Consider the following 56,869-nt stretch of genomic DNA (forward strand, 5'->3'; position numbering starts at 1 on the left):
GGACAGCCGGAAGACGCGCTCGGCGCCGCGGTCGCGGTCCCAGCCGGCCAGGTACCAGTGGCCCCGCCAGCACTCCAGCGCCCAGGGCTCGACGTGCCGGGTCTCCGGGTGGGCGGCGGTGCCCTTGCGGTAGTCGAAGACGACCGGGCGGCGGTCGCGGCAGGCGAGCATCAGCGGCTCGAAGGCGGCCTCGTGCACCGGGATGCGCGGCTCCAGGGCGCCGTGGGCCTCGTACGGGTCGACGTCCTCGGGCAGTCCGGCCGCGCGCAGCTTCTGCAGGGCGCCACTGGCCGCGCCGGCGAGGCGGGCCTGCTGCCACACCTTGGCGGCGAGGCCCAGGGCGGCGGCCTCTTCGGCGTCGAGGGTGATGGGCGGGAGGCGGTTGCTGTCGCGACGGGCCAGGTAGCCGACCTCGCCGTCGAGGTTCTCGACGGTCTCGATGACCAGCCCGAGCTCGCGCAGATCATCCTTGTCCCGCTCGAACATGCGGTTGAAGGAGTCGTCACTCCCGGCTTCGAGGTAGGCCTCGATGGACTCCCGCAGCTCGCGCTTGCTGAGCGGCCGCCGAGTCCCGAGCAGACACAGCGCCAGGTTCATCAGCCGCTCGGCCTTGGCAATGGCCATCGACGCCCTTCGCCTTCCTTATGGTGCTTACGACCGATGACCGTACCTCTCCGGAGCGGGGCGGCAAAAGCCGAGGGCCCATGCCCGAACAGGCATGGGCCCCAGGTGATCGGATCCGGTCGGACGCCGTACGGAGTCCGTAGGGCGATCGGGCCGCGACCCGATCCTCTGAATCCGCTGGACGACGAGGATCAGACCGCGACCAGGTCGCAGACGAAGATCAGCGTCTCACCGGGCTTGATGCGGCCGCCGGCGCCGCGGTCGCCGTAGGCGAGGTGCGGGGGGATGATCAGCTGGCGACGGCCCCCGACCTTCATGCCCTGCACGCCCCGGTCCCAGCCGGCGATGACCTGGCCGACGCCCAGCTGGAAGCGGAGCGGCGTGCCGCGGTTCCAGGACGCGTCGAACTCCTCGCCGGTGGAGAAAGCCACGCCGACGTAGTGGACGGAGACGGTGTCGCCCGCCTTGGCCTCCGGACCGTCGCCCTCCCAGATGTCCTTGATCTCGAGGTCCGCCGGGGGCTCACCGCCCGGGAAGTCGATCTCGGGCTTCTCGATGCTCACGACTTAAGCTCCTGCTCGTCTACGACAAGACAACGCGGACAGTCTTGCATCCCCGGCGGGGTCGCGCCTGCGGCGGGAGGACGCGCCGCCGCGCTACAGCGCCGCCAGGATGTCCACGGAGAACACCAGGGTGGAGCCCTTCTTGATCACGCCGCCGCTCGGCGGGTTGTCGCCGTAGCCCAGCTCCGGGGGTACGACGATCAGGATCCGGCTGCCCACCTTCTTGCCGGTCAGGCCCTGCGCCAGCCCCTTGAGGATGCGCTGCATCTGCTGCACGGAGAACTGGCTCAGCCGTCCCTGGTCGTACGTCGACTCGAACGTCTTTCCGCTGTCCCAGACCACGCCCTTGAACTGGCACAAAATGGTCTGGTCCGCCTTGACCTCGTCGCCGTCGCCCTCGAGGACGTAGGTCGAGACGAGCTTCTTCGGCGCGGTCTTCTTCGGGATCTCGATGGAGGGGGCCTTGCCGTCGGTGTTGGTGCCGACCTTCGGCAGGTCGGCGTCGCTCTGCGCGACGGCCTTGCCCTGGGCGGAGCTCTTGGCGTTGAAGGTGTTCTGCAGGTCGATGACGAAGACCAGGGTGTCGGTTCCCTTGATGCCCGCCTGCGCATTGCCCTGCGTGCCGTAGCCCCAGGTCGGCGGCACGGCCAGCTCGACCCGGCTGCCGACCTTCCTGCCCGCCAGGCCGTACCGCCAGCCGTCGATGATGCTGCCCTGGGAGAGCTGGATGAGCAGGGGCGTCTTGCGGTCGTAGGAGTTGTCGAAGACCTTGCCGGTGTCCCAGATCTGGCCCAGGTAGTGCGCCTGAACGAAGTCGTTCTCCGCCACCGTACGGCCGCTGCCCGCGATCACCGTCTTGACGGCGAGGTCCTTCGACGGCCCCCCGCTGCCCTTGGCGACTGTCGGCTTCTCACCGAACTTCGTGCCCGCGGTGATGGCCGGCAGCGGGCCGGAGACGATCTTCGGCGGCGGCGCGGCGGACGGGGCCGAGGCCGAGGCCGAGGGCGACGCGCTGTCGCTGGCCTTGCTCGAGTCGGTCTTGTCGTTGCCGCATGCGGCCAGCGTGACCAGTCCCGCGGGTACGGAAAGAAGAAGAGAGCGTCGGCGCACGGTGGGGGCCTCGTAATCGGTCGATCTTGTTGATGGCGTGCGCGCAACTCTACGGCGTGAGAAGGGCGCCGTACGGAGAACGTACGGCGCCCGTGTTGCGTTCCGATAGGCTCCCCCCGCTCGAGCGAATGCGGCAGTGGGGGATCCGTGCGGAACCTGTGTCTCACATTCCGGCGATGAGCTTCTCCACCCGGTCGTCCACGGAACGGAACGGGTCCTTGCACAACACCGTGCGCTGGGCCTGGTCGTTGAGCTTGAGGTGGACCCAGTCGACGGTGAAGTCCCGCCGCTGTTCCTGGGCCCGCCGGATGAAGTCACCGCGCAGCCGCGCCCGAGTGGTCTGCGGCGGCACCGACTTGCCCTCGAAGATCTTCAAGTCGTTGCAGATCCGAGTGGCTTGGCCCTTCTTCTCCAGCAGGTAGTACAGACCACGACGACGGTGGATGTCGTGGTAGGCGAGGTCTATCTGGGCGACCCGCGGGTGGGACATGGTCATGTTGTGCTTGGCCCGGTACCGCTCGATGAGCTTGTACTTCATAACCCAGTCGATCTCGGTGCCGATGCGGTCGAGGTCCTCGGTCTCAATCGCGTCCAGTGTGCGGCCCCACAGCTCCAGGACCTGCTCAACGGTGCCGCTGCGGATGCCGCGGCGCTCGCAGAAGTCCACGGCCTTCTCGTAGTACTCGCGCTGCACCTCCAGCGCCGAGGCCTCCCGGCCGCTGGCCAGGCGCACCTTGCGGCGGCCGGTGATGTCGTGGCTGACCTCGCGGATCGCCCGGATCGGGTTCTCCAGGGTGAGGTCGCGCATCACCGTGCCGGCCTCGATCATGCGCAGGACCAGGTCGGTGGCGCCGACCTTGAGCATCATGGTCGTCTCGGACATGTTCGAGTCGCCGACGATGACGTGCAGCCGGCGGTAGCGCTCGGCGTCCGCGTGAGGTTCGTCCCGCGTGTTGATGATGGGCCGCGAGCGGGTCGTCGCCGAGGAGACGCCCTCCCAGATGTGCTCGGCCCGCTGGCTGACGCAGTACACGGCCCCGCGCGGCGTCTGCAGGACCTTGCCCGCGCCACACAGCAGCTGGCGCGTGACCAGGAACGGAATGAGGATGTCCGCGAGCCGGGAGAACTCCCCGTGCCGCGCCACCAGATAGTTCTCGTGGCAGCCGTAGGAGTTGCCCGCCGAGTCGGTGTTGTTCTTGAAGAGGTAGACGTCGCCCGCGATTCCCTCCTCGTGCAGGCGTCGTTCCGCGTCTACCAGGAGTCCTTCCAGAATGCGCTCGCCGGCCTTGTCGTGGGTGACCAGTTCGATCACGTTGTCACATTCGGGTGTCGCGTATTCCGGATGTGACCCCACGTCGAGATAGAGCCGGGCGCCGTTTCGCAGAAAGACATTGCTGCTGCGGCCCCATGACACGACACGGCGGAAGAGGTACCGCGCCACCTCGTCAGGCGACAGGCGGCGCTGTCCCCTGAACGTGCACGTGACGCCGTACTCGTTCTCCAGCCCGAAAATGCGGCGGTCCATGAGTGAACATTACGCCCGATCCCCCGAACTGAAACGAGGTGCGACGGCACGATTTGGATCATTTTCCGATGAAGCCGCAACCACCGCCCGCCCGGCGGGAGCTGCGAGGACCCGTCCGGTGGCCAGCAGCACCAGCAGCGACATGGCCCCCGCGGCGCCCGGCACGGCGAAGCCCCACAAGGCACCGCCCGCCTGGACGACCGGGCCTGCGACTCCCGTTCCGACGGACGCGCCCACGGTGAACATCGTCACAAGCCAGGAGAACGCCTCGGTGACCGTCCCGCTCGGCGCGTGCCGGTCGACGATGATGAACGCGCAGGCGATGCAGGGCGCGAGGAAGACCCCGGAGAGCACGGTCAGCAGCACCATGGCGACCGCGCCCGGCATCAGCGTCAGCGGCAGATAACACACCGCCAGAAGGGCGACGAGCACACGCAGTCGCCGCTCGGGCACGCCGGTCCACCGCCGCGCCCCGTAGACGGTGCCGCCGACGAGAGCCCCCAGGCCCAGGGCGGCCATCAGCCAACCGTACACCGCGTCGCCGCCGTGGCCGTCGGCGTACGGGACGGCGGCGACCGTGATGGAGCCGAGCGCGATGCCGACGAAGAGGAACGCGCCGAGCAGGGCGAGCAGTCCGGGCGAGCGCAGCGCGCCCAGCCAGTGGGCCTCCCGGGGCGCCGAGCGCCACGCGCGCGAGGGCGCCGAGACGACCACGGACAGGGCGCCCAGAATCCCGATGACGTTCAGCACGACCAGCGCGGCCTGCGCCGACCACAGCGATACGCACAGGGTCACGAGCAACGGTCCGACGGTGAACATGACTTCCTGCGCGACGGCGTCCATGGCGTACGCCGTGTGCACCTGGTCCTCCCTGCGCAGGACAGTGGGCCACAGGGCCCGCAGACCGCCCTCCAGGGGCGGGGTGAAGAGCCCGGCCGCCGCGACGGCCGCGTAGGCGAGCACGGGCGGCTCGGTGCCGGTCAGGGCGAAGAGGGTCATCGCCAGGGCCGACGCGAGCGCGGCCGGCAGCTGGACGCGGGGCTGTCCGTGCAGGTCCACCAGGCGCCCCAGGACGGGCTGCCCCACCGCGTTGGCGACGCCGTACACGGCCGCCAGCGCCCCGGCGAGGCTGTACGTGCCGCCCTCCGCGCGGACGAAGAGGACGATCGCGATCGCGGCGGTCGCGTTGGGCAGGCGCCCCACGAGCGTGCCGACCAGCAGCCGGGCGGCGTGCCTCGCCCTGAGGATCTCCAGGTATCCCGTGGCCATCGCCCTGCCTTCCGTCGGCGCCCGAGACGCTTTGCGAGCCTCAGTTTTACGTATAACGTCCCTTCTCATACGTACCATGTGCGCTGTTCGCGAGTCCAGACGAAGGAGCAGGCCCACGGTGGCACGAGGTAGCACGCGCCCGACGAGCCGTGACGTCGCCCAGGCCGCCGGGGTCTCCCAGGCCGCGGTCTCGCTCGTCCTCGGCGACAAGTGGCGCGGCCGGGTCTCGGAGGCGACCGCCGCGCGGGTGCGCCGGGCCGCGCAGGACCTCGGCTACCGGCCCAACCTCGCCGCCCGCAACCTGCGCCTCGGCCGCACGCGCACCGTGCTGCTCGTCGTCCCCGCCCTGACGACGGAGTTCTTCGCCGGCGTCTACACGGGCGCCGCCCGGGTCGCCGCCGAGCACGGCTTCGGCGTGGTCCTCTACCCCTCCCCCGAGGGCATCGGCCCGGCCAGGAACCCCTTCGCGTCGGCCCAGGCCGCCCTGGACGGCGTGATCGCCTCCTCGATGGCCGCCGACGCCCTGACCGCGATCCGCGGCGACCAGCTGCCCCTGGTCATGCTGGACAGCGACCCGGAAGGCAACCTGGGCGCCGCGACGGTCAACCTCGACATCGCCGACGGCGTACGCCAGGTCGCCGACCATCTGCTGGGCCTCGGCCACCGGCGCTTCCTGCACCTCGCCGCGGACGTGGCGTCCTGGACCTTCGAGGTGCGCGCGCGGGAGCTGGCGGCCCGCGTGGGCGAGGTGCCGGGCACGTCGGTCCGCACCGCCCGCGCCCCGATCTCCATCGAGGGCGCCCGCGCCGCCGCGGAGGCCGCCCTGAGCGCCCCCGGTCCGCGCCCCACCGCCCTGGTCTGCGACGACGACAAGCTCGCGGCCGGCGCCTACAAGGCACTGCGCCGCCTGGGCCTGAAGGTGCCGGACGACATCTCCGTCACCGGCCTCGACGACCTCGCCCTCGCCACGGCCATCGACCCCGAGCTGACGACCGTACGCCTGGACGCCGAGCTCTTCGGGGAACGGGGCATGCACGCCCTGCTGGCGGTGCTGGAGGGCCGTGCGCCCGAAGGCGGCGACATTCCGGTGGAACTGGTGGTACGGGCGTCCACGGCGCCGCCGAGGGCCTTCTGAAAGCCCGGTGCCCCGGTCGTGACATCGGCCGGGGCACACAAGAGGCGGGTGACGTGGGGTTACTCCTCGTCGGAGGCTGGGGTTACTCCTCGTCGGAGTCCGTGGGCTCCTTGGAGACCTCCGCGCCGCCGCCCTCCAGCAGCCGGGAGAGCTGAGGGCCGACGATGCGCCTGAACTTGCGCTTCTGGGGGCGCGTGCGGTCCAGCACCGCGACCTCCAGGCGCTCGGCGGGGATCTCGCGCTCGCTGCCGTTGGTGTCGCGGGACAGGGCCTGGACGGCCAGCTTGAGCGCCTCGGCCAGCGTCATGCCGTCGCGGTGGCGCTGGTCGAGGTAGCTGCTGATCTGCTCGGCGTTGCCGCCGACCGCGACCGAGCCGTGCTCGTCCACGATCGACCCGTCGTGCGGCAGCCGGTAGATCTGGTCACCCTCGGGCGTCTCACCGACCTCGGCCACGACGAGCTCCACCTCGTACGGCTTCTCGGCCGCGCTGGAGAAGATCGTGCCCAGCGTCTGGGCGTAGACGTTGGCCAGGCCCCGGGCGGTGACGTCGTCACGGTCGTAGGTGTAGCCGCGCAGGTCGGCGTAGCGCACGCCGCCGATCCGCAGGTTCTCGTACTCGTTGTACTTGCCGGCGGCCGCGAACCCGATCCGGTCATAGATCTCGCTGAACTTGTGCAGCGCGCGGGACGGATTCTCGCCGACGAACACGATGCCGTCGGCGTACTGCAGCACGACCAGGCTGCGACCACGGGCGATGCCCTTGCGGGCGTACTCCGCCCGGTCGGCCATGGCCTGCTGGGGTGAGACATAGAACGGCGTCGACACCGGTTATCCGTCCCTTTCTGTAGAAGTCACTGGATCACCTTCGTAAGAACGGTCGCCGACTACAGCAACGCAGCCCGCGGGCCGTCGGGCTGCACCAGGCGCCGCTCCAGCACCGCGCGGGCGACCTCGGAGGACTCCTCCTCGGTGAGCCGGCGGAAGCCGTCCTCGGTGATCACGGTGACGATCGGATAGATCCGGCGAGCGACATCGGGACCGCCGGTCGCCGAGTCGTCGTCTGCCGCGTCGTACAGGGCCTGGACCACCAGCGTCGTGGCCTCGGCCTCGGTCAGGTCGTCACGGAAAAGCTTCTTCATGGCGCCGCGCGCGAAAATCGAGCCGGAGCCGGTGGCGGCGTAGCCTTGCTCCTCGGAACGGCCGCCCGTCACGTCGTAGGAGAAGATGCGGCCCTTGCCGCGGTCCAGGTCGTAGCCCGCGAAGAGGGGCACCACGGCCAGGCCCTGCATGGCCATGCCGAGGTTGGAACGGATCATGGTGGACAGGCGGTTCGCCTTGCCCTCCAGGGAGAGCTGAGCGCCCTCCACCTTCTCGAAGTGCTCCAGCTCCAGCTGGAACAGCTTGACCATCTCGACAGCCAGACCGGCGGTACCGGCGATCCCGACCGCGGAGTACTCGTCCGCCGGGAAGACCTTCTCGATGTCGCGCTGCGCGATGATGTTGCCCATGGTGGCCCGGCGGTCACCGGCCAGCACGACGCCCCCCGGGAACGTCGCGGCCACGATGGTCGTGCCGTGCGGTGCCTCGACCACACCCTGCACCGGCGGCAACTGCCGGTTGCCCGGGAGCAGCTCCGGCTGGTGCTCGGCAAGGAAGTCCATGAAGGAGGAGGACCCAGGCGTCAGGAAGGCAGCTGGTAGACGCCCGGTGCTACGAGTGTTGGCTTCCACGCGATTCCTTCCACGTAAGCAGCAGCCCGCCTTATGACATCGGGCCGATCCTTGAACTGCCCCAGTGCGGCATTGCAGCTGAAGCACAATACGCCACGGACCCTACCCGTCTCATGGCAGTGATCCACATGCTCGGGAGGAGCCGACAGACATATACAGCAGACGCCTCCCTGGGAGGCGATCAGGTCGTTGCGCTCGGCCTCGGTGAGGCCGTACGGGCGCTCCAGATGATCTTGCCGCCCCTGGATCATCCGGCACGCCCTGCAGCGCGTCGAGAGGCCATCGGATGCGGTCGCGTTGCGATGCCAGTTGCAATGCCAGTTGCGATGCCAGTTGCGATGCCATTCGTCTCCCGGCGGCGCCGGTAGTGCGCGGCACTGTACTCCGCCACGCACTCCCGACACCGCCCCCGAAGACCATCGCGCCGGTTCCTGTCCCGGGCGAGAGCAGCGAGGGGCAAGTCCCTCTTGCACCTTGTGCACCGCTTCCCGGGCACCTCTTCCACCATCCCCCGTAACCTTCGCTCCGAAGGCGAATCAGCCCGAACGCCTTTACTCTCCACCCTTTTGCACGAAGGAGCGCACAAAATCCTCAGCGTTCTCCTCGAGCACGTCGTCGATCTCGTCCAGCACGGAGTCCACGTCGTCGCTCAGCTTCTCGTGGCGCTCCTTGAGGTCGTCCGCAGCCTGCGCGTCCTGCGCCTGCTCCTCGACCTCCTCCGTGGAGCGCGTCGCCTTCTGCTGCCCGCCTCCGGTGTCCTTCGTTGCCATAACCCTCACCCCGCTCAGTTCGCCCGATATGGTCGGCATTACGGCCGATCGGTGATGATCAGACCCTACAAGCCGGGTCCGACATCGGCCCTGCAGTTTCTCCAACGTACGAGGGCCACCTCGATGATTCCCGGACGCCGGGATTTCCACCCTGTCCGGCCTGCTCGCCCCGGGTACCCACTCAGCCGCCGGACAGGACCCTGACCAGGTCCTCCGCAGTACGACAGCGGTCCAGGAGCTCCTTGACGTGATTACGCGTTCCGCGAAGCGGTTCCAGGGTTGGAACGCGCTGCAGGGAGTCCCGGCCCGGCAGGTCGAAGATCACCGAGTCCCAGGAGGCCGCCGCGACGTCGTCGGCGTACTGCTCGAGGCAGCGTCCGCGGAAGTAGGCGCGGGTGTCCTCCGGTGGCTTCGTACGGGCCCGCTCGACCTCGGACTCGTCCAGCAGGCGCTTCATGCGTCCGCGGGCCACCAGACGGTTGTACAGGCCCTTCTCGGGGCGTACGTCGGCGTACTGGAGGTCGACCAGGTGCAGCCGGGCGGCGTCCCAGTCCAGGCCGTCGCGGCGCCGGTAGCCCTCCATGAGCTCCCGCTTGGCGACCCAGTCCAGCTCGCCGGCCAGGCTCATGGGATCGCGCTCCAGGCGGTTGAGGGTGTCCTCCCAGCGGGACAGGACGTCCTTGGTCTGCTCGTCGGCGTCGGCCCCGAAGCGCTCCTCGACGTACTTGCGGGACAGCTCGTAGTACTCCATCTGCAGCTGGACCGCGGTGAGTGTGCGGCCGCTGCGGAGGGTGACCAGGCGCTTCAGGCTCGGGTCGTGGGAGACCTGGTGGAGGGTGCGTACGGGCTGGTCGACGGCCAGGTCGACGGCGATGAAGCCGTCCTCGATCATGGACAGGACCAGGGCGGTCGTGCCCAGCTTGAGGTACGTCGAGATCTCCGAGAGGTTCGCGTCGCCGATGATCACGTGCAGGCGGCGGTACTTCTCGGCGTCGGCGTGCGGCTCGTCGCGGGTGTTGATGATCGGGCGTTTCAGTGTCGTCTCGAGGCCCACCTCGACCTCGAAGTAGTCGGCGCGCTGGCTGAGCTGGAAGCCGTGTTCGTGGCCGTCCTGGCCGATGCCGACGCGGCCGGCGCCGGCGAAGACCTGGCGGGAGACGAAGAAGGGCGTGAGGTGCCGCACGATGTCCGAGAAGGGGGTTTCCCGCTTCATCAGGTAGTTCTCGTGCGTGCCGTAGGAGGCGCCCTTGTTGTCGGTGTTGTTCTTGTAGAGGTGGATGGGCTGGGCGCCGGGCAGCTGGGCGGCCCGTTCCGCGGCCTCGGCCATGATCCGCTCGCCGGCCTTGTCCCAGAGGACCGCGTCCCGGGGGTTGGTCACCTCGGGCGCGCTGTACTCAGGATGGGCGTGGTCGACGTACAGTCGCGCACCGTTGGTCAGGATCACGTTGGCCAGACCGATGTCCTCGTCCGTGAGCTGGCTGGCGTCGGCAGCCTCGCGGGCGAGGTCGAAGCCTCGCGCGTCCCGTAGCGGGTTCTCCTCCTCGAAGTCCCAGCGGGCCCGGCGGGCCCGGTGCATCGCCGCCGCGTAGGCGTTGACGATCTGGGACGAGGTGAGCATGGCATTGGCGTTGGGGTGGCCGGGGACGGAGATCCCGTACTCCGTCTCGATGCCCATTACTCGCCGTACGGTCATGCGGCCCTCCTTGCCCGGCGGCACCCTCGGTCGTGGGCGCCGCTCAAGTACCGCAGGTGCTCCGGTGCCTGTGCGGTGCCCGTCCCCGCACTGCGCGACCCGGCGGTACGAAAGAGCCTAGAACGCCTTTGCGCTGGTGGGGAGATCATTTGCGTCATTGCCTGCTCCAGCCGTGCCCGAAAAGCAGTCGGCTGCGGGTACCCGCTGAGGGCACCCGCAGCCGCCCTGCTTTTACAGGTACTGTCCGGTGTTCGCCACCGTGTCGATGGAGCGTCCGGCGTCCGCGCCCTGCTTTCCGGTGATGAGGGTGCGGATGTAGACGATCCGCTCGCCCTTCTTTCCGGAGATCCGGGCCCAGTCGTCCGGGTTGGTGGTGTTGGGCAGGTCCTCGTTCTCCTTGAACTCGTCCACGCATGCCTGGATGAGGTGGGAGACCCTGAGGCCCTTCTGGTTCTTCTCGAGGAAGTCCTTGATCGCCATCTTCTTGGCGCGGCCCACGATGTTCTCGATCATGGCGCCGGAGTTGAAGTCCTTGAAGTAGAGGACTTCCTTGTCGCCGTTGGCGTAGGTGACCTCCAGGAAGCGGTTCTCCTCGGTCTCGGCGTACATGTGCTCCACCGCGGTCTGGATCATGCCCTGGACCGTGGCCGCCTTGTCGCCGCCGTGTTCCGCGAGGTCGTCCGCGTGGAGCGGGAGACGCTCGGTGAGGTACTTTCCGAAGATGTCCTTGGCCGCCTCGGCGTCCGGACGCTCGATCTTGATCTTCACATCGAGGCGGCCGGGCCGCAGGATGGCGGGGTCGATCATGTCCTCGCGGTTCGAGGCGCCGATCACGACCACGTTCTGCAGGCCCTCCACACCGTCGATCTCGGCGAGGAGCTGCGGGACGATGGTGTTCTCCACGTCCGAGCTGACGCCGGAGCCACGGGTGCGGAAGAGGGACTCCATCTCGTCGAAGAAGACGATCACGGGGGTGCCCTCGCTGGCCTTCTCGCGTGCGCGCTGGAAGATGAGGCGGATCTGCCGCTCGGTCTCACCGACGTACTTGTTCAGGAGCTCGGGGCCCTTGATGTTGAGGAAGAAGCTCTTGCCGGCGGCCTGGCCGGTCACCTCGGCGACCTTCTTGGCGAGCGAGTTGGCGACGGCCTTGGCAATCAGCGTCTTGCCGCATCCGGGAGGGCCGTAGAGCAGGACGCCCTTCGGCGGGCGCAGCTCGTGCTCCTTGAACAGGTCCGGGTAGAGGTACGGGAGCTCGACCGCGTCGCGGATGGCCTCGATCTGGCTGCCGAGGCCGCCGATCTGCTCGTAGCCGATGTCGGGGACCTCTTCGAGGACGAGTTCCTCGACCTCGCTCTTGGGCACGACCTCGTAGACGTAGCCGGACCTCGGCTCGAGCAGAAGCGCGTCACCAGGGCGGATGGTCACGTCCAGCAGCGGCTCGGCGAGCCGTACCACCCGTTCCTCGTCGGTGTGCCCGAGCACCAGGGCGCGCTCGCCGTCGTCGAGGATCTCCTTGAGGGTGACGATGTCGCCGACGCGCTCGAACTCCATGGCCTCGACCACGTTGAGCGCTTCGTTGAGCATCACTTCCTGGCCGCGCCGCAGCTCGTCGAGCTCGACGCTGGGGCTGACGTTCACCCGGAGCTTGCGGCCGCCGGTGAAGATGTCGGCCGTGCCGTCCTCGTTCGCCTGCAGGAAGACTCCGAAGCCGGCCGGCGGCTGGGCGAGCCGGTCCACCTCTTCCTTGAGGGCCACGATCTGGTCGCGGGCCTCGCGGAGCGTGTTCGCGAGCCGTTCGTTCTGCGCGGACACGCCGGCCAGGTTGGTCTGCAACTCGACGATCCGCTCTTCGAGAATCCTCGTGTGTCGCGGAGAGTCGGCGAGCTTGCGTCGCAGGACGGCGATCTCCTGCTCAAGGTAGGCGATCTGCCCGGCCGGGTCGTCGGACCCGCGTCCCGGGCGGATGCCGCGGTTAATGTCGTCGTCGTGGGCTGCCACGGTCCTCACCTCCTCCAAGGGGAGCTGGACGCTTCCAGACCCTACCTGGGTGGGTGTCGATTGAAACCCCTAGATCACAAAGACTGTCGAGGTGTGTCCGATCTTCACCCTTGCGCTCTCCCTACGCCAGGGGAATACCCACCCAACATGATTGGGAAGCGGGCGGAGGTAGGGTCGAGATGTTCAACACCCGTCAGAGCTGGCGGGATTCCCGTGCGGCTCGACGTCCAACGGCAGGAGAGATGACCGTGCACCAGCAGGCCTCAGACGGTGGCGAGGCACTGGAGGTCTGGATCGACCAGGACCTGTGTACCGGCGACGGCATCTGCGCCCAGTACGCGCCTGAGGTGTTCGAGCTGGACATCGACGGCCTGGCCTACGTGAAGGGCCCGGACGACGAGCTTCTGCAGGCCAAGGGCGCCGCAACGCCCGTGCCGCTGCCCCTTCTCACGGACGTGGTCGACTCCGCGAAGGAGTGCCCGGGCGAGTGCATCCACGTGCGCCGGGTTTTGGACAAGGTCGAGGTGTACGGGCCGGACGCCGAGTGACCGTGCGGGCGCGCTGAGTTACTACTGTCTGTTTTCTCACACCCGCGCGGGGCGCACGGTCAGGCGCTGCGGGCCTGGGAGGGGTTGGAGCGGACGAACGCACCGTTCTTCCACTGCCACTTCGCGCTGTCCTTCAGGTCGGGGCAGCAACTCGGTACGTCGGACGAGGAATAGCCGAGCAGGGTGGCGGTGACCGCGCCGGCACGCACCGCGAAGTCGGTCACCGTGAGCCGGTCCTTGGGGTCGACGAGGGTGGCCACCACGCGGGGCTTCTGCGCGTCCGCGGCCTGGGTGAGGACGTAGACGGCGTCGGGCGGGGTGCCCACGGACGCGTCGCAGTGCACCACGGCGACGGTCTCCGGCCTGCCGTCACGGTCGAGGTCCCCGGTGGCCTTCTTCGCCACCACGGCCTTCACCGGACCGCACTCGATCGGGAACCTCACGCCCGTGGTGGTGGGGGGCGCGACGGCAGCGGGGGCGGACTTCGCCTGGGTGCCCGCCGGCTGGGCGGCCGTCGCGGAGCCGGGCTGGAGGACCGAGGAGAGGGCCATCACACCGGCGACAGCGGTGGCGGTGGCGAGCCAGTGGATGGGGCGGGCGTGCGTGTGGGCCAGTTCCGGAACGGCGGAGTGCTGCACTAGGAGTGTCTCCTGTGAGGGCTGTGCCGGTGGGGGTGGCCAGCATCGTGCCACACGTCACAGTGCGGGGGAACGGCGGGGTGGGTACTCGTTCCGGCTTTGTGCTGCGGCGTTGGTGCGGTGTCAACACAAGGGCGTCGTGGCGGAGTTCCCGGTCGTCCTCGGGAACTCCGCCACGACGCCCGTACGTTGGCGGCGGCAGGGGGCCGCCTCAGCGGCCGGCGCCTCCGTCGGCGTTGGGGCCCTCGTAGTCCTCGCCGTAGGCGCCCTTGGCGGGCCGGCGGCGGCGCATGGGCGGCTCGACGCCGTCCGCGAGACGGCGGGCGGTGAGCAGGAAGCCGGTGTGGCCGATCATGCGGTGGTCGGGGCGGACGGCCAAGCCCTCGATGTGCCAGTTGCGGATCATCGTCTCCCAGGCGGTCGGCTCGTTGAAGCAGCCGATCTCGCGGATGGACTCCACGGTCCGGGCGAGCTGGGTGGTGGTCGCGACGTAGCAGCACAGGATGCCGCCGGGCACGAGCGCCTTGGAGACGGCCTCCAGGCACTCCCAGGGGGCGAGCATGTCGAGGATGACGCGGTCGACGTCGGTGTCGGACAGGTTGTCCTGGAGGTCGCCGACGGTGAGCTGCCAGGCGGGGTGCGGGCCACCGAAGTAGCGCTCGACGTTCGCCTGCGCGATCTCGGCGAAGTCCGCGCGGCGCTCGTAGCTGTGCAGCATGCCCTGGTCGCCGATGGCGCGCAGCAGGAAACTGCTGAGCGAGCCGGAGCCGACACCGGCCTCCACGACGCGGGCGCCGGGGAAGATGTCGGCGAAGGCGAGGATCTGCCCCGCGTCCTTGGGGTACACGACGGCTGCCCCGCGGGGCATGGACAGGACGTAGTCGGGGAGCAGGGGGCGCAGCGCGAGGTAGGCGACGTTCCCGGTGGTGCGGACAACGCTGCCCTCGGGAGCGCCGATCAGTTCGTCGTGCGGGAAGGAACCCTTGTGGGTGTGGAAGTTCTTCCCGGCCTCGAGCGTGAACGTGTAGTGGCGGCCCTTGGGGTCGGTCAGCTGTACCTGGTCCCCGACCTTGAAGGGCCCGCGACGGCGGGCGGCACCGGTCGGTTCGGACATGTGACCAGCCTACCGGTCCTCCGGAGGGCCGCCGACCACGTGTGAACCGGACCGCCGGCCGCCCGTGAGCCGGTCCGCCGGCCACCCGTGAGCCGGGCCGCCGACCACCCCGTGAGCCGGGCCCTACTAGGACGACGCCGACGGCCGGGCCATGGCCTTCACGAAGGCGCGCTCCACGTCCGCGGCGGACAGCACGCCGTAGATCTCGCCGGTCTCCTCCACCACCAGATACTCGGTCGCCGGGGTCGCGCGCAGGACGTCCAGGAGGTCCTCGCCCGCGAGCTCGGCGGAGACGCGCATGCCGTCGGTGAGCTCCTGGGCGAGTTCACTGGCGTAGACCCAGGGGCGGCGGTGCTCGGGTACGCCGACGATGGCGGACTCACGGACGAGTGCAAGGGGCTCGCCGTGGCCGTCGACGACGACCAGTGCGCGGGCGCCGGCGGCGTTGGCGCGGCGCAGGGCCTCGGAGAGGGGGGTGTTGGTCTCGACCGGGACCGCGCGTCGGGTCAGGGTGCGGGCGCGCAGCCCCGGGAGGTGTTCACGCAGTCGGGCCATGCGCAGGCTGTTGCCCGCGCCGGTCCAGATGATCGCGGCGAGGATGGCGGCGAGCAGGGCGTCGGTGACGGTGTCCATGCCGACGCTGTCCTCGGCGGTGGAGCCGAGCGTGCCGGACTGGGTGAGCAGGGGCAGCCCGATCAGGACGGAGATCGCGAGGGCCCGGCCGACCCAGGCGGCGGCGACGGTGCCGCTCATCGGCCGGCCGGTGATCTTCCAGACGATGGCGCGGAGCATGCGGCCGCCGTCGAGGGGCAGGCCGGGCAGCAGGTTGAAGGCCGCCACGATGAGGTTGGAGATCATCAGGCCGGCCAGCAGGACGCCGGGGACGGTGCCGCGTTCGACGGGCTGCAGGGCGAGGTAGAAGACGCCCGCCAGGACCAGCGACAGCAGGGGCCCGACGAAGGCCAGCACGAACTCCCTGCCGGGGGTCTCGGCCTCCTTCTCGATCTCGGAGACGCCGCCGAAGAACTGCAGCTGGATGCGGCGCACCGGGAGCTTGAAGCGGAGGGCGGCGACCGTGTGGGCGAGCTCGTGCACGAGCACGGAGGCGTAGAAGGCGACCGCGAAGAACAGGGACACGAGGTAGCGGGCGGCACCCAGCTCGGGCAGCACGCGGTCGAGCTGGCCGCCGAACACCCAGGTGATCAGCGCCGCCACGAGGAACCAGCTGGGCGCCACGTACACCGGCACCCCGAAGGGCCGCCCCATCAGCAGCCCGCCCCCGGCCTCCCGGGGGCGCCGGGGCGGACGTCCCCGGCGTGAGCCGGAGTGGGCGTGGGCGCGGTCGGGGTGGCTGTCGTGATCGCCGAGGGCGCGGTCGCGGTCGGCGTGGGGCTGGTCGCGGTCAGCGTGGGACCGGTCACGGTCGGCGTCGGGCCGGTCACGGTCAAAGTGGGACCGGTCACGGTCGGCGTCGGACCGGTCACGGTCAAAGTGGGACCGGTCACGGTCGGCGTCGGACCGGTCACGGTCAGCGTGGGACCGGTCACGGTCGAGGTGGGACCGGTCGCGGTCGGCGTCGGACCGGTCGCGGTCGTTGTGGGCGCTGTCGGCGGAAACGTGGGCTTCGTCGGCGGGGGCTCCGTCCCGGTCGGCCGGGACCACGTCCTCGCCGGCACGGGCGTCGCGGTCGGCCGGAACCACGGCCTCGCCGGCACGGGCTCCGTCCCGGTCGGCCGGGACCACGTCCTCGCCGGCGCGGGCGTCGCGGTCGGCCGGGACCACGTCCTCGCCGGCGCGGGCGTCGCGGTCGGCCGGAACCACGGCCTCGTCGGCACGGGCGTCGCGGTCGGCCGGAACCACGCCCTCGCCGTTGCCGCTGCCTTGCGGGGGTTCGTCGGTCGGGCGGTCGCCTCGACCGTCGGACGCGGCGGCCGGGGCCGGGCGGGCGCCGTGGCCGCTGTCGGACCCGCGGGGCGTGGCCGGATGCTCGGCGTCGCGGCCGGCCGGATCAGGGTCCGCCGCCGGGGCGTCACCACCGTTGCCGCGGGCTGCGGCCCCACCGGAGCGTGCCTCCTTCTCCGTTCCGGCAGCAGGGTCCCCGTGCCGACCCGGGCTCGCGGCGTCGTCGGCGTCGGCATCCGGGCCCTCCGCGCGTGCGCCCGGGGCCGCGCCGTCGGCGGGGTCGGGGCGGCGCGCGGCCGGGTCGGCGTCGGGACGTGGGGAGTCGGTGGCCGGGGCCGCAGGGCCCGTGCGGCGCTCGGCCGACTCGTCGTTTCCGGACCGCGGCTGCCCGCTCCCGCCGCTCACGTCCACGGTGTCCCCTCGTTCGAAGCGCGTCTCCCGCGCCTGACGGCCCGGAAGGTCTCAGGTCGATGGTATGCGGCCGTAGTGAACGGTTTCGCCCCGGCACCCCCTGTGTTTTCCCCGCCGTAGCACGCATCCTCACCGCGGATGGGTCACTGTCAGTGGCGGGCCGTAAGGTCTGTGGCATGGAGACCAGGACCGAGGGCGAAGCAGAGGCCTGCAGCAGCGGTGTCGTACCGGCCGGGCCGCCGGCCGGGACATCTGAGGCGGTGACCACGGGCGCGGACGCGCCGACGGCCGTCGTCATACCGCCCGCATCCCTCTCCCCCTCCCGTGCGGGTGACTTCATGCAGTGCCCGCTGCTGTACCGGTTCCGGGTGATCGACCGGCTGCCCGAGAAGCCGAGCGAGGCGGCGACGAGGGGCACGTTGGTGCACGCCGTGCTCGAGCGGCTCTTCGACGCCCCGGCCGCCGAGCGGACCGCGCCCCGGGCCAAGGCGCTGATCCCCGGCCAGTGGGACCGGCTGCGGGAGGCCAGGCCGGAGCTCGTGGAGTTGTTCGCCGACGATCCGGACGGCGAGCGCCTGGCGCGCTGGTTGGCGGAGGCGGAGCAGCTGGTCGAGCGCTGGTTCACCCTCGAGGACCCGACTTGCCTGGAGCCGGCCGAGCGCGAGCTGTTCGTCGAGGCGGAGCTGGACTCCGGGCTGAGGCTGCGCGGGATCATCGACCGGGTGGACGTGGCGCCCACCGGCGAGGTGCGGATCGTGGACTACAAGACGGGCAAGGCGCCGCGGCCCGAGTACGCCGAGGGCGCGCTGTTCCAGATGAAGTTCTACGCCCTGGTCGTCTGGCGGCTGAAGAAGATCGTTCCGCGGCGGCTCCAGCTGGTCTATCTCGGCAGTGGTGACGTGCTGACGTACGACCCGGTCCTCGCCGACCTGGAGCGGGTCGAGCGCAAGCTGCTGGCACTGTGGGACGCGATCCGGCTGGCCACGGAGACCGGCGACTGGCGGCCGCGCCCCACGAAGCTGTGCGGCTGGTGCGACCACCAGGCCCACTGCCCGGAGTTCGGCGGCACTCCCCCGCCCTACCCGCTGCCCGTGAGGGCGGCCGCCTCCGGCAGCGGCGAGCACGGCAGAATGGGGCCGGACTAGCGAAGGAGACTTACGTGGCCATCCGCGTCCTACTGGTCGACGACCAGCCGCTGCTGCGTACCGGCTTCCGGATGATCCTGGAGGCTGAGCAGGACATCGCGGTCGTGGGCGAGGCCGGAGACGGCCTGCAGGCCCTGGACCAGGTGCGTGCCCTGCAGCCCGATGTGGTGCTGATGGACATCCGCATGCCGCGGATGGACGGCGTGGAGGCGACCCGGCAGATCACCGGGCCGGGGCGGGACGGCCCGGCGAAGGTGCTGGTGCTGACCACCTTCGACCTCGACGAGTACGTGGTGGAGGCGCTGCGCGCCGGTGCGAGCGGCTTCCTGCTGAAGGACGCGCCCGCCAACGAACTGGTGCAGGCGATCCGGGTCGTCGCGGCCGGCGAGGCGATGCTGGCGCCGAGCATCACGCGCCGGCTGCTGGACAAATACGCCACGCACCTGCCCTCCGGTGACGAGCCGGTGCCGGACACGCTGCACACCCTCACCGAGCGCGAGGTGGAGGTGCTGAAGCTGGTGGCGCGCGGGCTGTCGAACGCCGAGATCGCCGCCGACCTGTTCGTCAGCGAGACCACCGTCAAGACCCACGTCGGGCACGTGCTGACCAAGCTGGGCCTGCGCGACCGGGTGCAGGCCGCGGTGTACGCGTACGAGAGCGGCCTGGTGCGCCCGGGCGCGCAGTAGGAGCAGTCCGTACGACAAGGGCGCCCCCTCCCGCAAAGCCCGGGAAGAGGGCGCCCTTGCTGTGTGACCGCGGGTCAGCCCTTGCTGAGCTGCCAGAAACGGAAAACGGTGGAGGCGTCGAGGCAGTACTCCAGGCCGTAGACGCCGTCGCGCACGACCGCGTACTGCTTGGCCTGCCAGACCGGCAGGACGGGCAGCTGCTCGGCCACGATGTCCTGGAGCTGTCCGAACTCCTTGTCGGTGGCGGCGCGGTTGCTCTGGGCGGCGGTGCGCGGGATGAGGGAGCCGGTGATGATGCTGTTCGTGTAGTTGTTGCTCAGCACGTTGCCCTTGCCGAAGAAGGGGGCCGTGAAGTTGTCGGCGTCCGGGTAGTCCGGCACCCAGCCCTTCACGTAGACGCCGTACTTGCCCTCGGCGATGTCCTTCTCGTACTGGTCGAAGGGCACGGACTGCACGTCGGCCTCGAACAGCCCGCTGGCGTTGAGCTGCGCGGCGATGGCCCTCAGCTCCTGGTCGGTGGCCGGGCCGTAGCGGGACGGGGTCGACCAGAGGGTCAGCTTCACCTTGCCGGTGATGCCGTCGGCGCGCAGCGCGGCAACGGCCTTGGCCTTGGAGGGTCGGGCGCCGTAGGTGTCGAAGAAGGCCGTGTTGTGGCCGGCGATGCCGGCCGGAATGATCGAGTACAGCGGGGTGGCCGTGTCCTGGTAGACCTCCTTGATGAGGGCGTCGCGGTCGAGCAGGTAGGCGATGGCCTTGCGCACGCCGAGCTTTCCGGCTACCGGGTCGTCCATGTTGAAGACCAGGTGCTGGACCTCGGCGCTGCTGCCCTCGATGACGTGGACGCCCTTGCTGTCGTCCTGCTGGTCGATGTCGGCGATGTCGCCGGCGGCCAGGCCGCGGTAGGCGATGTCGACCTTGTCGTCGAGCAGGGCCTGCTTCAGGGCGGTCTGGTCGCCGTGGAAGAACTTCAGCGTGACGCCGGAGTTCTTCACCTCGGCGGTGCCCTTGTAGTTCTCGTTGACCGAGAAGACGGCCTTCTCCTTGCCGAAGGAGTCCAGCTTGTAGGGGCCGGAGCCGACCGCCTGGCCGTCCTTGCGCAGCCCGTTCGCGTCGTACTGCCGGTGGTCGACGATGGAGCCGGCACCGGAGGCGATCTTGCTGGGGAAGGTGGCGTCGGGGACCTTGAGCTTGAAGACGACGGTCTTGTCGTTCGGCGTCTCGACCGTGTCGAGCATGGGGAACATGATCGCCGGACCGGCCGCGTCGTTGATCTTCAGCATGCGGTCGAACGAGAACTTGACGTCCTCGGCGGTGAGCGGGTCACCGTTGCTGAACTTCAGGCCGTCCTTCAGCGTGCACTGGTAGACCTTGGTCTGCGTGTCGGTGAAGGAGCACGCCTCGGCCGCCTCCGGCTGCGGTTCCGTACCGCCCTTGGGGAAGCTGAGCAGCGACTGGAAGACGTTGTTGAACAACAGCCAGGAGCCGGGGTCGTAGCCGGAGGCCGGGTCCGTGGCCAGGACGTCGTCGGACATTCCCACGACCACGTGGGAGCCGTCGCTCCCGGATCCGCCGCTCTGCGATCCGCATCCGGTCAACAGGCCGGAGGCCAGCCCCGCCACGATCGGCAGGACTGGCCACTGGTTGCGCATGTTCACTGCATGTGCCTTGTCTTCGGTTCTCGTAAACCCGGGGACCGCCGTCCCGAACCCCGGGCTGGGCACTGTGACGACAGGGCCCGGGAGACGCGTCAGCCGCTCACACCACGGCCGAGCTCCCACAGCTGAAGGGTCGCGGAGGAGTTGAGGGCGTACGCGGCGCCCGTGATGTCGTCCCGCGCGGCGACGTACTGCTTGCCCTGCCACAGCGGCAGCACGGGCACGTCGGTGGCGACGATGTCCTGGATGCTTGTCAGGCTCGAGGAGGCGGAGAGCCGGTCGGCCTCGCGGCGCGACTGCGGGATCAGGGTGCCCCGGATCTCGCTGTTGGCGTACGGCGAGCCGAGGAAGTTGTCCTTGTCGAGGAACGGCGCGAGGTAGTTGTCGGCGTCCGGGAAGTCCGGGAACCAGCCCATGCCGTAGACCTCGTAGCTGCCCTTCTGCTGGGCCGGGCGGAAGGCCGACCAGGGCTCGCCCGCGATGCTGACGTCGAACAGGCCGCTGGCGTTGAGCTGCTTCTGAAGGATCTCGAACTCCTTCTTGGTGGCCGAGCCGTAGTGGTCGGTCGTGTAGTGCAGCGTCAGCTTCACCGGGGTGGTGATGTTGGCCTTGGCCAGCAGGGACCTGGCCTTGGTCACGCTGGGGTCGCCGTACTTGTTGAAGAACGAGTTGGAGTGGCCGGTGATGGTGGCCGGGACCAGCGAGTACAGCGGCTCGGCCTGGGAGCCGTAGACCTGGGAGACGAGTTCGCTGCGGTTGACGATCTGGGCCATGGCCTGGCGCACGGCCTTGGTCTTCACGGTCGGGGCGTTGGTGTTGAAGGCCAGGTAGCGGATTTCCAGGCCGGGCATCTCGACGATGTCGACGTTGCCGCCCGAGGCGTTGGAGAGCTTGCGGATCTGCTCCGGCGACATGGTGCGGGTCATCAGGTCGATGTCGCCCTTGTCGAGGGCGGCCCCCATGGCGTCGGCGTCCGCGAAGGAGCGGATCTCCACCTTGTCGTTGTTGAGCTTCAACGTCCCCTTGTAGTTGGGGTTCTTGGTGAAGACGGCGTCGACGAGCTCGTCGTTCTTGACGTCGGCCTTCATGGTGTACGGGCCGGAGCCGTCCACCTGGAAGCCGTCGCGCAGCTTGTTCTTCTCGTAGTCCTTGGGGTTGACGATGCCCGCGACCGGGGTCGACAGCTTGAACGGGAAGGTGGCGTCGGCGGTCTTGAGGTGGAAGATGACCTCGCGGTCGCCCTGGGTCTCGACGGTGTCGATGGTGGACAGCAGGGCGAACACGCCGCTGTCGGCCTTGATGGCCCGGGCGCGGTCGATGGAGTACTTCACGTCGGCGGCGGTGATGGGGTCGCCGCTGGCGAACTTCAGGCCCTGGCGCAGGGTGCAGGCGTAGCGTTCGTTGCCACTGTCGGTGAAGCCGCACTTCTCGGCGGCCTCGGGCACGGGCTCGCCGTCGCCCTTGGGCTGGATCATCAGGGTCTGCACGGTCTGGCGCAGGATGTTCCAGGTGCCAACGTCGTAGGCGTACGCGGGGTCGAGGGGCGCGGGGGCGTCCTTCGAGGCGGTGAACCGGTCCGTGGTGCCGACGACGATGGCGTCGCCGCTCTTGCTGCCGCTGCCGGATCCGCCGCAGGCGGCGAGTAGCGGCGCGAGCAGACCGGCCACGGCCGGTAGCACCAAAGTCTTGCGGTTCATGCTCGAGTTTCTCCAGAGCTGTCAAGTCCGTGTACCCGGCATGCAGGGGTGTTGCGGCCGATCACGGGGGTAAGGGCGATGTTCTCGCGACGAGATTAGTCCGCGCCTGCAGGAGGGTTCGCGGCCACCGGAGTTGAGTTCCCATCACGCAGCGGAATCGGGTGTGGACGGACCGAAAACCCGCCAGCAGAAGGATTAGTACAGCGTTCCACCAATCGGGACACAAGGGCGCGTCGGCGGCGTCCGAAAGGGGGTGAACAGCACACCTCGGGCCCCTTGTCGACCCCTCATGAAGTGGGGAACGTCACACCGTCAACTCGGTGCGTGGGTACCGGAATTCAGCCATCCGGCGGGGTTCGAATTCTTTCGGACAGCGGTTGCCTGGATTTTCCCGAAGGACTTTTGCACGCTGGGTGAAGGGCTAGCGCATTTCCGTCATCAGTCCGCGCAGAAATGCCAGGTCGACCTCTTCGAGCGAGCTCACGACGGTGCGCCGGGGGGCCGGGGTGATCGGCGCGACCGAGGGCACGGCGACCACGTGGCAGCCGGCGGCCTCCGCCGCGGCGACCCCGGTGGCGGTGTCCTCGACGACCGCGCATCTGGCCGGATCCACGCCAAGGCCCGTGGCGGCCAGCAGGTACGGGTCGGGGTGCGGCTTGGTGCGCGCCACCTCGTCGCCGGCGACCGTCAGGGCGAAATGCTCGGGGCCGAGCGCTGTCAGCACGCGGTCGATGATGCGCCGGTGGGAGGCGGAGACCAGGGCGGTGGGGATCTCGTGCGCGGACAGTTCGCCCAGCAGCCGGGAGGCGCCCGGCATCAGCGGAAGGGCCTGCCCGATGCGGTCCTCGAAGCCCTGGTTGAGCAGCACACTGAGCTCGGCGAGGGTGATGTCCGCGCCGGTGGCCTCGATCAGGAAGCCGGCGCTGCGGGTCATCGGCCCGCCGACCACGACATGTCTCCAGGACTCGTCGAGGGTGTGTCCGAGGGCGGCGAAGACCTCCACTTCGACGTCCCACCAGAAGCCCTCGGTGTCCACCAGGGTTCCGTCCATGTCCAGGAGCACGGCCTGAAGGGCTGAGCCTTCGGCCGTACGGGTTCCGAGTGCGGGGACCGTACTGGTCATCCGGGCGTACCTCCTTGAGGGACGACCAGGCCGGTTCCCGCGCGGGGAACCGGCCTGCAGTGGATCAACCAGTGTACGACGTGCGCGAAGGAAACGCCTCGTTTGACCGGCTCGCACCCAAAAACCCCGTCCCTACCTGTCCGGCCGGGCCGGGGGGCGCCTCAGCGTGCGTTGAAGTACTTCGCCTCCGGGTGGTGGATCACGATCGCGTCGGTGGACTGCTCGGGGTGCAGCTGGAACTCCTCGGAGAGGCGGACGCCGATACGCTCCGGCTGGAGCAGCTCGGCGATCTTGGCCCGGTCCTCCAGGTCGGGGCAGGCGCCGTAGCCGAGGGAGAAGCGGGCGCCCCGGTACTTCAGCGCGAACATGTCCTCGATGTCGCTCGGGTCCTCACCGGCGAAGCCGAGCTCGGCGCGCACGCGCGCATGCCAGTACTCGGCAAGGGCCTCGGCCAGCTGCACGGACAGGCCGTGCAGTTCGAGGTAGTCGCGGTAGGAGTCGGCCGCGAACAGCCGCGCGGTCTCCTCGCCGATCCTCGAGCCGACGGTGACCACCTGGAGGCCGACCACGTCCGTCTCCCCCGTCTCCTCCGGCCGGAAGAAGTCGGCCAGGCACAGCCGGCGGCCGCGGCGCTGACGGGGGAAGGTGAAGCGGGTGCGCTCGTTGCCCTGCTCGTCCAGGATGATCAGGTCGTCGTCCTTGGACACGCAGGGGAAGTAGCCGTAGACCACGGCCGCCTCGAGCAGGTTCTCGGTCTGGAGCCGGTCCAGCAGGCCGCGCAGCCGCGGGCGGCCCTCGGTCTCCACGAGCTCCTCGTACGTCGGCCCGTCGCCGGTGCGGGCCTGCTTCAGCCCCCACTGGCCCTTGAACAGGGCGCCCTCGTCCAGCCAGCTCGCGTACTCCTTGAGCGGGATCCCCTTGATCACGCGGGTGCCCCAGAACGGCGGGGTGGGCACCGGGTTGTCGGTGGCGACGTCGGAGCGGACGTGGCCCTCCTCCGGGTGCTCCTCGATCGCGACGGTGGCCGCCCTGACCCGGCGCTGCCTCAGCTCGGGCAGCTTCGCGCCGGGCACGCCCCGCTTGACCCCGATCAGGGCGTCCATCAGCCGCAGGCCCTCGAACGCGTCCCGGGCGTAGCGGACTTCGCCCTCGTACAGCTCGTGCAGGTCCTGCTCGACGTACGCCCGCGTCAGGGCCGCGCCGCCCAGGATGACCGGGTAGGTCGCCGCCAGGCCGCGGGCGTTGAGCTCCTCCAGGTTCTCCTTCATGATCACCGTGGACTTGACCAGGAGCCCGGACATGCCGATCACGTCGGCCTTGTGCTCCTCGGCCGCCTCCAGGATCGCGGAGACCGGCTGCTTGATGCCGAGGTTGACGACGTTGTAGCCGTTGTTGGACAGGATGATGTCGACGAGGTTCTTGCCGATGTCGTGCACGTCGCCGCGCACGGTGGCCAGGACGATGGTGCCCCTGCCCGCATCGTCGGTCTTCTCCATGTGCGGCTCGAGGTAGGCCACGGCGGCCTTCATGACCTCGGCGGACTGGAGCACGAACGGCAGCTGCATCTGGCCGGAGCCGAACAGCTCGCCGACCACCTTCATGCCGTCCAGCAGGGTGTCGTTGACGATGTCGAGGGCCTTGCGGGTCTCCAGGGCCTCGTCGAGGTCGGCTTCCAGGCCGTTGCGCTCGCCGTCGATGATCCGCCGCTTCAGGCGCTCCTCCAGCGGCAGCGCGGCCAGCTCCTCGGCCTTGCCCGCCCTGAGGGACTTGGCGGTGGCGCCCTCGAACAGCGCCATCAGCTTCTGCAGCGGGTCGTAGCCCTCGGAGCGGCGGTCGTAGATCAGGTCCAGGGCCGTGGTGACCTGCTCCTCGTCGAAGCGGGCGATCGGCAGGATCTTGCTGGCGTGCACGATCGCCGAGTCCAGGCCCGCCTTCACGCACTCGTCCAGGAAGACGGAGTTGAGCAGGATACGGGCGGCCGGGTTCAGGCCGAAGGAGATGTTGGACAGGCCGAGCGTGGTCTGCACCTTCGGGTGGCGCTTCTTCAGCTCGCGGATCGCCTCGATGGTGGCGATGCCGTCCTTGCGGGACTCCTCCTGGCCGGTGCAGATGGTGAAGGTCAGGCAGTCGACGAGGATGTCCTCCTCGTGGATGCCCCAGTTGCCGGTCAGGTCGGCGATCAGCCGTTCGGCGATCTCCACCTTCTTCTCGGCGGTGCGGGCCTGGCCCTCCTCGTCGATGGTCAGCGCGATCAAGGCGGCGCCGTGCTCCTTGGCCAGCGCGGTGACCTTCGCGAACCGCGACTCGGGACCGTCGCCGTCCTCGTAGTTCACCGAGTTGATCACTGCCCGGCCGCCGAGCTTCTCCAGGCCGGCCCGCAGGACGTCGACCTCGGTGGAGTCCAGCACGATCGGCAGCGTGGAGGCCGTGGCGAAGCGGCCGGCGAGTTCCGCCATGTCGGCGACGCCGTCCCGCCCGACGTAGTCCACGCAGAGGTCGAGCATGTGCGCGCCCTCGCGGATCTGCTCGCGCGCCATCTCCACGCAGTCGTCCCAGCGGCCCTCCAGCATGGCCTCGCGGAACTTCTTCGAGCCGTTGGCATTGGTGCGCTCGCCGATCGCCAGGTAGGAGGTGTCCTGCCGGAAGGGGACGGTCTGGTAGAGGGAGGCCGCGCCCGGCTCGGGGCGCGGATCGCGCTCGGGCGGGGTCAGGCCGCGCACCCGCTCCACCACCTGGCGCAGGTGCTCGGGCGTGGTGCCGCAGCAGCCGCCGACCAGGGACAGGCCGTAGTCGCGGACGAAGTTCTCCTGCGCGTCCGCCAGGCCCTCGGGGCCGAGCGGGAAGTGGGCGCCGTCCTTGGTGAGGATCGGCAGGCCCGCGTTCGGCATGCACAGCAGCGGGATACGGGAGTGGCGGGTGAGGTAGCGCAGGTGCTCGCTCATCTCGGCAGGGCCGGTGGAGCAGTTCAGGCCGATCATGTCGATGCCGAGCGGCTCCAGCGCGGTCAGCGCGGCGCCGATCTCGGAACCGAGCAGCATGGTGCCGGTCGTCTCGAACGCCATCGAGCACAGCAGGGGCACCTCGACGCCGGTGGCCTCCATGGCGCGCCGGGCACCCAGGATGGAGGCCTTCGTCTGCAGCAGGTCCTGCGTGGTCTCCACGATCAGCGCGTCGGCGCCGCCGGCAAGCAGGCCCTCGGCGTTGGCCTGGTAGCCGTCGCGGATCGTGGTGTAGCCGATGTGGCCGAGGGTGGGCAGCTTGGTGCCGGGGCCGATCGAGCCCAGCACCCAGCGCTGCCGGCCGTCCCGGGCGGCGTACTCGTCGGCGACCTCGCGGGCGATGCGGGCGCCCGCCTCGGACAGCTCGTACACCCGGTCGGAGATCTCGTACTCCGCCATGGCGGAGTGGTTGGCGCCGAAGGTGTTGGTCTCCACGCAGTCGACGTCCGCCGCGAAGTAGGCGTCGTGGACCGAACGGACGATGTCGGGCCGGGTGAGGTTCAGGATCTCGTTGCAGCCTTCGAGGTTCTCGAAGTCCTCGAGCGTGGGCTCCTGTGCCTGGAGCATCGTGCCCATCGCTCCGTCGGCGACCACCACACGGGTGGCGAGCGCCTCGCGGAGGGCGGACACACGGGTCCGGCTGTCGGCGGAAGGGGTCAGCGGCAACGAGGCCATGTAGGGGCTCCCTGGAGTGCGACGGCTGTCGGCTTTGCGCCTTCCCCCGGAATTCCTGGCGGAGCTTCCCGAGGAGGGCGCACGCCGCCAGGGTAGCCGGGTCCGGGGGCTGATGGTCAGGGCGTCCACGACGCGGACGAGGATGGCGGCCGGGTCACCTCGGGGAGACGGGTGACGTAACAGGTGTCGACCGACCATTAGCGGGGAGTCGGCATGGACCGGTAGTGTTCGGCATTGCCGAACGACGGCAGCGAGGTCGCCCGTCGACGGTCTAAGGGGACGGAGGCAGGACGGCGATGGCACGGAACATCCAGTCGCTCGAACGGGCGGCGGCGATGCTGCGGTTGCTGGCGGGCGGCGAGCGGCGACTCGGCCTCTCGGACATCGCCTCGTCACTGGGCCTCGCCAAGGGCACCGCCCACGGCATACTGCGCACACTCCAGCAGGAGGGCTTCGTCGAACAGGACGACGCCTCCGGGCGCTACCAGCTGGGCGCGGAGCTGCTGCGCCTGGGCACCACCTATCTCGACGTCCACGAACTGCGGGCACGTGCCCTGGTGTGGACGGACGACCTGGCCCGCTCCAGCGGCGAGAGCGTCTACCTGGGCGTGCTGCACCAGCAGGGCGTGCTGATCGTGCACCACGTCTTCCGCCCCGACGACAGCCGGCAGGTCCTGGAGATCGGGGCCATGCAGCCGCTGCACTCCACGGCCCTGGGCAAGGTGCTGTCGGCGTACGACCCGGTCGCGCACAGCGAGGCCATCGAGGCCGACCGCAAGGCGTTCACGGACCGGACCGTGTGCGACCTGGAGGACTTCGAGCGCCTCCTCGACCTCACGCGCGCGCGGGGCTATGCGGCCGACGTCGAGGAGACCTGGCAGGGCGTCGCCTCCATCGCCGCGCCCATCCACGACCGGCGGCGCATGCCGGTCGGCGCGGTCGGCATCACCGGCGCCGTGGAGCGGGTGTGCCGGGACGGCGAGCTGCGGCACGAGCTGATCGCGGCGGTACGGGACTGCGCCCGCGCGGTGTCGCGGGACCTGGGCGCCGGGCGGTTCTGAGCGCCGTCCGCACGCCGCCGCGGAAACGACCAGGTCAGAAGGCCGGTACGGCACCGACGCACCGGCCTTTTGCGTGTCCGGGCGACCACGTCGCGTACCCGCCTCGAGGTCGAGGCCCCACAGCGATCAGTAACGATCGTGCTTGGGACAACAGAACTCTTGACGCCCGCGTAACGCCGAGGCAAGACTCCCGTCCATCGGTCGGCATTGTCGAACACCTTGCGGCAATACGCGCTAGAGTGTGGCAACGCCAAGGGCCAGCACATCGCTCTCACCCCGAGGGCGCCAGACCCCCGGAGGGACCCGGGGTTCGCTTACCCCTGGACGAAGGACAAAGGAGTCGCGGGTGTCCAGCTCCGACATCTTCATCGGCGAGACCATCGGTACCGCCATACTCATCCTGCTCGGCGGCGGAGTCTGCGCCGCCGTCACGCTGAAGGCCTCCAAGGCCCGCAACGCCGGCTGGCTCGCCATCAGCTTCGGGTGGGGTTTCGCCGTGCTCACGGCGGTCTACACCTCGGCGCCGCTCTCCGGCGCGCACCTCAACCCGGCGGTGACCCTCGCACTCGCGATCAAGGACAACGACTGGAGCAACGTTCCGGCCTACTGGGCCGGACAGCTCCTCGGCGCCATGATCGGTGCGGCCCTGGTCTGGGTCGCCTACTACGGCCAGTTCCACGCCCACCTCACCGACAAGGAGATCGTCGGCGGTCCGGGCGCGCAGGCCACCAACGCCAAGGCGGTCGAAGCCCAGGAAAAGGGCGCCGGTCCCGTCCTCGGCGTCTTCTCCACCGGTCCGGAGATCCGGAACGCGGTGCAGAACCTCGCCACGGAGATCATTGGCACGATCGTGCTGGTGCTCGCCGTCCTCACCCAGGGCCTGAACGACAAGGGCAACGGCCTGGGCACCCTGGGCGCACTGATCACCGCGCTGGTGGTCGTCTCCATCGGCCTCTCGCTCGGCGGCCCGACGGGCTACGCGATCAACCCGGCCCGTGACCTCGGTCCGCGCCTCGTGCACGCCCTCCTGCCCCTGCCCAACAAGGGCGGCTCCGACTGGGGCTACGCCTGGATCCCGGTGGTCGGTCCGCTGATCGGCGGCGCGATCGCTGCAGGCATCTACAACGTCGCATTCGCCTGAGAGCGCACAGCTCCCCCCCAGAGCACCGAGCTTCGCAGCACGCGCCGTACGTACAGCCCCTCAACCACGGATTCCTCAGGAGCACACAGTGACCGACGCCCACACCGCCGGCCCGTTCATCGCGGCCATCGACCAGGGCACCACCTCCTCGCGCTGCATCGTCTTCGACCGGGACGGCCGGATCGTCTCCGTCGACCAGAAGGAGCACGAGCAGATCTTCCCGAAGCCGGGCTGGGTAGAGCACAACGCCGCCGAGATCTGGACCAACGTCCAGGAGGTCGTCGCCGGAGCCATCGAGAAGGCCGGCATCACCCGCGACGACATCAAGGCCATCGGCATCACCAACCAGCGCGAGACCACCGTGCTGTGGGACAAGAACACCGGTGAGCCCGTCCACAACGCCATCGTCTGGCAGGACACCCGCACCGACGCCCTGTGCAAGGAGCTCGGGCGCAACGTCGGCCAGGACCGCTTCCGCCGCGAGACGGGCCTGCCGCTCGCGTCGTACTTCGCCGGTCCGAAGGCCCGCTGGCTGCTCGACAACGTCGACGGCCTGCGCGAGCGCGCCGAGGCGGGCGACATCCTCTTCGGCACCATGGACACCTGGGTCATCTGGAACCTGACCGGCGGTGTCGACGGCGGCAAGCACGTCACCGACGTCACCAACGCCTCCCGCACACTCCTGATGAACCTCCACACCATGGAGTGGGACGAGAAGATCTGCGAGTCGATCGGCGTGCCGCAGCAGATCCTGCCCGAGATCCGCTCCTCCGCCGAGGTCTACGGCGAGATCAAGGGCGGCAAGCTGGGCGACCTGCTCGGCGGCATCCCGGTCGCCTCCGCGCTCGGCGACCAGCAGGCGGCGCTGTTCGGCCAGACCTGCTTCTCCGAGGGCGAGGCCAAGTCCACCTACGGCACCGGCACCTTCATGGTGATGAACACCGGTGACAAGATCATCAACTCCTACTCGGGCCTGCTGACCACGGTCGGCTACCAGATCGGCGACGCCAAGCCGGTCTACGCCCTGGAGGGCTCGATCGCCGTCACCGGCTCCCTGGTGCAGTGGATGCGCGACCAGATGGGCCTGATCTCCACCGCCGCCGAGATCGAGACGCTCGCGCTCTCGGTCGAGGACAACGGGGGCGCCTACTTCGTGCCGGCCTTCTCCGGCCTGTTCGCCCCGTACTGGCGCTCCGACGCCCGCGGTGTGATCGCCGGCCTGACCCGGTACGTCACCAAGGCACACCTCGCGCGCGCCGTCCTGGAGGCCACCGCCTGGCAGACGCGGGAGATCGCCGACGCCATGACCAAGGACTCCGGCGTCGAGCTGACCGCGCTCAAGGTCGACGGCGGCATGACCTCCAACAACCTGCTGATGCAGACGCTCTCCAATTTCCTGGACGCGCCGGTGGTGCGCCCGATGGTCGCCGAGACCACCTGCCTCGGCGCCGCCTACGCCGCCGGTCTCGCCGTCGGCTTCTGGAACAGCACCGACGACCTGCGCCAGAACTGGCGCCGGGCCGCCGAGTGGACCCCCCGCATGGACGCGGACACCCGCGACCGTGAGTACAAGAACTGGCTCAAGGCCGTCGAGCGGACCATGGGCTGGCTCGAGGACGAGGAGTAAGAAACCGCAATGACCAGTCAGTCCACCCTGCAGTCCGTGCCTGCCCTGGGGACGCGCCCGGCCTCCGGCTCCAACCCGAGCCGTGCCGAGACCCGGGAGCAGCTCTCCAAGGCGACGTACGACCTCCTCGTGATCGGCGGCGGCATCCTGGGCATCTCCACTGCCTGGCACGCCGCGCAGTCCGGCCTCAGGGTGGCTCTGGTCGACGCCGGCGACTTCGCCGGCGCCACCTCCTCCGCCTCCTCCAAGCTGCTCCACGGCGGTCTGCGCTACCTGCAGACCGGCGCGGTGAAGCTCGTGGCGGAGAACCACTTCGAGCGCCGTGCGGTCTCCCGCCAGGTGGCCCCCCACCTGGCGAACTCGCTCACCTTCTACCTCCCCGTGTACAAGGGCGGCCCGCACGGCGCCGCGAAGCTCGGCGCAGGCGTCTTCGCCTACTCCGCGCTGTCCGCCTTCGGTGACGGCGTGGGTCACCTGCTGAGCCCGGCGAAGGCCGCGCAGGACGTGCCCGAGCTGCGCACCGAGAACCTCAAGGCCGTGGCCGTCTACGGCGACGACCAGATGAACGACGCGCGCATGGCGCTGATGACGGTCCGTGCGGCCGTCGAGGCGGGCGCCGTCGTCCTCAACCACGCCGAGGTCACCGGCCTGCGCTTCACCAAGGGCCGGGTCACCGGCGCTGAGCTGAAGGACCGGCTGTCCGGCGACGAGTTCGGGGTCGACGCCCGTCTGGTGCTGAACGCGACCGGCCCGTGGGTCGATCACCTGCGCAGGATGGAGGACCCCCATGCCGCGCCGTCCATCCGCCTGTCGAAGGGCGCGCATCTGGTGCTGAAGCGCACCTCCCCCTGGAAGGCCGCGCTCGCCACCCCGATCGACAAGTACCGCATCACCTTCGCCCTCCCCTGGGAGGACATGCTGCTGCTCGGCACGACCGACGAGGAGTACGAGGGCGACCCGGCCGACGTCGCGGTCAACGACAAGGACATCGCCCAGATACTCGACGAGGCCGCGTTCTCCATCCGCGACCAGCAGCTCAGCCGCGACCTGATCACGTACGCCTTCGCGGGGCTCCGCGTGCTGCCGGGCGGCCCCGGCGACACCGCCAAGGCCAAACGCGAGACCGTGGTGACCGAGGGCAAGGGCGGCATGCTGTCCGTAGCGGGCGGCAAGTGGACCACCTTCCGGCACATCGGCCGTACGGTGATGAAGAAGCTGGAGTCGCTGCCGGGCGCCCCGCTCGGCGAGGACTTCGAGCCGATCTCCTCGCTGCCGAAGAAGCTGCCGCTGCCGGGTATCGCCAACCCGCGCGCGGTCGCCCACCGCCTGCTGGTCGACCGCCCGGCGCCCGGCCCGCGGATGGCCGCCGACACCGCCAAGCACCTGGCCACGCACTACGGTTCGCTGGCCTTCGACATCGCCCGCCTGGCCAACGAGAACCCGGAGCTGGGCGAGCGCGTCCACCCGGACGCCCCGGAGATCTGGGCGCAGGTCGTCTGGGCCCGGGACCACGAGTGGGCCGAGACGCCGGACGACGTGCTGCGCCGTCGTACGACGCTGACGATCCGCGGCCTGGCCACGGACGAGGTCAGGGCCAAGGTCCAGGACCTGCTCGACAAGAAGTGACCGTCGGGCAGCGCTGAGGGACGGCTCCCACCGCACTGGGGGCCGACAGCGCGAAAGGGGCGGCTCCATGCCGACTGAGCCGCCCCTTTCGCCTGCGCGCACTGGCGCGCGCTTGCCTGAGCTGTGTATTTCCCTCCCCGTTCAGCCCACTGAACCCCCATAATGTGCTGAGACATCGGAGGTCTGAGCGACAGGGAGGCCGGTCATGGCAGTGACCGACGAGGCGATCGAGAAGATCAAGGGAATGATCGTCTCCGGCGCGCTGCGCCCCGGCGACCGGCTGCCCAAGGAGAGCGAACTCGCCGCCGAGCTCGGGCTGTCCCGCAACTCGCTGCGGGAGGCCGTGCGCGCCCTGTCCCTGATCCGGATCCTGGACGTGCGGCAGGGCGACGGCACGTACGTCACCAGCCTGGATCCGCAACTCCTGCTGGAGGCGCTGAGCTTCGTCGTCGACTTCCACCGCGACGACACGGTGCTGGAGTTCCTGGCCGTGCGCCGCATCCTGGAGCCGGCCGCCACGGCGATGGCGGCCTCACGGATCAGCGAGCAGCAACTGGATGCGCTGACGGCCCAGTTGGACGCGCTCGGCGCCGATCCGTCGGTGGAGGAGCTGGTCGCCTGCGACCTGGAGTTCCACCGGGGGATCGTGCAGAGCTCCGGCAACTCCGTGCTCTGCTCCCTGCTCGACGGCCTGTCCGGCCCCACCACCCGGGCCCGGATCTGGCGCGGCCTGACCCAGGAGGACGCCGTCAGCCGCACCCTGCACGAACACCGCGCGATCATCGGCGCCCTGCGCGACCGGGACGCGGAGGCGGCCCGGTCCTGGGCGACCGTGCACATCGCGAGCGTGGAGCAGTGGCTGCGCAGCACGCTGTGAAATCCGGGCATGGTTCGGCCCGTCAGAAACAGCTCGGATGACTGGCCGCGGGGTGGCCCGGCGTCTCGATCAAGGTGTTCGGGCCTGTTGCACGGGGCAGTCATCCGTTCACTCCCCCGTGCAAGGGGGCTGCGGGCGCCCCCGCCGCACGCCGTAAGGTTGGGGCGTCAAGCGAGGGCACGTCGGAAGGAGGCACTGGGTGATCGAGCTCGAGGGGGTTCCCGAGCTGATCGACCCGGTCATGGTGGCCGCGTTCGAGGGCTGGAACGATGCCGGCGACGCCGCCTCCACCGCGGTCGCGCATCTGGAACGGGAGTGGAAGGGCGAGGTGTTCGCGGCGCTGGACGCCGAGGACTACTACGACTTCCAGGTGAACCGCCCCACGGTGTTCATGGACGGCGGCGTGCGCAAGATCACGTGGCCGACGACAAGGTTGTCGGTGGTCCGGGTCGGCGGCGAGAAGCCGCGTGACCTGGTGCTGGTCCGCGGGATCGAACCGTCCATGCGCTGGCGCTCGTTCTGCAACGAGCTGCTCGGCTTCGCGCACGAGCTGGGCGTGGAGCTGGTGGTCATCCTGGGCGCCCTGCTCGGCGACACCCCCCACACGCGTCCGGTCCCGATCAGCGGGACCACGTCCGACCCGGACCTGGCCCGCCGCATGGACCTGGAGGAGACCAAGTACGAGGGCCCGACGGGCATCGTCGGTGTCCTGCAGGAGGCCTGCACGCACGCCGGCGTCCCGGCGGTGTCGCTGTGGGCGGCGGTCCCGCACTACGTCTCGCAGCCGCCCAACCCCAAGGCCACGCTGGCCCTCCTCAACCGTCTGGAGGACCTGCTCGACCTGCGCATCCCGCTGGGCGAACTGCCGGAGGACGCGCGCGCCTGGCAGGTGGGCGTGGATCAACTGGCCGCCGAGGACAGCGAGGTCGCCGAGTACGTGCAGACGCTGGAGGAGGCCCGGGACACCGCGGAGCTGCCGGAGGCGTCGGGCGAGGCGATCGCCCGCGAGTTCGAGCGGTATCTGCGGCGCCGGGACGGTGGCAGCCCGTCGGGCGGACACGCCACGGCGGACGGCGGCGACAGCGGCTCCTACCTGCGGGACAACCCCAGCGGCCGTACGCGACCGCCGAAGCCGCCGAAGCCGGGGCCGGACGACGAGGACCCGTCGGAGGACTGAAGGACTGAACCGGTCAGGGGCGGTGCGCGTGAAGCGCACCGCCCCTTCTGCCGCACGGGCCCCCGCGCTCCTCGGGTGACCCTTGTCTCGAAGTTCCTCGGTTGACCCGTATCCCGAACTCCGGCGCCGGCACCGGTCATTGAGGGGGACGCCGCCCGGCACCACGTAGCAGCGCCGGGCGCGAGGACCGCCGCGCCCGGCGCCGCTTCCGGTGTCGGAAGGTCGCCGCTCCCGGGTCAGAGGGCCACGCCCAGCAAGGCGTCCACGGCCCGCGAGACGAGGCCCGGGGCGCCGGTGTCCGTGCCGCCCTGTTCCTGCTGGAGCGCCGCCCAGCGGTCGACCGCGGCGAGCGCGGCCGGGGCGTTCAGGTCGTCGGCGAGGGCCTCGCGGATCTCCTCGACGAGCGCGTCGGCGGACGGGCCGTCAGGCCGGGAGACGGCCGAGCGCCAGCGGCCGAGACGCGCGACGGCGTCCTGCAGCACCTGGTCGGTCCACTCCCAGTCGGAGCGGTAGTGGTGGGCGAGGAGTGCGAGCCGGATGGCGGCGGGATCGACGCCGTCGCGCCGCAGCTGCGACACGAAGACCAGGTTCCCCTTGGACTTGGACATCTTCTCGCCGTCGAGGGCGACCATGCCGGCGTGGACGTAGGCCTTGGCCATGGGGAACTCGCCGGTCAGCACCTGGGCGTGGGAGGCGCCCATCTCGTGGTGCGGGAAGGCGAGGTCGGAACCGCCGCCCTGCACGTCGAAGCCCATGCCGAGGTGGTCGAGCGCGATGGCCACGCACTCGATGTGCCAGCCGGGCCGGCCGCGCCCGAGCGAGGCGCCGTCCCAGCTGGGCTCGCCGTCGCGGGCGGCCATCCACAGCATCGGGTCGAGCGGGTTCTTCTTCCCGGGCCGGTCGGGGTCGCCGCCGCGCTCGGCGGACAGCAGCCGCATCGCGGCGGCGTCGAGATGGGAGACCTTGCCGAAGTGGGGGTCGGACTCGACGGAGAAGTAGATGTCCCCCTCGAGTTCGTACGCCGCTCCCAGGTCCCGCAGCCGCTCGACCAGCGGGACGATGCCGGGTATCGCCTCCACGGCGCCTATGTAGTGCCGCGGGGGCAGCATCCGCAGGGCGGTCATGTCCTCGCGGAACAGGGCCGTCTCCTGCTCGGCCAGCTCCACCCAGTCGACGCCGTCGCGCTGCGCCCGCTCCAGCAGCGGATCGTCGACGTCGGTCACGTTCTGGACGTAGTGAACCTGCCGCTTGGTGTCGAGCCACACGCGCTGCACGAGGTCGAACGCGGTGTAGGTCGCCGCGTGACCCATGTGGGTCGCGTCGTAGGGGGTGATGCCGCAGACGTAGATACGGGCGACGGGACCGGGGTCGAGGGTGACGAGGCCGCCGGTCGCGGTGTCGTGGATCCTCAGGTCGCGGCCCTGACCAGGCAGGGCGGGGACCTCGGAAGCGGGCCAGGCATGCATGCATTGAGCCTAACCGGACCGGAGTTCCGTATACGAACCGGACCAGGCCAGATGGCCGGTAAGGCACTCTTGCGCGACAGCGGCCGGTGTGCCGCCGGTTGCCGCAATCCCCCGGGCGGTGTGAAACGCCGGCTCTACACCGGCGGCCACGGAATCACCGGCCACTCGCCGCTCGGCTCCGGATGCCTCCCGGAGATGAGCAGGGCATCGACACGCGCGCGCGTGGCGTCGACTTCGGCCGGGGTGATCAGTTCGGCCAGCCGCACCCCGAGAGCCCCGCCGTCTCCCAGGGCGTCCTTCAGCCCCTTGAGCACGTCGACGACCTCCGGGGGCAGCGGCTCGCCCGCCCAGCCCCACAGCAGCGTCCGCAGCTTGTTCTCGACGTGGAAGGTGACCCCGTGGTCGATGCCGTACAGCCGCCCGCCCGGGGTCGGCAGCAGATGGCCGCCCTTGCGGTCGGCGTTGTTGATCACCGCGTCGAGCACGGCCAGCCGTCGCAGCCGCTCGTCGTCGGCATGCACGAGCAGCGCCGTCCGCCCCTGCCCGACCTCGGCGAACCCGATCGCCTTCCAGCCGGGGCCGGGCTCCTCGCCGTCGACGAGCGCGAGCAGTTCGGCCTCCGGCGTCGCCTCGACCCACAGCTGGCACATGCCCTCGCCGTACGGGCCGTCGCGCAGCACGGTGGGCGGCACGAGGTCCCAGCCGGTCGCCTCGGAGACCTCGTACGCCGCCACCTCACGCTCGGCGAGCGTGCCGTCGGGGAAGTCCCACAGGGGACGCTCCCCGGCGACGGGCTTGTACACGCAGGACGCCTCCTGCCCCTCGTACGCGACCGTGCAGAACAGCGCCGCGTTGGAGGCGTCACGGATGCGGCCGCGCACGGTGAGCTCGCCCTCGGCCAGCACCTCGGCGGACGTCACGCTCCGCGGCGGTATCCGTTCTGGCGCGGACATACGTGTCCTTCCGGGTCGAGCGGGAGGCTGCACAGCGGGCACGGCGGCCGCCCGGCGTTGACGACGTCGAGGGCGCGTTTGGCGAAGGCCCGGGCCTGCGCGCCGGTGAGCCGGACCCGCAGCATCGGGGGACCGTTCTCCTCGTCCTGCAGCAGCCGCTCCTCGGCCTCGGCGAGATCCTCGTCGGAGTCGGCGTCGAGCTCCACCAGGGCCTGCGCCTCGACGATCATGCGCTGGTCCTCGCCGTCCCAGGCGAGCGCCATGGTGCCGACCCGGAACTCCTCCTCGATGGGGGTCTCCAAGGGGGCGGTGTCGGCGACCTCGGCGGGGGCCATCGCGGGGACGGCAGCGCTGCCGCCGCTACGGCGTACGACCTCGTCGAGCAGCTCGTCCATGCGCTCGGCGAGCGCGGCGACCTGGGTCTTCTCCAGGGCCACGCTGGTCACCCGGGAGCCGGCGGAGGCCTGGAGGAAGAACGTACGGCGTCCGGGCAGTCCGACCGTACCGGCCACGAAACGGTCCGGGGGGTCGTAGAGGAACACCTGACGGGACACGTCCTGTCTCCATTGGAATCGTGAGATCGACATGGACTTCGGATCCGACTGACCGCACCGGGCCGCCCCGCTGCTGACCAGTGCGACACCACTGCGACCGCTTCACCCTACTGCCGACGATCACGGTGCGCCCGCGCCGCCCCCGACCGGTGCGTCATCCCCCGGAGGTTCCGCGCGCGGCACCAGGGACGTGAGGTCACCGGTGTCTCCGAGACGCACGAGAAACGGCCGCAGCCGGGTGTAACGGATCGCGGTGATGGAACACGGTTCAACGGAAATCCGCTGGAAGAGGTCGAGATGAAGTCCGAGTGCGTCCGCGACGAGCGACTTGATGATGTCGCCGTGCGAGCACATGAGGTACACCGCGTCGGCTCCGTGGTCGCGCTCCACGCGCGCGTTCCACTCGCGCACCGCTTCTGCGGCGCGCGCCTGCATCGCCCGCATCGACTCGCCTCCGGGGAACGCCGCCGCCGAGGGGTGCGCCTGCACCACCTCCATCAGCGGCTCGTCCTTGAGCTCGGCGAGTTTGCGCCCGGACCAGTCGCCGTAGTGGCACTCCCCGATCCGTTCCTCGGTGTGCGCCGTCAGCCCGGGGCGCGCGTCCAGGAGCGGCCGGACGGTCTCCTGGCACCGCTGCAGCGGGCTGGTGACGACCTCGGCGATCGGCAGCTCGGCGAGCCGCCCGGGCAGTGCGGCGGCCTGGTCGGCCCCGCGTTCGTCGAGGCCGACGCCGGGTGTCCAGCCGGCGAGCAGTCCCGCGGTGTTGGCGGTGGAACGTCCGTGCCGGACGAGGATCAACGTGGGCATGCCGCCCAGCGTAGGCGCACGCCGCGGTGTGGCGGCGGCGGGGCGAGGGGAGAACACACTCTGTGATCGTTGACTGCGCCATCTACCGTGACGGACACCGGACGGAGGGGCCCGAGGACTTCTCCGACGCCCTGGACGAGGCGCGGGCGGCCGGCGGCTTCGTGTGGGTCGGGCTGCACGAGCCGAGCGAGAAGGAGTTCGGCCTCGTCACCGAGGAGTTCGGGCTGCACCCGCTGGCGGTCGAGGACGCCCTGAAGGCCCATCAGCGGCCCAAGCTGGAGGTGTACGACGACTCGCTGTTCGTCGTGCTGAAGCCCGTGGCGTACGAGCCGAAGAGCGACGCCGTCTCCACCGGCGAGATCATGATCTTCCTGGGCGACTCGTTCGTCGTGACCGTCCGCCACGGCGAGGGCGACGGGCTGGGCGCCGTACGGCGCCGGTTGGAGCAGGAACCCGAGATGCTCGGCAAGGGCCCCACCTCCGTGCTGTACGCGATCGCGGACACCACCGTCGACCACTACCTCGACGTGGCGACGGAGCTGCAGACGGACCTGGAGGAGCTGGAGGCCGAGGTCTTCTCGCCGGAACGGGGCGGCTCGCGGCACATTGCGTCGCGGATCTACACCTTCAAGCGGCAGATCACGGAGTTCCGGCGAGCGACGGGCCCGCTCACCCTGCCGATGTCCCGCCTCGCGGACACAGGCCCGAGCACCTTCACCGCGGCGGTCCCCTTCGTGAACGACAAGGCGCGGCCCTTCTTCCGTGACGTCAGCGACCACCTGACCCGGGTGAACGAGTCCGTGGACGGTCTGGACCGGCTGGTGTCGGACATCCTCTCTGCGCACCTCGCGCAGATCAGCGTCCAGCAGAACGACGACATGCGGAAGATCTCCGGATGGGCGGCCATGGCCGCGGTCCCCACGATGATCGCGGGCATCTACGGCATGAACTTCGACCACATGCCGGAGCTGCACTGGCTCTGGTCGTACCCGGCAGTGATCGTGCTGATGGCGGTCCTGGAGGTCCTGCTGTACCGGCTGTTCAAACGGCGCGGCTGGCTGTAGGGAGCCCTCGGGCTCACGCGAACTCGGGTGCCGGTGCGGCGGGCCCGCCGAGCGCGTCGCGCCGCTGAGGCATCGCCAGGGTCACCATCCGGCGCCAGCCCACGAGCCGCTCGTAGGCGTACACGGCGTGGATGCCGGCCGCGAGCACCGCCGACTTCGCCTTCGCCCAGCCGAGGATGCGCCCCATGTGGGCCATGACCGCGAGGCTGACGTCGCGGTGGATGCGGATCTCGGCGAGCGCGCACTCGCGCAGCGTGCGCTGGATGGTCCGGCCGTGCCCCGCGGCCGCGAAGCGCAGCAACTCCTCGTGACAGTAGGCGAGGTGGTTGTCCTCGTCGTTCGAGATCACCTCCACGGCGCGGCCCACGTCGGGGTGGTCGACGAAGTACCTGCGCAGCAGCTTCATCTGCTCGGAGGCGCGCTGTTCGGTGACCCGGCTGTGCGCCAGGTACACGATGATGTCCCGCTCCGTGAGCGGCTCGTCGGCCTTGAGCTTCTCGTGTGCCAGACCGATGCCGTGCTGCTCCAGGAGCATCGTGTAATCGGTCTCGCGGGGGGCACCGGAACGGGTTCCAGACCGCGCTTCTTCATCAGGGCGCGGAAGATCCGTCCGTGCTTGTCCTCGTCCGCGCCGTGGCGCGCGATCTTGGGGGCGAGGGCGCGATCGCTCGCCGGCACGAGCGCGGCGATGCGCCCGTTCTCCCAGCCGCCCTGCGACTCCCCACTGGCCGCGATCGAGCAGAACAGCCGGAAGGACTCGTCGTGGTGGAGGATCTCCTGGAACAGACGCTTGGCCGAAAGCATCGTGGCACCTCTCTGCCGGACTCCGCAAAGAACGAGTCAAGTGCGGCCTCAGAGGTGCTGCAACAGGTGTGCGGGACAACTGCGCCGAACGGAGGAGCACCGGCTCGCGACAAGGGGCGTAACCCCACGGGGCCGGGCGCGTTGTTCTCCGTGACGGCCGTGGCGGGGAAGACCCCCCGAGCCCCCACCACGGCCGCAGAAGACGTGGCGCGCGATGCGTGGTCCGCGCTGCCGGATCAGCCGAGCCCGGCGCGCTCCAGGGCCTCGATGCCCGCGCGGAGCGAGGCGATCCGCTCGTCCAACGTGAAGCCGGCGGGGGCCAGGGTCAGGGTGGTGACCCCGGCCGCCGCGTAGGCCTTCATCCGGTCGGCGATGCGGTCCACGGAACCGAGCAGCGTGGTCTGGTCGATGAGCTCGTGCGGTACGGCGGCCGCAGCGCCCTGCTTGTCGCCGGACAGGTACTTGTCCTGGATCTCGGCGGCCTCCTTCTCGTACCCCATGCGCCGGGCGAGCTGGTTGTAGAAGTTCTGCTTGCGGCTGCCCATGCCGCCGACGTACAGCGCGGTGTAGGGACGGAAGGCGTCGGCGAGCCTGGCGACGTCCTTGTCGTCACCGACGGCGAGCGGCAGGGTCGGGCAGACGTCGAAGCCGTCCAACGTCTTCCCGGCCTTCTCGCGCCCGGCGCGCAGGTGCCTGATGGCGGTCTCCTCCAGGTGGTCGGCCGAGGGGAAGATGAGCAGGGCCCCGTCGGCGATCTCGCCGGTCTGCTCCAGGTTCTTCGGTCCGATGGCGGCGATGTACAGCGGGATGTGCTCGCGCTGCGGGTGCACGGTCAGCTTGATCGGCTTGCCCGGCCCGCCGGGCAGGGGCAGCGTCCAGTGCTCGCCGTCGTACGTCAGCCGCTCACGCGTCATCGCCTTCCGTACGATCTCGACGTACTCGCGGGTGCGGGCCAGCGGCTTGTCGAACTTGACGCCGTACCAGCCCTCGGAGACCTGCGGTCCGGAGACGCCGAGCCCCAGCCGGAAGCGGCCGCCGGACAGCGAGTCCAGCGTCGCGGCCGTCATGGCCGTCATCGCGGGCTGGCGGGCGGGGATCTGAAAGATGGCCGACCCGACGTCGATGCGCTCGGTCTGCGCCGCGACCCAGGTGAGCACGGTGGCCGCGTCCGATCCGTAGGCCTCGGCCGCCCAGCACACGGCATACCCCAGCCGGTCCGCCTCCTGCGCGACGGCCAGATTGTCCGCGTCCATCCCGGCACCCCAGTAGCCGAGGTTGATCCCGAGCTGCATGCCGATACCCCTTACCGATCAGTAACGTCCCTTGTGCGGGAGACACTAGCGCGGGTCCCCGGAATGCGGCAGGCCGCGGCCCCGGCGACGCTCGTCCACAGCTCCGGTCCGCTCGCGGGAAATCGGTTATCCACAGGCAACCCACGCCCCACCCCTGGCCAGTAATCTCGGCGTCCATGGAGCAGAGGCATCTCGGCCGTACCGGCCTGCGCGTGTCCCGCATCGGCCTGGGCACCCTCACCTGGGGCCGGGACACCGACGAGCACGACGCCGCGGACCTGCTGAAAACGTTCTGGGAGGCGGGCGGCACCCTCGTCGACACCGCGGACGTGTACGGCGACGGAGAGGCCGAGTATCTGCTCGGCCGGCTCATGGAAGGCCTCGTGCCCCGCCGTGACCTGGTCATCTCGACGAAGGCGGGCAGCGTCCCGGACCCCGACCGCCGCTTCGACGGCTCCCGCGGCCACCTCCTGGCGGCCCTCGACGCCTCCCTCGCCCGCCTCGGCACGGACTACGTCGATCTGTGGCACATCCACGCCTTCGATCCGCACACCCCGCTGGAGGAGACCCTCCAGGCCCTCGACCTGGCCGTCAGCAGCGGCCGCGTGCGCTATGCGGGCGTCTCCAACTTCTGCGGCTGGCAGCTGGCCAAGGCAGCGACCTGGCAGTTGGCTGCGCCGGGTACACGAACCAGGCTGGCGAGCACGCAGATGGAGTACTCGCTGCTGCAGCGCGGCGTCGAGCGCGAGGTGCTGCCGGCCGCCCTCGACCTGGGCATCGGCCTGCTGCCCTCCTCCCCGCTGGGCCGCGGTGTGCTGACGGGCAAGTACCGCAATGCCACGCCCCCGGACTCGCGGGGCGCCTCGGAGCACCTGGCGCCCTTCGTGGCGCCGTACCTCGACGACACCGCGAGCCGCATCGTGGATGCCGTGACGACCGCGGCGGACGGTCTGGCGGTGACGCCGCTCCAGGTGGCCCTCGCCTGGGTCCGGGACCGGCCCGGCGTGGCCGCCCCGATCGTCGGCGCGCGCAACGCACAGCAGCTCACGGCGGCATTGTCGGTGGAGGCGCTTAGTCTTCCTGACGAGATCTGCCGGGCGCTCGACGACGTGTCGGCGCCGGTGCACCGCTATCCCGATCACGACTGGAGCACGCTGTGAGCACGGAGCCGGAGACCACGGAGGAAGCCGAGCCGGGGACCCCGGGCGCCGCGGCGGAGGGCGACACCCCGGACACCGACCCGGCCGCAGCAGAGGACAACACCCCGGACACCGACCCGGCCGCGGAAGGAGGCCGCAGCGAAGCCGGCACCGCCGAGTCGGAGACGGCCAACCCGAACACGGCCGACCCGGACACGACCGACCCGGACACGGCAGGTGCGGGCGAGGCCGACGAAGCCGCCCCGCAGCTGTCCGAGGCCGAGGCCGAGCTCGCGGCCCAGCGGCTCGAGCGGGAGCGGATCGAGCGGCGGAAGGCCGAGAAGAAGGCGCCGATCGAGGCCGGCGGCAAGCTCAGCGGCAAGGCTGCCGACCTGCTGGCGGCCGTACGGGCCGTGGAGAGCGGCGAGAAGCCCGTGGCCGCCGTGTTCGCCGAGCCGGAGCCCGCACCGCGCCGGACCGCCCCGGAGCCGGTACGGCGACCCAAGCCGGTGTCGGCCGAAGCGGCCGCCGCGCCCGCCCCGGCCCCCGCGCCGGAGACCGTGCAGGCCGTGCGCCAGGTGCTGACCGCGGGCGGCGCCCCCGACGCGCTCGCCCTGCAGGTCGCGGCGGTCCTCGGCGAGGCGGCGGACGAGCGGCTGCGCGCCGACCCCTGGCAGCTGCTGCGCGTCACCGGTGTACGGCCGGAGCAGGCCGACGGGTTCGCGCGGGCTCTGCTCGGCGCGGAGTGCGGCCCCGACGACGAGCGTCGGGGCCGGGCCTTCACCGTCTGGCTGCTGGAGCAGGCGGCCCTCGCCGGCCACACGGCCCTGGAGGCACCGGCACTCACCGCCGCGCTGGCCCAGCGGGGCGTACCCGACCCGGACACGGCCCTGCAGAGCGCGCTCGCGGAGGGCGAGGCCCTCGTGTTCCAGGACGCCCTGGAGGAGCCCGGGGCCCCGGCCCCCCAGGAATCGGACGAGGGCGACGAGGGCGAGGAGCGCCCAGTGCGGGTCCTAGTCGGCCTGGAGCGGTACGCACTCGCCGAGGAGAGCCTCGCCGACGGACTGGCCCGGCTGGTCAACTCCGTGCCCAAGGAGGACGGTTCGGCCGAGGGCTGGGAGCGGGCCGCCGCCTCGGCCCGGGGCTCCACCGCCGAGCTGATCCGCGCTGTCGCGGGGCACGGCCTGGTGCTGCACACGGGCGGAGAGGCGTCCCGCGTCGAGGCGGCGCGGCTGGTGTGGGAGGCACGCGGTCTCGGGCTGCGCGCCTGGGCCGCCGTCCACAGCCCGCTGGGCCGGGACGGCTTCGCGGCGCCGGCGCAGTCGGACCTCCCGGACACCCCCTCGCAGCGCACCGGGCCCGCCGTCGCCACGGTGGCCGGGCTGCTGTCCGGCGCCGAGGGCCCGGGCCGGGACGCGGACGGCGCGCTCGACCTCGACCTCCTCGTCGTGCTGGACGCGCCCCAGCTGGACGTCGAGAAGGCGGCCCTGCTCGTCGAGTCGCTGCCCGACGGGGCCCGGCTGGTGCTGTCCGGGGATCCGGCGGTGCTGTGGTCCGTGGGCCCCGGGCGGGTCTTCGCGGATCTGCTGGCGGCGCGGGTCTGCCCCCAGATCGCCTCGCGGGTGCCGGACCTCGGGCCGCTGGGCGAGCTGGTCTCCGGCATCGGCGTCGGCGAGCTGAACCAGGTGGAGGCGCCCGGCAAGGAGGTCGTGATCGTTCCGGTGCGGGACGCGGGCGAGGCGGTGCACCGGACCGTGCAGCTCGTCGCGGACTCGGTGCCCCGGGCGATCGGCGTTCCTTCCGAGCAGACGGTGGTGATCACCCCGGGCCACGGCGGCGCGGCGGGCACCCGCGCGCTGAACGCGGCGCTCAAGGAGCGGCTCAACCCGGGCCCCGGCCGGTTCGGCGGCTTCGACCCGGGCGACCGGGTCGCCTACTCCCCCGTCCCCGGCCGTACGCTGCCCGGCCAGGTGGTGAAGGCCGACGCCGAGGGGCTGCACCTGTCGTGCTCGGGCGCCCCTGTGGTCGTACCGAGGGAGTGGGTGGAGCAGTGTGTGCGGCACGGGTGGGCGCTGACCGCGCACCAGGCGGTGGGCGGCCGGTGGCCCGCGGTGGTCGTGGTGCTGCCCGGCGACGCGGCGCAGGCGCTCAGCCGCCCGTGGGTCTACACGGCGTTCAGCCGGGCGGGCCGCCATCTGTCCGTGGTGCACGGCGTGGAGCAGGCGCTCCCGCGGGCCGTGGCCGAAGTAACGGCCAAGCCCCGCACGACCCGTCTGCCCGTCCTGCTCGGGACGCAGGTGCCGGCGGCGGGCTGAGGTCACGGACGAGGGCGGCGGTCACGGAGGTCCTCCCCCGTGACCGCCGCCCTCGTGGTGCTCGTCGTGGCGGTCGACATGCCCGCTCAGCGGTCCGCGTCCAGCGGCTCCAGGTCCCCGTCCTCGTCGAGATCCGTGTCGAGGTCGTCCTCGAGATCGTCGGCCTCGTCGTCGCCCTCGTCGTCGCCCTCGTCGTCGCCCTCGTCGTCGCCCTCGTCGTCGAAGACCGCGCTGACGTCGAAGCGGCAGACCACCTGCTGCGGATCGACGTGCTCGAAGGGCGCCTCCAGCCATTCGCCGGGGTCGCCGGGCTCGTCCGAGGCCGTGACCCAGAGGGTGGAGTCGCCCTCCTCCAGGCCGAACTCCTTGTGCCGGGAAGCGATCTCGTCCGGCTCGAACTCGCCGAACAGGACGCCGAGCGCCCCGTGGAGCGTGCCGGAGACGTCCTCGCCGGTGCTCTCGTCGTCCGCCGCCTCCACCCGCTGGGCCTGGGCCAGCAGTCGCTGCGGCTCCGCCACGGCGTAGTCGCGGCGGATCAGGACGCTGATCGCGTGTGGTTCCTCGGGGCCCGTGTACGGCGGCAGTGTGTCGTCCGTACCGGGGATCTCGAAGGGCGTGACCTCGTCATAGCGGTCGTAGAGCAGCTCGTCGTACGCCTCTGCGGCCGCCGCCAGCTGGTTGAACGCCTCGTAGACGGCCGGGTCGTCCTCCCCCGACCGGCGTTCGACCGCGGCCAGGTGGCGGTCGAGCGCGGTCTTGACCGCCTCGGCGGCGGCGCGTACCTCGGCAGCGGTGGGCTGCGCAGCATCAGACATACTGCAGACGCTATCCGTACCGGGCCCCAGCCCGCACAATAGATGCGATGCCGGAATACGAATTTGTCGACGTGTACGTACCGCGCGGGGTCTCCCGCAAGGAGACGACACGACTGCTGACGGACCACGCCGAGTACGGACACTGGGAGTTGTACCGCCTGAGCCTGCTGCGCGACGGCAGCCGCAGGGTGCGGCTGCGCCGGCGGATCATCCGCCAGGTACGCGCCACGTGGTGAGCTGAGACGGCCGGAGCGACTGCGGGCCCCGCCGATGCGGGGCCCGCTCCGTCGTGTGCGCCGCCGGGAGGTCAGCGGTGCTCGGGACCGCTGTGCCGCTCCGGCGCCCGCAGCAGGCTAGGCCGAGGCCCGCGCCTTGCGGTAGAGCGCGGCACCCGCGAGCAGCGCCCCGGCGCCCGCCGGCAGGACGACGCCCATCGGCAGGTCGCTGCCGGTGTGGGCCAGCTGCGCGGTGTTCCTGGGCGCGGCGACCGACTGCGCACCCGGCTGGTCGACGTGCGCCGAGCCGCCGGGCGTACCCCCACCCGCGGCGGGCGGCGTGGCAGGCGCACCGGGGTGACCGGGCGCCCCGGGGTGACCCGGGGTGCCGGGGTGTCCGGGGTTGCCTGGATGCCCGGGGTGACCGGGGTGACCGGGGTGGCCCGGCGTCCCGGGCGGGTTGCCGTGGCCGTCTCCCGGAGGCGTCGTGTGGTCCCCGCCGCCGGAACCGCCCCCGTTGGCGCAGCCGTTGCCCGAGGCGGTGTTGCCCGCGCCGATGACGTCGACGCTGTTGCCGCAGATGTTCACGGGCACGTCGATCGGCGCCTGGACATGGTTGCCGGAGCCGACGCCCGGCGAGCCGCTCGTGTGCCCGCCGGCGTGCGCACCGCTGCCGGAGCCGCCGTGGCCGGAGTCGCCGTACCCTCCCGGCGAGCCGCTGCCGTCGCCGTGGTTGGCGCACTTGTTGCCCACCGCCGGGTTGAGCACCCCGACGACATTGACCGTGTTGCCGCAGACGTTCACCGGCACGTGCACCGGCGCCTGCACCGTGTTGCCGGACAGCACGCCCGGCGAGTCGGACGCGGAGCCGCTTGCGCCCGCGTCCGCGTGGGCGTAGCCGCCCGCGGCGGCGATCACGCCGGTGGCGGCGGCCACGGTCATCAGGCCCTTGCGGGTGACCTGTCGCATGTACTGAATCCCTGCCTTCGACCTTTTTCTCGGACCTTCCGGAACGCGCATCCGCACCCTGGAGAGAAATGCTGGTGCGCGAAAAGACCGGTCGGCCCCGGAGCGCATGGCGCGCGCTCCGGGGCCGACGGGTTCAGACCCCCCACGGAGTCGATGGAGTCAGACCCTCACGGGGCGGGGCACAACGTCACTTGTTGATGCAGGTGTTGCCGAAGGCAGGGTTCAGCAGCCCGATCACCGAGATCGTGTTGCCGCAGACGTTCACCGGCACGTGAACGGGGACCTGGATGACGTTGCCGGAGACGACGCCCGGGGAGTGCACGGCGGCACCCTGGGCACCGGAGTCGGCGACGGCCAGGCCCGCGCCCGCGAGAACCAGCCCACCGGTGGCAGCCGCAGCAGCGACGACCTTCTTGATCATTATTCCTCCTTGTTGGCAAACGCGATCTCATTGTGCTGATCGCATCACCTGTAACGAGGAGGAACTAATCGAGCTACGAGCTTATGGTCGCATTCACTCTTCCCAGTCGACTCCGCACGCCCACGCGAATAACGAAGTGTCGTTTCAGTGGGTCAATTCAGGACGTCACCCGGCATCTTCAGGACGCCTCGATGAACCGGTCGAGCACGCGCACACCGAACTTCAGGCCGTCGACCGGAACACGCTCGTCCACGCCGTGGAACATGCCGGCGAAGTCCAGCTCCGGCGGCAGTTGCAGCGGCGCGAAGCCGAAGCAGCGGATGCCGAGGTCGTCGAAGGACTTCGCGTCGGTGCCGCCGGAGAGCATGTAGGGCACGGCCCGGGCGATCGGGTCCTCGGCGCTGAGCGCGCCCTGCATGGCGTCGACGAGCCGACCGTCGAAGTCGGTCTCCAGGGCCTTGTCGGCGTGCACGTTCTCCCGCTTCACCCGCGGGCCGAGGATGCGGTCGAGGTCGGCGAGGAACTCCTCCTCGTGGCCCGGCAGGAAGCGCCCGTCGACGTGCGCGCTGGCCTGGCCCGGGATGACGTTGACCTTGTAGCCGGCGCCGAGCATGGTGGGCGCCGCCGAGTTGCGCAGGGTGGCGCCGATCATCTTGGCGATGCCGCCGAGCTTGGCGAGGGTCTCGTCCATGTTCTCCGGGTCGAGTTCGGTGCCCAGCGCGTCGGAGAGCTCGTCGAGGAAGGACCGCACGGTCTTGGTCACACGCACCGGCCACGTGTGACGGCCGAGCCGTCCGACGGCCTCGCACAGCTCGGTGATGGCGTTGTCGGTGTTCGTCATCGAGCCGTGACCGGCCGTGCCGTCGACGGTGAGCCGCATCCAGTGCATGCCCTTCTGGGCGGTCTCGACCAGGTAGAGGCGCAGCTTCTCGTTGACGGTGAAGGAGAACCCGCCGACCTCGCCGATCGCCTCGGTGACGCCCTCGAACAGCTCGGGGTGCTTGTCGACGAGGTAGCGCGCGCCATAGGTGCCGCCGGCCTCCTCGTCGGCGAGGAACGCGAGCACGATGTCCCGCGGGGGCCTGCGCCCGCTGCGCAGCCGGTCGCGCACGACGGCGAGGGTCATGGCGTCCATGTCCTTCATGTCGACGGCGCCACGGCCCCACACGCACCCGTCCACGACCTCGCCGGAGAAGGGGTGGTGGGTCCAGTCGTCGGCGTTGGCCGGTACGACGTCGGTGTGGCCGTGGATGAGCAGCGCGGGCCGGGACGGGTCCTCACCCTCGATGCGGGCCACGGTGGAGGCGCGGCCCCGGTGCGACTCGAAGATCTGCGGTTCGAGCCCCACCTCGGCGAGCTTCTCGGCGACGTACTCGGCGGCCTTGCGCTCGCCCGGACCCGAGTGGTCGCCGTAGTTGCTGGTGTCGATCTGGATCAGCTCGCGGCAGAGGTCCACGACCTCGTCCTCGCCGGTGACGCTCCTGGCCGTGTCCGTCTCGCTCACGCTGCTTCCTCCCGCTGTCTTGTGCCGGTGGTCCACTCATCCTCCCTCTCGCCCGGCCCCGCCCCAAGACAGCCCCCGGCCCGCCACATGCCGTTCACACCGGAACGGGGTGTGATCAGGCCTGCCCGAAAGCCTGGTAATGTTTCCTTCGTCGCCGCGGGGAAGCCCCGCACGACAGACACCTTGTCCGGGTGGCGGAATGGCAGACGCGCTAGCTTGAGGTGCTAGTGCCCGTATAGGGCGTGGGGGTTCAAGTCCCCCCTCGGACACCACATGGACGGTGTCGGCCGGGTTCGGTCGGCACCGTTTCCTTTTGGCCGGCCCGTCGGGTGCGGCGGTTCCCGGACGTGAGGTGTGGCCCGGCCCCACGAGGAGGCCCAGGCGCGCGCCTCTCGAGGAGCAGGCGGACCTCGTCGCGATCACCGGAGGCGACGCCTTCAAGCCGTGGCACGCCTGCACGCCGTGGCCCTACACGTGAGCCGCTGTCATGTGGTCGGTGAACCAGTCGCGGGCCAGGTCGGTCACCGTCTCCAGCGCGCCGGGCTCCTCGAACAGGTGGGTCGCGCCGGGGACGACCGCGAGCCGGCTCTCACAGCGCAGCCGGGCCTGGGCCTGCCGGTTGAGGTCGAGCACGGTCGGGTCGGCACCGCCGACGACGAGCAGCGTGGGGGCGGTCACTGCCGGCAGCCTCGGCCAGGCGAGGTCGGGCCTGCCGCCACGGGAGACGACCGCGGCGACGTGCGTGTCCGGCTCCGTGGCGGCCCACAGGGCGGCGGCCGCGCCGGTGCTGGCGCCGAAGTACCCGACGGCGAGACCCTCGGCGTCGGGCTGTCCGCGCAGCCAGCCGGTGGCCTCGGCCAGCCGTCCGGCCAGCAGACCGGTGTCGAACACGTTGGCCCGGTTGCGCTCCTCGTCCTCGGTGAGCAGGTCGAACAGCAGGGTGCCGAGACCGGCCCGGTTCAGCCCCGCGGCCACCAACCGGTTCCGCGGGCTGTGCCGGCCGCTGCCGCTGCCGTGCGCGAAGACCACGACCCCGGCCGCGCCCCGGGGCACGGTCAGCCGCCCGCGCAGCCGCACGTCGCCGGTCGCCACCTCCACCTCCCGGTCCACCGGCCCGCCGCCGGCCAACCCGTGGGAACGGCCCGCCGCCCGCTGCAGGCAGGCGATGACGTCCGCGTCGTCGAGCTGGGCGAAGTCGGCGTAGAACTGGCCGACCGCGAAGAAGTCCCGTGGCATGTCCAGGCAGACGAGTTCGTCGGCCTCCCCGCTCAGCCGCTCCATCGAGTCCGGCGGGGCGACGGGGACCGCCAGCACGATCCGGGCCGCTCCGCGGGCACGTACCGTCCGGCAGGCCGCCCTCGCGGTCGACCCGGTGGCCACCCCGTCGTCGACCACCACGACCGTCTTCCCCGCGACAGCGACCGGCGCGCGCTCGCCCCGGTAGCGCGCGGCCCGTTGCTCCAGCACCCCGCGCTCGCGTTCCTCGACCTGCGCCCGCGCCTCCTGGGTGACGCGCGCCTCGCGCACCACCGCGTCGTCGGTCACGCGCACGCCGTCCTCGCCGATCGCTCCCATCGCGAGCTCCGGCCGGAAGGGCACGCCCAGCTTCCGGACCAGGCAGACGTCGAGCGGTGCACCGAGCGCCTCGGCGACCTCCGCGGCGACCGGCACCCCGCCCCTGGGGAGTCCCAGCACCACGACGTCCTGACCCCTGAGGTGCCCCAGGCGTGCGCCCAGCTGCCGTCCCGCTGCGCGACGATCCGTGAAGACCACGATCGGCCCCCTCACTCCCGGGACAGCCAGAGCGGTGCGGGCGGGGGCGCCTGGGGCACGCCGGTCACCGCGATGTCGCCCGCGGCGGCGCGGAGCAGGCGCCTGCCCAGCGAGATCAAAGCCCGTCCCGCGGCGAGTTCGTCACCGATCTCGGGCACCGCCGTGTCGTTCGGGCTGCGGTGGGCCTCCGCACAGCACTCCACCAGGTTGTCACCTGTGTCCAGGACGACCCGGGCCGTGGTGTCCGGGTCCTTCTCGGAAAGGTAGAGGCGCAGCCTCCACTCCTTGGCGGACGGGGGCCGGCGGCCGGCGGCTGTGGTCATCTTCCGTCCCTCCTGACGCCGGTGCGGGGCAACGCAACACAGAGGTAGTGGGCCTTTCCACTGTGCCGCGGATGGGCGCGTGCCGCATGCGCCCGCCGGCCCCGCCGCCGGACCGGACCGGGCAGAATGGCGGTCATGACCCAGCGTTCCTGCCCGTGCGGGCTGCCCGAGCCGTACGAGAAGTGCTGCGGCCGGTATCACTCCGGGGCCGCCGCGCCCACCGCGGAGGCGCTGATGCGCTCGCGGTACAGCGCCTTCGTGCAGCGGGACGCGGGGTATCTGCTGCGGACCTGGCATCCGCGGACGCGGCCCGCGCGGATCGACTTCGACCCGGGGATGCGGTGGACCGGGCTGGAGGTCCTCGGCACGACGGACGGTTCCGCCTTCCACACCACCGGGACCGTGACGTTCCGGGCCTCCTACCGCGGCGGTGCGCTGCACGAGCGCAGCCGGTTCGAGCGGGTCGACGGGGCGTGGGTGTACGTGGACGGGGACTTCCGTCCCTAGCCGCGCTACGGCGCCAGGATGTCCAGTTCCTGCAGCGCGCCCACCGTGATCTCGCGGGTCAGCTGCTCGGCGCGGGTCGCGTCGCCCGCCCGGACCGCCTCGGCGACCTGGACGTGGAGGGTGACGGCGGCCGGGTCGGGGTCCTCGAACATGACCTCGTGATGGGTGCGGCCGGCCAGCACCTCGGCGACGACGTCGCCGAGGCGGGCGAACATCTCGTTGCCGGAGGCGTTCAGGATGACGCGGTGGAAGGCGACGTCGTGGACGAGGTACTCCTGAAGCCGGTGGCCGCGTGAGTTGGCCACCATGCCGAGCGCGCACTCGGTGAGTTCGGCACACTGCTCGGGCGTGGCGTGCTTCGCCGCCAGGCCCGCGGCGACCGGTTCGACCGCCGAGCGCAGCACCGTGAGCGAGCGCAGCTGCCCGGCGCGGTCGGCGCCCGCCAGGCGCCAACGGATGACCTGCGGGTCGTAGACGTTCCACTCGGTCTTGGGGAGCACGGTCACGCCCACGCGGCGGCGCGACTCGACCAGGTGCATGGACTCCAGCACACGCACCGCCTCGCGCATCACAGAGCGTGACACGTCGAAGCGCTGCGCAAGTTCGTCCGTGCGCAGAACGCTGCCCGGCGGGTACTCGCCCGCGGTGATGGCGGGGCCGAGGGTGTCCAGTACGTGGCCGTGCAGCCCCCGGCCCGGTGTGCTCATGCACTCAGCGTACGTGGTGGATCACTGAGACAAAAAGTCAGACTTATATGTCACAGACTCTTGAATTCGTCGTACCTAATCGGTTTCAGTGAGGTCGACGTCAGTTGACGACGTCCCATGTCGAGGAAGACAGCGAGGCAGTGATGCGTACCCCCCACGTCGTCGTGGTGATGGGCGTCGCCGGCACGGGCAAGACCACGATCGGTCCCATGCTCGCCGCCCGGCTCGGCTTCCCGTATGCCGAGGGCGACGACTTCCACCCGCAGTCCAACATCGCCAAGATGTCGGCCGGGAAACCACTCGACGACGAGGACCGGTGGCCCTGGCTCGACGCCATCGGCGCCTGGGCGCACGGGCGGGAGGGGCTCGGTGGGGTGGTGAGCAGCTCGGCGCTGAAGCGGTCGTACCGGGACCGGCTCAGGGCCGCGGCTCCGGGAGTCGTGTTCGTCCACCTGACGGGCGACCGGCAGCTCATCCAGGACCGGATGGCGCACCGCCAGGGCCACTTCATGCCGACGGCGCTGCTGGACTCCCAGTTCGCCACGCTCCAGCCGCTCGAGGCGGACGAACGGGGCGTCGCGGTCGACGTCTCCGGCAGCCCCGAGGACATCACCGCGCGCGCCATGGCCGCGCTGGACGACCTCGACAGCTCCACCCAGTCCCCCGAGGCGTAACTGCCCACGCAGTAGGGCCCTTTCCGGCCCTCCCCACGGCAGCGGACTGCTCCTCACCATCCCTCTTTCACCAGCAAGGGAACACCCGTGACCAGACTCAGCGTCGAGATGCTGGCAGCGGACACGCCCCCGCCGATCACCTCGGCCGGCCACGCCCAGTTGGGCATCGCCGTCCTGGCGGGCATCGCGGTCATCGTCCTGCTCATCACCAAGTACAAGCTGCACGCCTTCCTGGCGCTGACCATCGGGTCACTGGCGCTCGGCGCGTTCGCCGGGGCGCCGCTCGACAAGGCCATCATCAGCTTCACCACCGGCCTGGGCACCACGGTCGCCGGCGTCGGCGTCCTGATCGCCCTCGGTGCGATCCTCGGCAAGCTGCTCGCCGACTCCGGCGGCGCCGACGAGATCGTCGACACGATCCTCGCGAAGGCGGGGGGCCGTTCGATGCCGTGGGCGATGGTGCTGATCGCCTCGGTGATCGGTCTGCCGCTGTTCTTCGAGGTCGGCATCGTGCTGCTGATCCCGGTCGTGCTGATGGTCGCCAAGCGCGGCAACTACTCCCTGATGCGCATCGGCATCCCGGCGCTCGCCGGTCTGTCCGTGATGCACGGCCTGATCCCGCCGCACCCCGGCCCGCTGATCGCGATCGACGCGGTCAAGGCCAACCTGGGGGTGACGCTGGCGCTCGGCATCCTCGTCGCCATCCCGACCGTGATCATCGCCGGCCCGGTGTTCTCCCGGTTCGCGGCCCGCTGGGTGGACGTCCCCGCCCCCGACCGCATGCTTCCGCAGCGCCCCTCGGAGGAGCTGGAGCGGCGCCCCGGCTTCGGCGCCACGCTGGCCACCGTGCTGCTCCCGGTCGTGCTGATGCTCGCCAAGGCGCTGGTCGACATCGTCGTGGACGACCCCGCGCACAAGGTGCAGCGCGTCTTCGACGTCATCGGCTCCCCGCTGATCGCGCTGCTCGCGGCCGTGATCGTCGGCATCTTCACGCTGGGCCGCCCGGCCGGGTTCACCGGGCAGCGGATCTCGGAGACCGTCGAGAAGGGCCTCATGCCCATCGCCGGCATCCTCCTCATCGTCGGCGCGGGCGGCGGCTTCAAGCAGACGCTGATCGACTGCGGCGTGGGCCAGATGATCCTGGACATATCCAAGGACTGGTCGATTCCGGCGCTGCTGCTGGGCTGGCTGATCGCGGTGGCGATCCGGCTCGCGACCGGTTCGGCGACCGTGGCGACCGTCTCGGCGGCCGGTCTGGTGGCGCCGCTGGCCGCCGACATGTCGACCACCCACGCCGCCCTGCTGGTGCTGGCCATCGGCGCGGGCTCGCTCTTCTTCAGCCATGTCAACGACGCCGGATTCTGGCTGGTGAAGGAGTACTTCGGGCTGAGCGTCGGGCAGACCATCAAGACCTGGTCGGTCATGGAGACGATCATCTCGGTGGTCGCCGGCGGCCTGGTCCTGCTGCTGTCCCTCGTGATCTAGCCAGGAGTACGGCGATGACGGCTCACCCCCTCTTCGACATCAGCGGCCGTACGGCCCTGGTCACCGGCGCCGGCCGCGGCATCGGGCTCGCCCTCGCCCGTGGCCTGGCCGAGGCGAACTGCACGGTCGTCCTGAACGGACGGGACGGCGAACGGCTCACCAAGGCAGCCGCGGAGCTGCCCGGCGACGTGCACACGGCCGCGTTCGACGTGACCGACGGTCCCTCGGTGGCCGCCGGCATCGCGGACGTCGAGGAGCGGGTGGGCCCGCTCGACATCCTCGTCAACAACGCGGGCATGCAACTGCGCGCGCCACTCCTGGAGTTCACCGACGCCGACTGGCACCGGATCCTGGACACCAACCTCACCGGCGCGTTCCTGGTCGGACGGGAGGCCGCCCGGCGGATGACGCAGCGCGGCCACGGAAAGATCATCAACATCTGCTCGCTGCAGAGCGAGGTGGTCCGCCCCGGCATCGCGCCGTACGCGGCGACCAAGGGCGCGCTGAAGATGCTCACCAAGGGCATGTGCGCCGACTGGGGACCGCACGGCGTGCAGGTCAACGGCCTCGGCCCCGGCTACATCGAGACGGAGCTGACCCGGCCGCTCGTGGCGGACGAGGAGTTCAGCGCCTGGGTGCGCAGGCGCACCCCGGCCGGCCGCTGGGGCCGTACGGAGGACCTGGTGGGCGGGGTGCTGTTCCTCGCCTCCCCGGCGGCGGACTTCGTCAGCGGGCAGGTGCTGTACGTCGACGGCGGCATGACGAGCGTGCTGTGAAGAAGGGCTCGGGGATGCTCGGTTGTGTGATCCACGGTCAGGGGGACCTGCGCGTCGAGGAGTTGCCGGTCCCCGTGCCGGGTCCCGGGCAGGCGCTGGTCGCCGTCCGCTACGGCGGGGTCTGCGGCTCCGACCTGCACTACTGGCGGCACGGCGGCGTCGGCGACTTCCGGCTGAGGGAGCCGATGGTGCTCGGGCACGAGGTGGTGGGCACGATCGTCTCGTACGGTGCCGGAGCCTCGAGTCCGGTCGCCGGTACGGCCGTTGCCGTGCACCCGGCGACCCCGTGCGGGGCGTGCCCGGAGTGCGCGCAGGGCCGGCGCAACGTCTGCCGGGACACGCGCTACCTGGGCAGCGCGGCCCGCTTCCCGCATGTGCAGGGCGCCTTCGCGGCCCACGTGGTCGTACCTGCCGAGCAGTTGAGGCCTCTCCCGGCCGGCCTGGAGCTGCGCCGGGCGGTGCTCGCCGAGCCGCTGGCAGTGGCGCTGCACGCGCTGCGGCGGACCGGTGAGGACGTGGCCGGCCGACACGTCCTGGTGACCGGCGCGGGTCCGATCGGCTGCCTGGTGGTCGCGGCGGCGAAGGCGGCGGGCGCCGCCCGCGTGACCGTCACCGACCTGATCCCGCAGGCGCTGCGCTACGCCTCCGCCGCGGGCGCCGACACCGTCGTCCGGGCCGACGATGCGGACGACGCCGGGTGGCCGTCCGAGGTCGACGTGGCCGTGGAGGTGTCCGGGGTGGCCGCCGGGCTCGACACGTGTCTGCGGCTCGTGCGGCGCGGCGGGGCGGTCGTCCAGCTCGGGATGCTGCCACCCGGGCAGTCCCCGTTCGCCGGGAACCTCGTGGTGAGCCGGGAGATCGAACTGCGCGGGGCGTTCCGCTTCGACACCGAGTTCGACGAGGCGCTCCGGCTTCTCGCCGCCGAGCCCGCGTTCGACGACCTCGTCAGCGCGGTGGTCCCGGTCCGGGCGGCGGAGTCGGCGTTCGCGCTGGCGGCGGACCGCAGCCGCTCCTGCAAGGTGCTGCTGGACTTCGGGGCCTGATGGCCTGATCGGGCCTACGGCTTCCCACGGCTTCCTATGGCTTCCTACAGCTTCCACAGCGGATGTTCGCTTTCCGCCCACTCCCGGCTCACCGACCCGGTGCGCAGGCCACGCCGCGCCTCCGGGTCGCCGAGGGCCATGCCGATGTGGCCCGCCAGGACGATGCCGATGGTCAGGGCCAGCCAGTCGTGGACGAAGGTCGCGTTGGTGCGCCACATCAGCGGGGTGAGGTGGGTGAACCACATCAGCAGGCCCGTGCCGAGCATCACCAGCGTCGCCCCGGCGATCCAGGCGGCGTAGATCTTCTGCCCGGCGTTGAACTTGCCGGCCGGCCGGGACGAGGGCCGGCGGTCGCGGCGCAGGGCGGCGCGCAGCCAGACGCGGTCGTGCGGGCCGAAGCGGTTGAGGAAGCGCAGGTCGGCGCGGAAGGCACGGGAGGCCAGGCCCGCCAGGACGGGCACGGGCAGGGCGAGGCCGGCGCACTCGTGGATGCGGACCACAAGCTCGCGGCGGCCGACGAGTTCGGCGAGCTGAGGGATGTACAGGCAGGCCGCCGTGATCACGCACACGCCCATCAGCGCGGCCGCCGTCCGGTGCACCCACCGCTCGGCCGGGCTGAAGCGGCGTACCTGCGCCAAGGTGACCGGGGCCTCAGCTCGTAGGCCCATCGTCCCGTCCGTTCGAGCGGCCCACCCAGGCGTCGACGTCGTAGCCCCGCTCCTCCCAGTAGCCGGGCTTCACCT

At 70.8% G+C, this 56,869-nt stretch carries 51 protein-coding genes, 1 tRNA gene and 1 pseudogene (2 of these 53 running past the window's edge); 20 read left to right on the forward strand and 33 right to left on the reverse strand.

Annotated elements, in window-relative coordinates; all coding sequences use genetic code 11:
• The 5 genes from ABZV31_RS13175 to ABZV31_RS13195 all read right to left on the reverse strand — a co-directional run.
• Positions 1-624: the 5' portion of a WYL domain-containing protein gene (locus ABZV31_RS13175; protein ID WP_355892145.1), read on the reverse strand. It extends 330 nt beyond the left edge of the window; only the first 624 of its 954 coding nucleotides appear in the window; its start codon is at positions 622-624; its stop codon lies beyond the left edge, outside the window.
• A 191-nt stretch (positions 625-815) separates the two neighbouring features.
• A complete protein-coding gene (locus ABZV31_RS13180; RefSeq protein ID WP_355892148.1) occupies positions 816-1,187 on the reverse strand; it encodes an FKBP-type peptidyl-prolyl cis-trans isomerase in 372 nt (123 codons plus the stop codon).
• Positions 1,188-1,280: 93 nt separating this feature from the next.
• Positions 1,281-2,297, reverse strand: a complete 1,017-nt coding sequence (locus tag ABZV31_RS13185; RefSeq protein ID WP_355892151.1) for an FKBP-type peptidyl-prolyl cis-trans isomerase — start codon at positions 2,295-2,297, stop codon at positions 1,281-1,283.
• Between the two features lie 163 nt (positions 2,298-2,460).
• Complete coding sequence (gene pafA / locus ABZV31_RS13190) at positions 2,461-3,822, reverse strand: Pup--protein ligase (protein ID WP_355892153.1); 1,362 nt, start codon at positions 3,820-3,822, stop codon at positions 2,461-2,463.
• Positions 3,823-3,831: 9 nt separating this feature from the next.
• Positions 3,832-5,091, reverse strand: a complete 1,260-nt coding sequence (locus tag ABZV31_RS13195; RefSeq protein WP_355892156.1) for an MFS transporter — start codon at positions 5,089-5,091, stop codon at positions 3,832-3,834.
• A 118-nt stretch (positions 5,092-5,209) separates the two neighbouring features.
• Between ABZV31_RS13195 and ABZV31_RS13200 the strand changes: the two genes are divergently transcribed.
• Positions 5,210-6,226 carry a LacI family DNA-binding transcriptional regulator gene (locus ABZV31_RS13200; protein ID WP_355892158.1) on the forward strand — a complete coding sequence of 339 codons (1,017 nt, stop codon included), beginning with the start codon at positions 5,210-5,212 and terminating at the stop codon, positions 6,224-6,226.
• An 82-nt stretch (positions 6,227-6,308) separates the two neighbouring features.
• Here the strand turns inward: ABZV31_RS13200 and prcA are convergent, their stop codons facing one another.
• The 6 genes from prcA to arc form a co-directional block, all read right to left on the reverse strand.
• The gene (gene prcA / locus ABZV31_RS13205) at positions 6,309-7,052 is read right to left on the reverse strand and encodes a proteasome subunit alpha (RefSeq protein WP_355892161.1); all 744 of its coding nucleotides are present in this window, start codon (positions 7,050-7,052) and stop codon (positions 6,309-6,311) included.
• 59 nt (positions 7,053-7,111) lie between these two features.
• Positions 7,112-7,957 (reverse strand): proteasome subunit beta, encoded by an 846-nt coding sequence (gene prcB / locus ABZV31_RS13210; RefSeq protein WP_355892164.1) that lies wholly within the window; start codon positions 7,955-7,957, stop codon positions 7,112-7,114.
• On the reverse strand, positions 7,909-8,208 hold the full coding sequence (locus ABZV31_RS13215; protein ID WP_355892167.1) for an endonuclease VII domain-containing protein: 300 nt from the start codon (positions 8,206-8,208) through the stop codon (positions 7,909-7,911). Before ABZV31_RS13215 ends, prcB begins: the two co-directional genes overlap by 49 nt.
• Positions 8,209-8,508: 300 nt before the next feature.
• The gene (locus ABZV31_RS13220) at positions 8,509-8,727 is read right to left on the reverse strand and encodes a ubiquitin-like protein Pup (RefSeq protein ID WP_355892170.1); all 219 of its coding nucleotides are present in this window, start codon (positions 8,725-8,727) and stop codon (positions 8,509-8,511) included.
• Between the two features lie 181 nt (positions 8,728-8,908).
• Complete coding sequence (gene dop / locus ABZV31_RS13225) at positions 8,909-10,420, reverse strand: depupylase/deamidase Dop (RefSeq protein WP_355892173.1); 1,512 nt, start codon at positions 10,418-10,420, stop codon at positions 8,909-8,911.
• Between the two features lie 231 nt (positions 10,421-10,651).
• Positions 10,652-12,418, reverse strand: a complete 1,767-nt coding sequence (gene arc, locus ABZV31_RS13230) for a proteasome ATPase (protein ID WP_355892176.1) — start codon at positions 12,416-12,418, stop codon at positions 10,652-10,654.
• A 242-nt stretch (positions 12,419-12,660) separates the two neighbouring features.
• On the opposite strand from arc, the gene ABZV31_RS13235 reads away from it, so the two are divergent.
• Positions 12,661-12,966: a ferredoxin gene (locus ABZV31_RS13235; RefSeq protein ID WP_355892178.1), complete on the forward strand. Its 306-nt coding sequence runs from the start codon at positions 12,661-12,663 to the stop codon at positions 12,964-12,966.
• A 59-nt stretch (positions 12,967-13,025) separates the two neighbouring features.
• Here the strand turns inward: ABZV31_RS13235 and ABZV31_RS13240 are convergent, their stop codons facing one another.
• From ABZV31_RS13240 to ABZV31_RS13250, 3 genes are all read right to left on the reverse strand, one after another.
• Entirely contained in the window at positions 13,026-13,604 is a 579-nt protein-coding gene (locus ABZV31_RS13240; protein WP_355892181.1) for a hypothetical protein, read from the reverse strand.
• A 211-nt stretch (positions 13,605-13,815) separates the two neighbouring features.
• The gene (locus tag ABZV31_RS13245; RefSeq protein ID WP_276109401.1) at positions 13,816-14,718 is read right to left on the reverse strand and encodes a tRNA (adenine-N1)-methyltransferase; all 903 of its coding nucleotides are present in this window, start codon (positions 14,716-14,718) and stop codon (positions 13,816-13,818) included.
• Between the two features lie 126 nt (positions 14,719-14,844).
• Entirely contained in the window at positions 14,845-17,031 is a 2,187-nt protein-coding gene (locus ABZV31_RS13250; protein ID WP_355892183.1) for a site-2 protease family protein, read from the reverse strand.
• A gap of 176 nt (positions 17,032-17,207) precedes the next feature.
• Here ABZV31_RS13250 and ABZV31_RS13255 point away from each other — a divergent pair, with 176 nt between their 5' ends.
• Both ABZV31_RS13255 and ABZV31_RS13260 read left to right on the forward strand, forming a co-directional pair.
• Positions 17,208-18,176, forward strand: coding sequence for a RecB family exonuclease (locus ABZV31_RS13255; protein ID WP_355892186.1), 969 nt, complete (start codon positions 17,208-17,210; stop codon positions 18,174-18,176).
• Positions 18,177-18,190: 14 nt separating this feature from the next.
• Entirely contained in the window at positions 18,191-18,862 is a 672-nt protein-coding gene (locus tag ABZV31_RS13260) for a response regulator transcription factor (protein WP_030179609.1), read from the forward strand.
• 74 nt (positions 18,863-18,936) lie between these two features.
• On the opposite strand, the gene ABZV31_RS13265 is transcribed toward ABZV31_RS13260, so the two are convergent.
• From ABZV31_RS13265 to metH, 4 genes are all read right to left on the reverse strand, one after another.
• Positions 18,937-20,517, reverse strand: a complete 1,581-nt coding sequence (locus ABZV31_RS13265; protein WP_355892189.1) for an ABC transporter substrate-binding protein — start codon at positions 20,515-20,517, stop codon at positions 18,937-18,939.
• Between the two features lie 92 nt (positions 20,518-20,609).
• Complete coding sequence (locus tag ABZV31_RS13270) at positions 20,610-22,214, reverse strand: ABC transporter substrate-binding protein (protein ID WP_355892192.1); 1,605 nt, start codon at positions 22,212-22,214, stop codon at positions 20,610-20,612.
• Positions 22,215-22,635: 421 nt separating this feature from the next.
• A complete protein-coding gene (locus ABZV31_RS13275) occupies positions 22,636-23,337 on the reverse strand; it encodes an HAD family phosphatase (RefSeq protein WP_355892194.1) in 702 nt (233 codons plus the stop codon).
• Between the two features lie 161 nt (positions 23,338-23,498).
• Positions 23,499-27,011, reverse strand: a complete 3,513-nt coding sequence (gene metH / locus ABZV31_RS13280) for a methionine synthase (RefSeq protein ID WP_355892196.1) — start codon at positions 27,009-27,011, stop codon at positions 23,499-23,501.
• A 296-nt stretch (positions 27,012-27,307) separates the two neighbouring features.
• On the opposite strand from metH, the gene ABZV31_RS13285 reads away from it, so the two are divergent.
• The 6 genes from ABZV31_RS13285 (at position 27,308) to ABZV31_RS13310 (ending at position 34,520) form a co-directional block, all read left to right on the forward strand.
• Entirely contained in the window at positions 27,308-28,072 is a 765-nt protein-coding gene (locus tag ABZV31_RS13285) for an IclR family transcriptional regulator (RefSeq protein ID WP_355892198.1), read from the forward strand.
• Positions 28,073-28,418: 346 nt separating this feature from the next.
• Positions 28,419-29,213 carry an MIP/aquaporin family protein gene (locus ABZV31_RS13290; RefSeq protein ID WP_355892200.1) on the forward strand — a complete coding sequence of 265 codons (795 nt, stop codon included), beginning with the start codon at positions 28,419-28,421 and terminating at the stop codon, positions 29,211-29,213.
• Positions 29,214-29,301: 88 nt separating this feature from the next.
• The gene (gene glpK / locus ABZV31_RS13295) at positions 29,302-30,840 is read left to right on the forward strand and encodes a glycerol kinase GlpK (RefSeq protein WP_355892203.1); all 1,539 of its coding nucleotides are present in this window, start codon (positions 29,302-29,304) and stop codon (positions 30,838-30,840) included.
• Positions 30,841-30,849: 9 nt separating this feature from the next.
• The gene (locus tag ABZV31_RS13300; RefSeq protein WP_355892206.1) at positions 30,850-32,466 is read left to right on the forward strand and encodes a glycerol-3-phosphate dehydrogenase/oxidase; all 1,617 of its coding nucleotides are present in this window, start codon (positions 30,850-30,852) and stop codon (positions 32,464-32,466) included.
• Positions 32,467-32,671: 205 nt separating this feature from the next.
• Positions 32,672-33,343, forward strand: coding sequence for a FadR/GntR family transcriptional regulator (locus tag ABZV31_RS13305; RefSeq protein WP_355892208.1), 672 nt, complete (start codon positions 32,672-32,674; stop codon positions 33,341-33,343).
• A gap of 199 nt (positions 33,344-33,542) precedes the next feature.
• The gene (locus ABZV31_RS13310; RefSeq protein ID WP_355892211.1) at positions 33,543-34,520 is read left to right on the forward strand and encodes a PAC2 family protein; all 978 of its coding nucleotides are present in this window, start codon (positions 33,543-33,545) and stop codon (positions 34,518-34,520) included.
• A gap of 236 nt (positions 34,521-34,756) precedes the next feature.
• Here the strand turns inward: ABZV31_RS13310 and mshC are convergent, their stop codons facing one another.
• The 4 genes from mshC to ABZV31_RS13330 all read right to left on the reverse strand — a co-directional run bounded on the left by mshC (position 34,757) and on the right by ABZV31_RS13330 (position 38,300).
• A complete protein-coding gene (gene mshC / locus ABZV31_RS13315) occupies positions 34,757-35,986 on the reverse strand; it encodes a cysteine--1-D-myo-inosityl 2-amino-2-deoxy-alpha-D-glucopyranoside ligase (protein ID WP_355892214.1) in 1,230 nt (409 codons plus the stop codon).
• A gap of 134 nt (positions 35,987-36,120) precedes the next feature.
• Positions 36,121-36,939, reverse strand: a complete 819-nt coding sequence (locus ABZV31_RS13320; RefSeq protein ID WP_355892217.1) for an SCO1664 family protein — start codon at positions 36,937-36,939, stop codon at positions 36,121-36,123.
• The gene (locus tag ABZV31_RS13325; protein ID WP_355892220.1) at positions 36,903-37,493 is read right to left on the reverse strand and encodes a DUF3090 domain-containing protein; all 591 of its coding nucleotides are present in this window, start codon (positions 37,491-37,493) and stop codon (positions 36,903-36,905) included. The genes ABZV31_RS13320 and ABZV31_RS13325 overlap by 37 nt, the downstream gene beginning before the upstream one ends.
• A gap of 120 nt (positions 37,494-37,613) precedes the next feature.
• Positions 37,614-38,300, reverse strand: coding sequence for a histidine phosphatase family protein (locus tag ABZV31_RS13330; protein ID WP_355892223.1), 687 nt, complete (start codon positions 38,298-38,300; stop codon positions 37,614-37,616).
• 62 nt (positions 38,301-38,362) lie between these two features.
• Between ABZV31_RS13330 and corA the strand changes: the two genes are divergently transcribed.
• A complete protein-coding gene (corA, locus tag ABZV31_RS13335; protein ID WP_355892226.1) occupies positions 38,363-39,364 on the forward strand; it encodes a magnesium/cobalt transporter CorA in 1,002 nt (333 codons plus the stop codon).
• 13 nt (positions 39,365-39,377) lie between these two features.
• Here corA and ABZV31_RS13340 read toward each other — a convergent pair.
• Both ABZV31_RS13340 and ABZV31_RS13345 read right to left on the reverse strand, forming a co-directional pair.
• A pseudogene (locus tag ABZV31_RS13340) lies at positions 39,378-40,168 on the reverse strand (ferritin-like domain-containing protein).
• Positions 40,169-40,404: 236 nt separating this feature from the next.
• A complete protein-coding gene (locus ABZV31_RS13345; protein ID WP_355892229.1) occupies positions 40,405-41,460 on the reverse strand; it encodes an LLM class F420-dependent oxidoreductase in 1,056 nt (351 codons plus the stop codon).
• A 176-nt stretch (positions 41,461-41,636) separates the two neighbouring features.
• Between ABZV31_RS13345 and ABZV31_RS13350 the strand changes: the two genes are divergently transcribed.
• Both ABZV31_RS13350 and ABZV31_RS13355 read left to right on the forward strand, forming a co-directional pair.
• Positions 41,637-42,620, forward strand: coding sequence for an aldo/keto reductase (locus ABZV31_RS13350; protein ID WP_355892231.1), 984 nt, complete (start codon positions 41,637-41,639; stop codon positions 42,618-42,620).
• The gene (locus ABZV31_RS13355) at positions 42,617-44,914 is read left to right on the forward strand and encodes an ATP-dependent RecD-like DNA helicase (protein ID WP_355892234.1); all 2,298 of its coding nucleotides are present in this window, start codon (positions 42,617-42,619) and stop codon (positions 44,912-44,914) included. The genes ABZV31_RS13350 and ABZV31_RS13355 overlap by 4 nt, the downstream gene beginning before the upstream one ends.
• Before the next feature lie 86 nt (positions 44,915-45,000).
• Here the strand turns inward: ABZV31_RS13355 and ABZV31_RS13360 are convergent, their stop codons facing one another.
• Positions 45,001-45,729 carry a hypothetical protein gene (locus ABZV31_RS13360; RefSeq protein WP_355892237.1) on the reverse strand — a complete coding sequence of 243 codons (729 nt, stop codon included), beginning with the start codon at positions 45,727-45,729 and terminating at the stop codon, positions 45,001-45,003.
• 47 nt (positions 45,730-45,776) lie between these two features.
• Between ABZV31_RS13360 and ABZV31_RS13365 the strand changes: the two genes are divergently transcribed.
• Entirely contained in the window at positions 45,777-45,965 is a 189-nt protein-coding gene (locus ABZV31_RS13365) for a DUF5703 family protein (protein ID WP_027758838.1), read from the forward strand.
• Positions 45,966-46,082: 117 nt separating this feature from the next.
• Here the strand turns inward: ABZV31_RS13365 and ABZV31_RS13370 are convergent, their stop codons facing one another.
• From ABZV31_RS13370 to ABZV31_RS13380, 3 genes are all read right to left on the reverse strand, one after another.
• Positions 46,083-46,913 (reverse strand): chaplin, encoded by an 831-nt coding sequence (locus tag ABZV31_RS13370; RefSeq protein WP_355892240.1) that lies wholly within the window; start codon positions 46,911-46,913, stop codon positions 46,083-46,085.
• A 187-nt stretch (positions 46,914-47,100) separates the two neighbouring features.
• On the reverse strand, positions 47,101-47,334 hold the full coding sequence (gene chpH, locus ABZV31_RS13375; protein ID WP_019066065.1) for a chaplin ChpH: 234 nt from the start codon (positions 47,332-47,334) through the stop codon (positions 47,101-47,103).
• Between the two features lie 178 nt (positions 47,335-47,512).
• Entirely contained in the window at positions 47,513-48,838 is a 1,326-nt protein-coding gene (locus ABZV31_RS13380; protein ID WP_355892242.1) for a M20/M25/M40 family metallo-hydrolase, read from the reverse strand.
• A gap of 185 nt (positions 48,839-49,023) precedes the next feature.
• Between ABZV31_RS13380 and ABZV31_RS13385 the strand changes: the two genes are divergently transcribed.
• Positions 49,024-49,110 (forward strand) — tRNA-Leu (locus ABZV31_RS13385).
• A 196-nt stretch (positions 49,111-49,306) separates the two neighbouring features.
• On the opposite strand, the gene ABZV31_RS13390 is transcribed toward ABZV31_RS13385, so the two are convergent.
• Together ABZV31_RS13390 and ABZV31_RS13395 are read right to left on the reverse strand one after the other, a co-directional pair.
• The gene (locus tag ABZV31_RS13390) at positions 49,307-50,611 is read right to left on the reverse strand and encodes a phosphoribosyltransferase family protein (protein WP_355892245.1); all 1,305 of its coding nucleotides are present in this window, start codon (positions 50,609-50,611) and stop codon (positions 49,307-49,309) included.
• Positions 50,612-50,622: 11 nt separating this feature from the next.
• Positions 50,623-50,934 carry a dsRBD fold-containing protein gene (locus ABZV31_RS13395; RefSeq protein ID WP_355892248.1) on the reverse strand — a complete coding sequence of 104 codons (312 nt, stop codon included), beginning with the start codon at positions 50,932-50,934 and terminating at the stop codon, positions 50,623-50,625.
• 135 nt (positions 50,935-51,069) lie between these two features.
• Here ABZV31_RS13395 and ABZV31_RS13400 point away from each other — a divergent pair, with 135 nt between their 5' ends.
• On the forward strand, positions 51,070-51,441 hold the full coding sequence (locus ABZV31_RS13400) for a YchJ family metal-binding protein (protein WP_355892251.1): 372 nt from the start codon (positions 51,070-51,072) through the stop codon (positions 51,439-51,441).
• Positions 51,442-51,446: 5 nt separating this feature from the next.
• Here ABZV31_RS13400 and ABZV31_RS13405 read toward each other — a convergent pair whose 3' ends face one another.
• Positions 51,447-52,148 carry a FadR/GntR family transcriptional regulator gene (locus ABZV31_RS13405; RefSeq protein WP_355892253.1) on the reverse strand — a complete coding sequence of 234 codons (702 nt, stop codon included), beginning with the start codon at positions 52,146-52,148 and terminating at the stop codon, positions 51,447-51,449.
• A 143-nt stretch (positions 52,149-52,291) separates the two neighbouring features.
• Between ABZV31_RS13405 and ABZV31_RS13410 the strand changes: the two genes are divergently transcribed.
• The 4 genes from ABZV31_RS13410 (at position 52,292) to ABZV31_RS13425 (ending at position 56,126) form a co-directional block, all read left to right on the forward strand.
• A complete protein-coding gene (locus ABZV31_RS13410) occupies positions 52,292-52,822 on the forward strand; it encodes a gluconokinase (protein ID WP_355892255.1) in 531 nt (176 codons plus the stop codon).
• A gap of 87 nt (positions 52,823-52,909) precedes the next feature.
• Positions 52,910-54,307: a gluconate:H+ symporter gene (locus ABZV31_RS13415; RefSeq protein WP_355892258.1), complete on the forward strand. Its 1,398-nt coding sequence runs from the start codon at positions 52,910-52,912 to the stop codon at positions 54,305-54,307.
• Between the two features lie 14 nt (positions 54,308-54,321).
• Positions 54,322-55,083: an SDR family oxidoreductase gene (locus ABZV31_RS13420; protein ID WP_355892261.1), complete on the forward strand. Its 762-nt coding sequence runs from the start codon at positions 54,322-54,324 to the stop codon at positions 55,081-55,083.
• A 14-nt stretch (positions 55,084-55,097) separates the two neighbouring features.
• Positions 55,098-56,126, forward strand: coding sequence for an L-idonate 5-dehydrogenase (locus tag ABZV31_RS13425; RefSeq protein ID WP_355892456.1), 1,029 nt, complete (start codon positions 55,098-55,100; stop codon positions 56,124-56,126).
• A 44-nt stretch (positions 56,127-56,170) separates the two neighbouring features.
• Here the strand turns inward: ABZV31_RS13425 and ABZV31_RS13430 are convergent, their stop codons facing one another.
• Both ABZV31_RS13430 and ABZV31_RS13435 read right to left on the reverse strand, forming a co-directional pair.
• Entirely contained in the window at positions 56,171-56,794 is a 624-nt protein-coding gene (locus ABZV31_RS13430; RefSeq protein WP_355892263.1) for a cytochrome b/b6 domain-containing protein, read from the reverse strand.
• Positions 56,778-56,869, reverse strand: the final stretch of a protein-coding gene (locus tag ABZV31_RS13435; RefSeq protein ID WP_355892266.1) for a molybdopterin-dependent oxidoreductase. 634 nt of this gene lie beyond the right edge of the window; only the last 92 of its 726 coding nucleotides appear in the window; its start codon lies beyond the right edge, outside the window; the stop codon is at positions 56,778-56,780. Before ABZV31_RS13435 ends, ABZV31_RS13430 begins: the two co-directional genes overlap by 17 nt.

This window comes from Streptomyces sp. NPDC005202, from assembly GCF_040608235.1.
GTDB lineage: Bacteria > Actinomycetota > Actinomycetes > Streptomycetales > Streptomycetaceae > Streptomyces.

Coding starts and splice junctions, on each gene's coding strand:
- ABZV31_RS13420 (WP_355892261.1), top strand. CDS start 54,322: ATGACGGCTCACCCCCTCTTCGACATCAGCGGCCGTACGGCCCTGGTC.
- ABZV31_RS13370 (WP_355892240.1), bottom strand. CDS start 46,913: ATGCGACAGGTCACCCGCAAGGGCCTGATGACCGTGGCCGCCGCCACC.
- ABZV31_RS13425 (WP_355892456.1), top strand. CDS start 55,098: ATGCTCGGTTGTGTGATCCACGGTCAGGGGGACCTGCGCGTCGAGGAG.
- ABZV31_RS13350 (WP_355892231.1), top strand. CDS start 41,637: ATGGAGCAGAGGCATCTCGGCCGTACCGGCCTGCGCGTGTCCCGCATC.
- ABZV31_RS13395 (WP_355892248.1), bottom strand. CDS start 50,934: ATGACCACAGCCGCCGGCCGCCGGCCCCCGTCCGCCAAGGAGTGGAGG.
- ABZV31_RS13220 (WP_355892170.1), bottom strand. CDS start 8,727: ATGGCAACGAAGGACACCGGAGGCGGGCAGCAGAAGGCGACGCGCTCC.
- ABZV31_RS13430 (WP_355892263.1), bottom strand. CDS start 56,794: ATGGGCCTACGAGCTGAGGCCCCGGTCACCTTGGCGCAGGTACGCCGC.
- ABZV31_RS13405 (WP_355892253.1), bottom strand. CDS start 52,148: ATGAGCACACCGGGCCGGGGGCTGCACGGCCACGTACTGGACACCCTC.
- ABZV31_RS13245 (WP_276109401.1), bottom strand. CDS start 14,718: ATGTCCGAACCGACCGGTGCCGCCCGCCGTCGCGGGCCCTTCAAGGTC.
- chpH (WP_019066065.1), bottom strand. CDS start 47,334: ATGATCAAGAAGGTCGTCGCTGCTGCGGCTGCCACCGGTGGGCTGGTT.
- ABZV31_RS13330 (WP_355892223.1), bottom strand. CDS start 38,300: ATGCCCACGTTGATCCTCGTCCGGCACGGACGTTCCACCGCCAACACC.
- ABZV31_RS13195 (WP_355892156.1), bottom strand. CDS start 5,091: ATGGCCACGGGATACCTGGAGATCCTCAGGGCGAGGCACGCCGCCCGG.
- ABZV31_RS13400 (WP_355892251.1), top strand. CDS start 51,070: ATGACCCAGCGTTCCTGCCCGTGCGGGCTGCCCGAGCCGTACGAGAAG.
- metH (WP_355892196.1), bottom strand. CDS start 27,011: ATGGCCTCGTTGCCGCTGACCCCTTCCGCCGACAGCCGGACCCGTGTG.
- mshC (WP_355892214.1), bottom strand. CDS start 35,986: ATGCATGCCTGGCCCGCTTCCGAGGTCCCCGCCCTGCCTGGTCAGGGC.
- ABZV31_RS13320 (WP_355892217.1), bottom strand. CDS start 36,939: ATGTCCGCGCCAGAACGGATACCGCCGCGGAGCGTGACGTCCGCCGAG.
- ABZV31_RS13360 (WP_355892237.1), bottom strand. CDS start 45,729: ATGTCTGATGCTGCGCAGCCCACCGCTGCCGAGGTACGCGCCGCCGCC.
- ABZV31_RS13345 (WP_355892229.1), bottom strand. CDS start 41,460: ATGCAGCTCGGGATCAACCTCGGCTACTGGGGTGCCGGGATGGACGCG.
- ABZV31_RS13365 (WP_027758838.1), top strand. CDS start 45,777: ATGCCGGAATACGAATTTGTCGACGTGTACGTACCGCGCGGGGTCTCC.
- ABZV31_RS13300 (WP_355892206.1), top strand. CDS start 30,850: ATGACCAGTCAGTCCACCCTGCAGTCCGTGCCTGCCCTGGGGACGCGC.
- ABZV31_RS13215 (WP_355892167.1), bottom strand. CDS start 8,208: ATGATCCAGGGGCGGCAAGATCATCTGGAGCGCCCGTACGGCCTCACC.
- pafA (WP_355892153.1), bottom strand. CDS start 3,822: ATGGACCGCCGCATTTTCGGGCTGGAGAACGAGTACGGCGTCACGTGC.
- ABZV31_RS13270 (WP_355892192.1), bottom strand. CDS start 22,214: ATGAACCGCAAGACTTTGGTGCTACCGGCCGTGGCCGGTCTGCTCGCG.
- ABZV31_RS13305 (WP_355892208.1), top strand. CDS start 32,672: ATGGCAGTGACCGACGAGGCGATCGAGAAGATCAAGGGAATGATCGTC.
- ABZV31_RS13235 (WP_355892178.1), top strand. CDS start 12,661: ATGACCGTGCACCAGCAGGCCTCAGACGGTGGCGAGGCACTGGAGGTC.
- ABZV31_RS13255 (WP_355892186.1), top strand. CDS start 17,208: ATGGAGACCAGGACCGAGGGCGAAGCAGAGGCCTGCAGCAGCGGTGTC.
- ABZV31_RS13275 (WP_355892194.1), bottom strand. CDS start 23,337: ATGACCAGTACGGTCCCCGCACTCGGAACCCGTACGGCCGAAGGCTCA.
- ABZV31_RS13410 (WP_355892255.1), top strand. CDS start 52,292: ATGCGTACCCCCCACGTCGTCGTGGTGATGGGCGTCGCCGGCACGGGC.
- ABZV31_RS13285 (WP_355892198.1), top strand. CDS start 27,308: ATGGCACGGAACATCCAGTCGCTCGAACGGGCGGCGGCGATGCTGCGG.
- dop (WP_355892173.1), bottom strand. CDS start 10,420: ATGACCGTACGGCGAGTAATGGGCATCGAGACGGAGTACGGGATCTCC.